Origin of the sequence: Halomonas sp. BN3-1 (assembly GCF_003056325.1) — a bacterium.
GTDB lineage: Bacteria > Pseudomonadota > Gammaproteobacteria > Pseudomonadales > Halomonadaceae > Halomonas > Halomonas litopenaei.
On the sequence record NZ_PYVV01000013.1, the window covers coordinates 1 to 57,095 of the forward strand.

At 62.0% G+C, this 57,095-nt stretch carries 52 protein-coding genes, 7 tRNA genes and 1 riboswitch (1 of these 60 running past the window's edge); of the genes, 28 read left to right on the plus strand and 31 right to left on the minus strand.

Annotated elements, in window-relative coordinates; all coding sequences use genetic code 11:
- Window positions 1-139: 139 nt before the first annotated feature.
- The 6 genes from C9F12_RS22625 to C9F12_RS16845 all read right to left on the minus strand — a co-directional run bounded on the left by C9F12_RS22625 (window position 140) and on the right by C9F12_RS16845 (window position 6,256).
- A complete protein-coding gene (locus C9F12_RS22625; protein ID WP_162816511.1) occupies window positions 140-781 on the minus strand; it encodes a 2OG-Fe(II) oxygenase family protein in 642 nt (213 codons plus the stop codon).
- Entirely contained in the window at window positions 778-1,257 is a 480-nt protein-coding gene (locus tag C9F12_RS16830; protein WP_108449638.1) for a VOC family protein, read from the minus strand. The genes C9F12_RS22625 and C9F12_RS16830 overlap by 4 nt, the downstream gene beginning before the upstream one ends.
- A gap of 4 nt (window positions 1,258-1,261) precedes the next feature.
- Window positions 1,262-2,746, minus strand: a complete 1,485-nt coding sequence (locus C9F12_RS16835) for a GMC family oxidoreductase (protein WP_108449639.1) — start codon at window positions 2,744-2,746, stop codon at window positions 1,262-1,264.
- Between the two features lie 15 nt (window positions 2,747-2,761).
- On the minus strand, window positions 2,762-3,850 hold the full coding sequence (locus C9F12_RS16840) for a sulfotransferase domain-containing protein (protein ID WP_162816512.1): 1,089 nt from the start codon (window positions 3,848-3,850) through the stop codon (window positions 2,762-2,764).
- 199 nt (window positions 3,851-4,049) lie between these two features.
- Window positions 4,050-5,036, minus strand: a complete 987-nt coding sequence (locus tag C9F12_RS22630) for a hypothetical protein (RefSeq protein ID WP_162816513.1) — start codon at window positions 5,034-5,036, stop codon at window positions 4,050-4,052.
- The gene (locus tag C9F12_RS16845; RefSeq protein ID WP_108449641.1) at window positions 5,033-6,256 is read right to left on the minus strand and encodes a radical SAM protein; all 1,224 of its coding nucleotides are present in this window, start codon (window positions 6,254-6,256) and stop codon (window positions 5,033-5,035) included. The genes C9F12_RS22630 and C9F12_RS16845 overlap by 4 nt, the downstream gene beginning before the upstream one ends.
- Before the next feature lie 639 nt (window positions 6,257-6,895).
- Between C9F12_RS16845 and C9F12_RS16850 the strand changes: the two genes are divergently transcribed.
- The 9 genes from C9F12_RS16850 to C9F12_RS16890 all read left to right on the plus strand — a co-directional run bounded on the left by C9F12_RS16850 (window position 6,896) and on the right by C9F12_RS16890 (window position 16,575).
- Window positions 6,896-7,180 (plus strand): hypothetical protein, encoded by a 285-nt coding sequence (locus C9F12_RS16850; protein WP_108449642.1) that lies wholly within the window; start codon window positions 6,896-6,898, stop codon window positions 7,178-7,180.
- Between the two features lie 38 nt (window positions 7,181-7,218).
- A complete protein-coding gene (locus tag C9F12_RS16855) occupies window positions 7,219-7,884 on the plus strand; it encodes a metallophosphoesterase (protein WP_108449643.1) in 666 nt (221 codons plus the stop codon).
- Window positions 7,885-8,102: 218 nt separating this feature from the next.
- The gene (locus C9F12_RS16860; RefSeq protein ID WP_205254720.1) at window positions 8,103-8,954 is read left to right on the plus strand and encodes a metallophosphoesterase; all 852 of its coding nucleotides are present in this window, start codon (window positions 8,103-8,105) and stop codon (window positions 8,952-8,954) included.
- 99 nt (window positions 8,955-9,053) lie between these two features.
- Window positions 9,054-9,923 (plus strand): hypothetical protein, encoded by an 870-nt coding sequence (locus C9F12_RS16865; protein ID WP_108449644.1) that lies wholly within the window; start codon window positions 9,054-9,056, stop codon window positions 9,921-9,923.
- Window positions 9,907-12,903, plus strand: a complete 2,997-nt coding sequence (locus C9F12_RS16870) for a hypothetical protein (protein ID WP_108449645.1) — start codon at window positions 9,907-9,909, stop codon at window positions 12,901-12,903. Before C9F12_RS16865 ends, C9F12_RS16870 begins: the two co-directional genes overlap by 17 nt.
- Window positions 12,900-14,318: a hypothetical protein gene (locus tag C9F12_RS16875; protein WP_108449646.1), complete on the plus strand. Its 1,419-nt coding sequence runs from the start codon at window positions 12,900-12,902 to the stop codon at window positions 14,316-14,318. The genes C9F12_RS16870 and C9F12_RS16875 overlap by 4 nt, the downstream gene beginning before the upstream one ends.
- Entirely contained in the window at window positions 14,315-14,929 is a 615-nt protein-coding gene (locus tag C9F12_RS16880; protein ID WP_108449647.1) for a hypothetical protein, read from the plus strand. Before C9F12_RS16875 ends, C9F12_RS16880 begins: the two co-directional genes overlap by 4 nt.
- A 225-nt stretch (window positions 14,930-15,154) precedes the next feature.
- A complete protein-coding gene (locus C9F12_RS16885) occupies window positions 15,155-15,397 on the plus strand; it encodes a hypothetical protein (RefSeq protein WP_240184285.1) in 243 nt (80 codons plus the stop codon).
- Window positions 15,398-15,409: 12 nt separating this feature from the next.
- A protein-coding gene (locus tag C9F12_RS16890; protein WP_108449648.1) for an IS3 family transposase occupies window positions 15,410-16,575 on the plus strand; the annotation gives its coding sequence in 2 pieces (ribosomal slippage) (window positions 15,410-15,671 and window positions 15,671-16,575; 1,167 coding nt in all).
- Window positions 16,576-16,823: 248 nt separating this feature from the next.
- Here C9F12_RS16890 and C9F12_RS16895 read toward each other — a convergent pair.
- The 12 genes from C9F12_RS16895 to C9F12_RS16950 all read right to left on the minus strand — a co-directional run bounded on the left by C9F12_RS16895 (window position 16,824) and on the right by C9F12_RS16950 (window position 21,980).
- A tRNA-Ser gene (locus C9F12_RS16895) sits at window positions 16,824-16,911 on the minus strand.
- Between the two features lie 164 nt (window positions 16,912-17,075).
- Window positions 17,076-17,678 carry a YiiD C-terminal domain-containing protein gene (locus C9F12_RS16900; RefSeq protein ID WP_108449649.1) on the minus strand — a complete coding sequence of 201 codons (603 nt, stop codon included), beginning with the start codon at window positions 17,676-17,678 and terminating at the stop codon, window positions 17,076-17,078.
- A gap of 6 nt (window positions 17,679-17,684) precedes the next feature.
- Entirely contained in the window at window positions 17,685-18,245 is a 561-nt protein-coding gene (locus tag C9F12_RS16905; protein WP_045993706.1) for a nitroreductase, read from the minus strand.
- Window positions 18,246-18,368: 123 nt separating this feature from the next.
- Window positions 18,369-19,223 carry an NADPH-dependent 7-cyano-7-deazaguanine reductase QueF gene (queF, locus tag C9F12_RS16910; protein WP_108449650.1) on the minus strand — a complete coding sequence of 285 codons (855 nt, stop codon included), beginning with the start codon at window positions 19,221-19,223 and terminating at the stop codon, window positions 18,369-18,371.
- Window positions 19,224-19,291: 68 nt separating this feature from the next.
- Window positions 19,292-20,065, minus strand: a complete 774-nt coding sequence (locus tag C9F12_RS16915; protein WP_045993708.1) for an ABC transporter permease — start codon at window positions 20,063-20,065, stop codon at window positions 19,292-19,294.
- A complete protein-coding gene (locus tag C9F12_RS16920) occupies window positions 20,062-21,006 on the minus strand; it encodes an ABC transporter ATP-binding protein (RefSeq protein ID WP_108131650.1) in 945 nt (314 codons plus the stop codon). The genes C9F12_RS16915 and C9F12_RS16920 overlap by 4 nt, the downstream gene beginning before the upstream one ends.
- Before the next feature lie 394 nt (window positions 21,007-21,400).
- Window positions 21,401-21,475, minus strand: a tRNA-Gly gene (locus C9F12_RS16925).
- A gap of 53 nt (window positions 21,476-21,528) precedes the next feature.
- Window positions 21,529-21,604: transfer RNA gene (locus tag C9F12_RS16930), tRNA-Glu, on the minus strand.
- A gap of 3 nt (window positions 21,605-21,607) precedes the next feature.
- Window positions 21,608-21,682 (minus strand) — tRNA-Gly (locus C9F12_RS16935).
- 27 nt (window positions 21,683-21,709) lie between these two features.
- Window positions 21,710-21,785 (minus strand) — tRNA-Glu (locus C9F12_RS16940).
- A 4-nt stretch (window positions 21,786-21,789) separates the two neighbouring features.
- Window positions 21,790-21,864 (minus strand) — tRNA-Gly (locus tag C9F12_RS16945).
- A gap of 40 nt (window positions 21,865-21,904) precedes the next feature.
- Window positions 21,905-21,980 (minus strand) — tRNA-Glu (locus tag C9F12_RS16950).
- A gap of 305 nt (window positions 21,981-22,285) precedes the next feature.
- On the opposite strand from C9F12_RS16950, the gene msrB reads away from it, so the two are divergent.
- The 5 genes from msrB to ggt all read left to right on the plus strand — a co-directional run bounded on the left by msrB (window position 22,286) and on the right by ggt (window position 28,372).
- A complete protein-coding gene (gene msrB / locus C9F12_RS16955) occupies window positions 22,286-22,684 on the plus strand; it encodes a peptide-methionine (R)-S-oxide reductase MsrB (RefSeq protein ID WP_045994885.1) in 399 nt (132 codons plus the stop codon).
- A gap of 271 nt (window positions 22,685-22,955) precedes the next feature.
- Window positions 22,956-23,990 carry a ribosome biogenesis GTPase YlqF gene (ylqF, locus tag C9F12_RS16960; protein ID WP_108449651.1) on the plus strand — a complete coding sequence of 345 codons (1,035 nt, stop codon included), beginning with the start codon at window positions 22,956-22,958 and terminating at the stop codon, window positions 23,988-23,990.
- A gap of 108 nt (window positions 23,991-24,098) precedes the next feature.
- Complete coding sequence (locus C9F12_RS16965) at window positions 24,099-25,328, plus strand: pyridoxal phosphate-dependent aminotransferase (RefSeq protein WP_045994887.1); 1,230 nt, start codon at window positions 24,099-24,101, stop codon at window positions 25,326-25,328.
- Between the two features lie 185 nt (window positions 25,329-25,513).
- Window positions 25,514-26,413 carry a protease HtpX gene (gene htpX, locus C9F12_RS16970; RefSeq protein WP_045994888.1) on the plus strand — a complete coding sequence of 300 codons (900 nt, stop codon included), beginning with the start codon at window positions 25,514-25,516 and terminating at the stop codon, window positions 26,411-26,413.
- Window positions 26,414-26,632: 219 nt separating this feature from the next.
- Entirely contained in the window at window positions 26,633-28,372 is a 1,740-nt protein-coding gene (gene ggt / locus C9F12_RS16975) for a gamma-glutamyltransferase (RefSeq protein ID WP_108449652.1), read from the plus strand.
- A gap of 197 nt (window positions 28,373-28,569) precedes the next feature.
- Here ggt and pdxB read toward each other — a convergent pair whose 3' ends face one another.
- Complete coding sequence (gene pdxB / locus C9F12_RS16980) at window positions 28,570-29,754, minus strand: 4-phosphoerythronate dehydrogenase PdxB (RefSeq protein ID WP_108449653.1); 1,185 nt, start codon at window positions 29,752-29,754, stop codon at window positions 28,570-28,572.
- Between the two features lie 186 nt (window positions 29,755-29,940).
- On the opposite strand from pdxB, the gene C9F12_RS16985 reads away from it, so the two are divergent.
- Window positions 29,941-30,222, plus strand: a complete 282-nt coding sequence (locus tag C9F12_RS16985) for a hypothetical protein (protein WP_045994908.1) — start codon at window positions 29,941-29,943, stop codon at window positions 30,220-30,222.
- A 2-nt stretch (window positions 30,223-30,224) separates the two neighbouring features.
- On the plus strand, window positions 30,225-30,575 hold the full coding sequence (locus C9F12_RS16990; protein ID WP_045994891.1) for a hypothetical protein: 351 nt from the start codon (window positions 30,225-30,227) through the stop codon (window positions 30,573-30,575).
- A gap of 91 nt (window positions 30,576-30,666) precedes the next feature.
- Here the strand turns inward: C9F12_RS16990 and C9F12_RS16995 are convergent, their stop codons facing one another.
- The gene (locus C9F12_RS16995; RefSeq protein WP_240184286.1) at window positions 30,667-31,026 is read right to left on the minus strand and encodes a glutaredoxin family protein; all 360 of its coding nucleotides are present in this window, start codon (window positions 31,024-31,026) and stop codon (window positions 30,667-30,669) included.
- Window positions 31,026-33,326: a bifunctional 23S rRNA (guanine(2069)-N(7))-methyltransferase RlmK/23S rRNA (guanine(2445)-N(2))-methyltransferase RlmL gene (rlmKL, locus tag C9F12_RS17000; RefSeq protein WP_108449655.1), complete on the minus strand. Its 2,301-nt coding sequence runs from the start codon at window positions 33,324-33,326 to the stop codon at window positions 31,026-31,028. The genes C9F12_RS16995 and rlmKL overlap by 1 nt, the downstream gene beginning before the upstream one ends.
- Before the next feature lie 296 nt (window positions 33,327-33,622).
- Between rlmKL and rmf the strand changes: the two genes are divergently transcribed.
- Complete coding sequence (gene rmf / locus C9F12_RS17005) at window positions 33,623-33,829, plus strand: ribosome modulation factor (protein ID WP_045994893.1); 207 nt, start codon at window positions 33,623-33,625, stop codon at window positions 33,827-33,829.
- 81 nt (window positions 33,830-33,910) lie between these two features.
- On the opposite strand, the gene C9F12_RS17010 is transcribed toward rmf, so the two are convergent.
- Window positions 33,911-34,927, minus strand: a complete 1,017-nt coding sequence (locus tag C9F12_RS17010; protein ID WP_108449714.1) for a quinone-dependent dihydroorotate dehydrogenase — start codon at window positions 34,925-34,927, stop codon at window positions 33,911-33,913.
- Between the two features lie 128 nt (window positions 34,928-35,055).
- Complete coding sequence (locus C9F12_RS17015; protein WP_045994894.1) at window positions 35,056-35,346, minus strand: ferritin-like domain-containing protein; 291 nt, start codon at window positions 35,344-35,346, stop codon at window positions 35,056-35,058.
- 101 nt (window positions 35,347-35,447) lie between these two features.
- Here C9F12_RS17015 and mgtE point away from each other — a divergent pair, with 101 nt between their 5' ends.
- Window positions 35,448-36,800 carry a magnesium transporter gene (gene mgtE, locus C9F12_RS17020; RefSeq protein WP_045994895.1) on the plus strand — a complete coding sequence of 451 codons (1,353 nt, stop codon included), beginning with the start codon at window positions 35,448-35,450 and terminating at the stop codon, window positions 36,798-36,800.
- Window positions 36,801-37,262: 462 nt separating this feature from the next.
- Window positions 37,263-37,634 (plus strand): hypothetical protein, encoded by a 372-nt coding sequence (locus C9F12_RS17025; RefSeq protein ID WP_045994896.1) that lies wholly within the window; start codon window positions 37,263-37,265, stop codon window positions 37,632-37,634.
- A gap of 208 nt (window positions 37,635-37,842) precedes the next feature.
- Here the strand turns inward: C9F12_RS17025 and C9F12_RS17030 are convergent, their stop codons facing one another.
- The 4 genes from C9F12_RS17030 to C9F12_RS17050 all read right to left on the minus strand — a co-directional run bounded on the left by C9F12_RS17030 (window position 37,843) and on the right by C9F12_RS17050 (window position 45,778).
- Window positions 37,843-42,684, minus strand: a complete 4,842-nt coding sequence (locus tag C9F12_RS17030) for an NAD-glutamate dehydrogenase (RefSeq protein ID WP_108449656.1) — start codon at window positions 42,682-42,684, stop codon at window positions 37,843-37,845.
- Between the two features lie 213 nt (window positions 42,685-42,897).
- A complete protein-coding gene (trmA, locus tag C9F12_RS17035) occupies window positions 42,898-44,004 on the minus strand; it encodes a tRNA (uridine(54)-C5)-methyltransferase TrmA (protein ID WP_108449657.1) in 1,107 nt (368 codons plus the stop codon).
- 93 nt (window positions 44,005-44,097) lie between these two features.
- Window positions 44,098-44,910 carry a glutamate racemase gene (gene murI, locus C9F12_RS17040; protein WP_108449658.1) on the minus strand — a complete coding sequence of 271 codons (813 nt, stop codon included), beginning with the start codon at window positions 44,908-44,910 and terminating at the stop codon, window positions 44,098-44,100.
- Window positions 44,911-45,235: 325 nt separating this feature from the next.
- Window positions 45,236-45,778 carry a hemerythrin domain-containing protein gene (locus C9F12_RS17050; RefSeq protein ID WP_045994910.1) on the minus strand — a complete coding sequence of 181 codons (543 nt, stop codon included), beginning with the start codon at window positions 45,776-45,778 and terminating at the stop codon, window positions 45,236-45,238.
- Between the two features lie 226 nt (window positions 45,779-46,004).
- Here C9F12_RS17050 and C9F12_RS17055 point away from each other — a divergent pair, with 226 nt between their 5' ends.
- Together C9F12_RS17055 and C9F12_RS22635 are read left to right on the plus strand one after the other, a co-directional pair.
- Window positions 46,005-47,339 carry a replication-associated recombination protein A gene (locus C9F12_RS17055; RefSeq protein WP_045994901.1) on the plus strand — a complete coding sequence of 445 codons (1,335 nt, stop codon included), beginning with the start codon at window positions 46,005-46,007 and terminating at the stop codon, window positions 47,337-47,339.
- A gap of 175 nt (window positions 47,340-47,514) precedes the next feature.
- Window positions 47,515-47,667 (plus strand): hypothetical protein, encoded by a 153-nt coding sequence (locus tag C9F12_RS22635; RefSeq protein WP_156088597.1) that lies wholly within the window; start codon window positions 47,515-47,517, stop codon window positions 47,665-47,667.
- Between the two features lie 101 nt (window positions 47,668-47,768).
- Here the strand turns inward: C9F12_RS22635 and C9F12_RS17060 are convergent, their stop codons facing one another.
- Window positions 47,769-49,259 (minus strand): MFS transporter, encoded by a 1,491-nt coding sequence (locus C9F12_RS17060; RefSeq protein ID WP_108131579.1) that lies wholly within the window; start codon window positions 49,257-49,259, stop codon window positions 47,769-47,771.
- 198 nt (window positions 49,260-49,457) lie between these two features.
- Window positions 49,458-50,096: a class I SAM-dependent methyltransferase gene (locus C9F12_RS17065; protein ID WP_108131578.1), complete on the minus strand. Its 639-nt coding sequence runs from the start codon at window positions 50,094-50,096 to the stop codon at window positions 49,458-49,460.
- 41 nt (window positions 50,097-50,137) lie between these two features.
- On the opposite strand from C9F12_RS17065, the gene C9F12_RS17070 reads away from it, so the two are divergent.
- The 4 genes from C9F12_RS17070 (at window position 50,138) to C9F12_RS17085 (ending at window position 52,311) form a co-directional block, all read left to right on the plus strand.
- Window positions 50,138-50,524, plus strand: coding sequence for a VOC family protein (locus C9F12_RS17070; protein WP_108131577.1), 387 nt, complete (start codon window positions 50,138-50,140; stop codon window positions 50,522-50,524).
- A gap of 179 nt (window positions 50,525-50,703) precedes the next feature.
- On the plus strand, window positions 50,704-51,015 hold the full coding sequence (locus tag C9F12_RS17075; protein ID WP_231498521.1) for a DUF4870 domain-containing protein: 312 nt from the start codon (window positions 50,704-50,706) through the stop codon (window positions 51,013-51,015).
- 1 nt (window position 51,016) lies between these two features.
- Complete coding sequence (locus C9F12_RS17080) at window positions 51,017-51,958, plus strand: lysophospholipid acyltransferase family protein (protein WP_108449659.1); 942 nt, start codon at window positions 51,017-51,019, stop codon at window positions 51,956-51,958.
- The gene (locus C9F12_RS17085; protein WP_231498501.1) at window positions 51,955-52,311 is read left to right on the plus strand and encodes a hypothetical protein; all 357 of its coding nucleotides are present in this window, start codon (window positions 51,955-51,957) and stop codon (window positions 52,309-52,311) included. The genes C9F12_RS17080 and C9F12_RS17085 overlap by 4 nt, the downstream gene beginning before the upstream one ends.
- Window positions 52,312-52,352: 41 nt before the next feature.
- On the opposite strand, the gene C9F12_RS17090 is transcribed toward C9F12_RS17085, so the two are convergent.
- Window positions 52,353-52,694 (minus strand): type II toxin-antitoxin system ChpB family toxin, encoded by a 342-nt coding sequence (locus tag C9F12_RS17090; protein ID WP_108449660.1) that lies wholly within the window; start codon window positions 52,692-52,694, stop codon window positions 52,353-52,355.
- Window positions 52,691-52,945, minus strand: coding sequence for an AbrB/MazE/SpoVT family DNA-binding domain-containing protein (locus tag C9F12_RS17095; RefSeq protein WP_045991958.1), 255 nt, complete (start codon window positions 52,943-52,945; stop codon window positions 52,691-52,693). Before C9F12_RS17095 ends, C9F12_RS17090 begins: the two co-directional genes overlap by 4 nt.
- Before the next feature lie 363 nt (window positions 52,946-53,308).
- On the opposite strand from C9F12_RS17095, the gene C9F12_RS17100 reads away from it, so the two are divergent.
- The 3 genes from C9F12_RS17100 to tenA all read left to right on the plus strand — a co-directional run.
- Window positions 53,309-54,895: a glucan biosynthesis protein gene (locus C9F12_RS17100; protein WP_240184287.1), complete on the plus strand. Its 1,587-nt coding sequence runs from the start codon at window positions 53,309-53,311 to the stop codon at window positions 54,893-54,895.
- A complete protein-coding gene (gene mdoH, locus C9F12_RS17105) occupies window positions 54,895-56,796 on the plus strand; it encodes a glucans biosynthesis glucosyltransferase MdoH (protein ID WP_108449661.1) in 1,902 nt (633 codons plus the stop codon). The genes C9F12_RS17100 and mdoH overlap by 1 nt, the downstream gene beginning before the upstream one ends.
- 63 nt (window positions 56,797-56,859) lie before the next feature.
- Window positions 56,860-57,013: riboswitch (TPP riboswitch) on the plus strand.
- Window positions 57,014-57,094: 81 nt separating this feature from the next.
- A protein-coding gene (gene tenA, locus C9F12_RS17110) for a thiaminase II (protein ID WP_108449662.1) crosses the window boundary here: on the plus strand, window position 57,095 shows a 1-nt sliver of it. Its footprint extends 668 nt past the window's final position; a 1-nt sliver of its 669-nt coding sequence is all that appears in the window; its start codon straddles the right edge of the window (only 1 of its three bases is visible, at window position 57,095); its stop codon lies off the right edge, out of view.

A 57,095-nucleotide genomic window follows, 5' to 3' on the forward strand; every position in this document is an offset into this window, starting at 1 on the left:
ATCGAGTGACCTTCACGCATCAGCATGATGGTGGCACGTTCTTCAGCAGTAAGGTGGTGGTAGCAATGAGTCATAGCGATAGCGTACCTGATCGATCAGGTGTTGCACTTGCTCATTGAGACCGCCCTGCTTGCCGGGATTAAAAATTAATCGCAGGAGTGAAGCAGGCTGACAGCAAATCCACTTGCTCTTCTGGCAATAAGGCTTGACGGGCATGCCAAACTTCTGAGCCACGCCCCAAAACGAGCACGCCGGCCTTTGTTTGGATTCGCCAGAGACGCTTTTCCGGAAGCCCGTTGTCGTCCTGGTAAATATCGAGATAGAGTCCCGAAGTATGCTTCTCAGGGTGTTGTGATTGGGCGACCAAGTATATTAGAACTGTCACTTTACAGCTATCAGCATCATCTTTGTGAGCTGAAATAAAATCTCCTTCACGATAATACGTATAACAGCTGCTCTGTGAGCTGAGTTGATAGGGTTGACCAAAGACTGATTCCAAAAGGCTGCCCATCGGCCTGCCCAGCAGGAAATGCTTGCCGACAGGACCGAGACTCGCTAGGCGGGAGCGGTACTGCAACGATTCACCACCATTGGCCAAACGAGCTTTGTTGAACTGTCTAGTGGACTCTCTCCAAAGCGCAGCATGTTGGGTATCAGTAATAGTACCTGGTAGCTGAGCGAAACCGATAGAATGCAATTCGGTATGAAGCTGTGCTTGATATTTTACGGACATACCCATTCCCACTGTTTGGCTGTGAATAAAGAAGTCAGGAATGCTCATTGTGAAAGACTGGCAGTCGATTCCTGATGGAGGTCCGAATCATCAAAAGGACGCGTCTGGCAGGACAGCTCCAGTTGCAGCTGATTCGGATCGGTGAAAAAAATTGAACTGGCGTGGCCCAGATCAATGATCGGTGATACCTCTACGGATCGAGACTCCAGATGTTGTCGACGGGACTCCAGCTCTTCCAGCGTCTGGATCCGGAAAGCAATATGATACATGCCTCCGGGAAGTCCTAGTGCGCCGTTAATACCCGTATCATAGTCACCTGCGATGCCCTGAATCGCTTTCGGTTCCATGAAGACGATGTATTGTGTATCACCGACGTTGAAGTAGACCTGTCGCAGGGTACCACCTTCATTAATATGTGTTAGGCTGTCTGCAACGCGCTTAAAACCTAAGATTGTTTCATAAAACTCGATGGTTGCCTCCATATCGTGTGTCGATACTCCGATATGCGAATACCCGTTGCCCATGATGTTACTCCCCTGCCTGCTGGTGGTGGTGTTTGGATATGATGTCTGTCTTTGACTTCGAGGGTATGTGGCTTGGCTGAAATTTGGCACGCAGCTGTTCCGCCAAGCGGTAGCTCAACGCCATTAGTGTGAACGTCGGGTTCGCCCAGCTCACCGTCGGGAACACACTGCCGCTGGCAATATAAAGGTTGCTGATGTCGTGTACTCGGCAGTTTGGATCAACCACACCATGCGAACTAGACTTTGCCATACGAGTGGTGCCCAGTTGGTGATTGGAATGCAGCGGTATCAGGCTGAATCGCGGATAATCTTGGAGGGCATAGGCGAGCCGCGCATAGTGCTTTTTCTCGAATTCAGCGCTAATCACGCGTGCCGTTTTCACAAAACTCTGACGGTCTAGTTCGTTCAACTGCCAATTAAGCCGCAAGCGGCGCATGCCCAGCGTGTCCCTATGTTGAGACAGCGTCACGCGCGAGGCGGGATTTGGCGCCTGCTCCATAAACAGTCCTGCCCGAGGAGTTTCCATTGTTTCTGCCATGCTCGGCGTTCGGTACAGGTGAAGACGTGCGTTGAGCACACCGAGTGCTTCCTGTACCTCGGCGGAGAGCCCCAGGCACGACAAATACTCCAGCCCGCCCTTCACCCGTCCGCGATCTGCCCAGTGGGTAAAAATATCCGGCTGCAATAATTCAAATGGTGCGATGTTGAAATGGGGGTGCTCCATAAAATAGCGTCCTACGAGGTCACTGCCATTGCCAAGCCCTTCGCTGATTTGACTATTCGCGTTGAGCAGGAGGCGAGGCGTTTCCAGCCCACCACACGCGAGAACCACGATTTTGGGCCGAATGCTGCCTGTTCGACCGTTAAGTGTACGCAATACCAGTTCAGTCACAGTGTGACGCTCGGGATCCAGGAGGATATCGACCACTGTGGCATGAGTCAGGGCAGTAATCGCAGTGGACGAGTAAAACTCTTTCAGTAAAGACTTACCAAAACGCTGGATAGGCGTGCCAAAACGCCATACGGTCGGTATCACATGGTGGTTGTCGATCGGTAGCGGGATTCCGGCTTTCTCGGCGATGGAAGGGGCATCGAAAGTTGCCTCCCCGAGGTTGAGAAATTTGGCAACCCGGGGATAATAAGGCTCGAGGGCCTCAACGCCGAAAGGCCACCCGCTGTTGTCTACCCAAGGGCGCTCGATAAAGTCGTGGCGATCGAACAGAGCGCAGTATCCGGCCCATCGGGACGAAGACCCACCAAACCCGCGCGCACGGGTTTCGGTCAGAGGGTAGTCGAGGCCTATGGATTCTCCATGTTGCAATGCATCGACTCGTGAGTTGGGGAAGATACCGCCGCTTTCGATCAGCGTGACGGAGACAATGTCAGCCAATTCGCGGGCCAGCACCAAGCCGGCGGGGCCGGCACCGACAATAGCGAGATCCACCGAACCTTCTAATGTGACATCTGGATTACGGGCATCCAGCAACATATAGCCTTCCCCTTTTCATAGATCGTACCGCAGCCGTTGCTGATAGGCTGAGAATCGTCGATCAATATCCTCTGCCACCAGCGGCGGCAGCTCTGTCTTCCAGGCTCCGACCATGCCTTTTCGCAGGTGACCGGATTTCATCATGTTTGATATATATCCCTGCTGCATTGGAAAGGTCTGCTGCATTTCGTGAAAGGATAGCTGTCTGGCTGCATCAGCGATCGCTTGTTCTGGCACGGAAATCTTCCAGGAATTTATCACTTTGTGTAGCCAGTATGGCGTATCCTGAACCAGGTCTTCGTAACGCACGAGCGGAAATCCGTGACTGGTTGCTAAATTCAGCCAATTTTCTAGATTGCCGAAAGCATAGCGTCGACTGCAGCTAAGAAGGCCGATTAGGTGGTTAAAATAGAATTCCGTTATGGTGGTATAGCGTGGCTCGGAAAAGCCATTATGTAGATCGCACCGTGCCAAATCATGGAACCAAGATACCACCACATCTCTCAGATCCCTCACCAAAACTACTGCGCCATGGACATTAGGCTTTCGACTGTCCTCTGTGATATCCATGACATGTGACAAGGTTATCTGCTGCTTTGACTTTATGCCCAATAAAATTTCCAGCATGGCCATCATCCAAATCGTGCCGGATTTTGGTACACTGTTGACGACAAACAATTTGTTTCCAGGAATTCTGTGTACATCGATTGGCTCGCCGGTATATCGGAGATGCTGGATTTTACTTTCGTCAAGCAATATAGGGTAATTTGCACCTATATGGTAGGGAGCGGCAATACGAATAAACCGATTACCTAGATCAAGGCTGGCCAAAACTTCTTGACCATCGAAGATATTGTTGATTCCTAATGCGAAAAGGTCACTTATCGCCTGGTCAAGTCGCTGACCGGCCACCATTACCATATCCATGGGTGTCAGTCTGGTACACAGCTCATTGAAACCTATTATAGGAATACATCCAGCCTTGATTTTTTGGTCGTTGCTTATACTCGGGTATTCAACGATGGCAGCGATTTCGGCTTCAGATATATTACCTTCGCGCGCCATCCACTTGATGATTTTGATAGCGTCAATGCGCGATGCCAAAATATATATTCCTGCCATTGGCGGAACCCTCTGAACTACATTGCGATAAGTTGGGAGCCAAGCGTCTGATTAAACTCACCTTGACCTACTGAAATAAAAAGCTGCCAGGCAAATTTTATTCGATAGTGCTTGTTGAATTTTTGTTTCGCCTAGTCAGCTTAATGATTTTATCTAAGGATCTTTATCTCTCTACGACCGGTCAAGGTCGACAGGCAACCAGTCCGTCCTCAAGCTGTTCCAGCAACCACTTCCAGTGCGAAGCACTACAGAAACCTGGAGAAGTGGCAATAATACACCGCTCAAGATGCAGGGCCAGTGGCTTAATTATCGAAAAAAAACGACACATTTTGAGCTGAGCCAGTCGACGCATTTCGTGTAGTGAAGCTGGAGATGGAGATGGAGCACCGATATTTCCATTGAAGTCGTTAATAAAATAATCCAAGTCGATATGCAAAATTATCTTTCCACTGGGAAGCTGTGACAGTAATTTCTCCGGATCACTCCCCTCCAAGTAACTACCATCGGAATGCTTCGCCTCTGGTCCGACCTTTTTTATAGAAGCAAAACGATAGCCTGGAATTTCAGGATAGGCACAAGCGGCACGCAAGATCTGAAAAGTCCGATCTTCAGTTATCGGGGCATTATTAAGATGACGTATGTGCACCTTGCGGTTGGAGTATAGTAGAGGTGTTATAAAATCACCGATACTCACGCACCCAGCGTTTATCGCTGCTGCCCAGTCGTCCGGACATTGTGGATCGAAAGAACGGCGAGTAGCCGGATTGATAAGGCCGGAACCAGTGTCAGTCAAAAAGGTCGGCATCATGTCTGTGTGGTCGTCGAGGTGTATGAGAATAATATTGCTGTCGCACTTATTCAGGCTGCCTGCAATAAAATAGCCTGACCAGCAATCCTCGAAACAGAGGTCGTAGTATGCTCGTTGAGACCGGTAATTAAAGAGGTCACTCAGGTGCATGGGCGGATTCTGTTCTTTAAGAAACGCTAGCAGGTTCGGGTCAGCCGCGTGATACCCCGTATCCGGTCCCAAGATTCGGAAGAGGAGACTGCTTTCCTCCCAAGTAAATCGCAGGCTGCGCACGATTTGTTGCAACCTGGCCCTGACGTCATCAGGAGCATGCGTGGCCACGAAATCCGAGTCCAATGGAAGCTCTATGGCTGTATTCATAGCCCCGCCAAGTGTTCGTCAATATGTCCCAGGAGGGCGTCGGAAAAGGTCTTCACCTGAACTTTGCACTCGGGCGTTTCTGTGACATCAAATCTACCAAAGCGTCGATACTTGATTAGGTTATAACCACCCGAACAAAGTTCGAAATATTCGCATTGAGATTCGCAGGCGCGGTGACTGCGCTCAAAATCATCGATGATACAGCCAAGCTTTGCACCGCATGCTATCTCTTCGAGAGTTTCAGATAAAATATTACCTACCACCATGCCGCGACCGTCACCATATAGGTTCTTAAGGTCTTTGCATTCGTCTGAGGTGAGGCCAGCATAAAAAGTCGTTACGTCGCCGTTGACTTCAATACTCAGAGTCTTAAATGGCTTACTCATGCTGCGAGCATCATAACCAGGCCTTTCAGCCTGGCTTATGAACAATCTATTATAAAAAGATGAAAAATTACGGATGCGTGGAACAACATTAAGGTTTTTTTCATCGCAGCGATTCAACAGTGAGTGAAGGAAAAAATCATACCGTTCGGAATACTGTCTAATTTTTTCGTCCACGTTCGCATAGATAAAAAATTCGTCGTGAAGATTGAAGTGGAATTCACGGATATGACTGGCGAACGGTATAAAAAATTCGATAAACTCAATAGGGTGATCCAGCCCTTCAGGGGACACTACGGCAGTGACATCAAAAGGTATATCATGCTCTGCCAGAAGTCGCATACCTTCCTCGGTTCGGTTATGGCTGGGAATGCCTCGCCACGTCTTGCGATGCCTGTCATGGAGAAAGGCTGGCCCGTCGCAACTGACTCCAATGCTTAAATGGTCATCGTATTCCCTCAGTAGATGGCACCACTCTTGATTTATAAGAGTACCGTTGGTTTGAATGTCGAAGGTAATGGATGGAGTTGATTGGCCACGCGCAGCCTGAAGTTCTAAAATGCTATCTATCGCAGCTCGGTAGTAGTCGGGGGGTATAACTAGTGGCTCTCCCGAATGCCAACTCACGCGAAGTTGTTCCCCAAGATAAGGGCTGGCTAACAGTTTTTTGATAGTGGTCATAATAGTCGTCAGAGGCATCTTCTCCGTGTTTCGGCGGCTTGCCTCTGAGAGATAGCAGTAATCACAGTTAAGGTTGCAAAAGCCGGTTCCCTGCAGTACGACCATTTCAACCGGCCCTTGAAGCGGAACTGCGCTCGCCTCGCTCACTAATCCCATGCAGCTAACTCCTTAGCCAAGAAAGGGCGGGCAATGCCCGCCTTCCGAAAGTGCCCTCTTCAGAAAATGGGGCACCTGCATAGACCGTTTTCCGATACCAAGTGGTTAAACTGTAGCGCTTACCGACGCATGGCAGGGCCCCAAGACGCCGCACAGGTCGATTTCACCGCTTCAGTTCCGGTAGTGGATAGTGGCTTATAATGGTCTAGCCTGCCTGCAGCGTAAGCGGTTTTCGCATCAGAAATGGTTGTTGCTAATGGTTTTTTCTCTTTGGTGATATGCATTGTGGCTGCCTCCATGTGGCGATCACAGGTACACGAATCATGGAATGAAGCGGTTGGCCCACTTCATTCGTAAATATAGACAGGCGTGTCAATGACGCAAACGGAGGTTAGGTTGTATCTGCCCGATAACTTTACTTACCCAGCTCTTTATGTCCGCCGGTGTTTATTTTAAGCGCATGATTTCTAATGTGTTTTTTTGCAATTAGCTTTGGTCATGTCACTCCGCTGATTCAGTAGATAACTAGAAAGTTCATGCTCTATCACCTGAATCCGTGAGACCGACCCTCGGAAGCGCTTCTAACCAACTGAACTGCATGGCAATATAGCCAATATCGCCATTCACCTAGACAATGCCATGCCCAACGTCAAGTTCCATGCCATTATCGGCGACATCCACCACCAGTGCTCCCGGGGCCACTCGCTCGATGGCGTCAAGGCGGTGCTGGTCAACCAGTTCGCGCTCGAGATGGAGGAGCAAGGCACGCCGCTGGCTAATCCCGTGCGAGCGCGTCTGGGACTGGAAGACCAAGGAGCCGGTCTATTTACGGCCCACCACGACGAAGTTCCGCAAGGCCAGGCGGCCGCTTACATCGAATTCCTCTATGCCACGGGTGTAAAGCTGGGTGTGCAGTGGAGCTAGCCTGCGTTGAAGGCCTCCGACAAGTATAAGGAGGCCCCATGAGCCTGATCACGAAACACGAGGTGAACACGAACGGCCGCGACTTCTTTGTCGGCGACATCCATGGGCAATACGCCCTGCTGATGGAGGCCATGGCCCGCGTCGAGTTCGACAAGACGCGCGACCGACTCTTCTCAGTGGGCGATCTGATCGACCGAGGGTCTGAATCCTTAGAGTGCCTATCGCTTGCCTTCGAGCCGTGGTTCTTCGGGGTGCGGGGTAACCACGAGATGCTGGCCTATGACGCCCTGAACGAGGGAGCCGGCCAGGCCTGGGATCTCTGGCAGATCAATGGCGGCAGCTGGGTGTATCTCCACGGCGTCCATGAGGTGCGCACCATCCTCAATGCGGCCCTGGAACACCAGCCCTATGCCCGAGAGGTCGAGGTGGAGGGCAAGCATATCGGCATGGTGCACGCCGAACCGCCACACGACTGGCACCTGCTCCAGTTGGAGGACCACTCGGCTGGACTCGAGTCCCTGGTCTGGGGCCGCAAACGCATCAGGCAGATGGACACGACACTGGTGGCCAATGTCGACGCGGTGGTTGTCGGTCATACCATCCTCAAGCAACCGGAGACCCTCGGAAACGTTCACTACATCGACACCGGGGCCTTCTCTACCGGCCTCCTGACGCTGATCGAAGCCAGGGCGGTGCTGTCATGAAGCGCACTGGTCCGCTGAAGCGCAAGCCGATGAAACGAGCCACCCGGCGCAAGCAGGTCCCGGCCTTCCACTTGCGCGCCCAGCGCTGGCGCAGCGAGGCTGCATGTATGACCTCATCGGCGATACCCACGGCCACGCCGAGCCGCTGAAGCGACTGCTCGAGACTCTCGGCTATCGGGGAATCCAGCGGGATCTGGTCACATCCTGAGAAGCGCCAGGTGATCTTCCTCGGTGACTTCGTCGACCGGGGCCCCGAACAGGTGGAAACCGTGCGAATCGCCCGCGCCATGGTCGATGCCGGCACGGCGCTAGTCGTGATGGGCAACCATGAGTTCAATGCCGTGGCCTGGGCCAAACCGGATCTTGAGCGGCCCGGAGAGCATCTGCGCTCGCACAGCGACAAGCACCGTAGGCAGCACCAGGCATATCTGGACCAGGTCGGAGAAGGCAGCGGACTGCATCAGCAACATATCGCTTGGTTCAAGACGCTGCCGCTCTATCTCGATCTGGACGGCCTGCGCGTAGTGCACTCCTGCTGGCACCCGCCCTCCCTGGGGGATCTCCAGCCCTACATCGATGCGAACCAGCGCATCATGCCCCACGCCTGGCCCGACCTGGCGCGCAAGGAAGGGGCTGGCTTCGAGGCGCTGGAATCCCTGCTCAAGGGGTTAGAAGTCCCTCTGCCTACCGGCTATGAGTTTTTCGATAAGGATGGAAACCCGCATCATCACATCCGCACCCAATGGTGGGAAGTGGAGCGACTGACCTACCGTGACCTGGCTATGGTACCGGCCGAGGCCATCAATGACATTCCTCACGTGCCCATCCCCGAGGATGTGCCTCCCGGCTACGAAGGCGACAAGCCGCTGTTCGTCGGCCGATCGGGCCCGACTCCCCCTCCCGCATGGTTGGCTCGAAAGCGTTCATTCACTCCTCCGCGATGGCCGTATCGAAATCGGTTGCCATCTGGAGAGGAGTCTATGGAGAGGTGCACCGCTCGGCCTTGCCCGGCGGGCTGGAGTTTGGCCTCATCATCGGATGGTTTACCCGAGAGTCTGATTTTCGACTAAAGGATAAGGATCGTCGGTTAGGGTGAATCGCTACGGGTTTCGTAGGCACCTCCAGTCCTTATACTGAAGACACCATCAGCTCTTGCCAGGGAAGGCATTATGACTCCACATCGCCGCATCAGCCGGTCGCAGTTTCTTGAGTATCTGAAGAAGCTGGAACAAGAAGCGCCGGTACCTGAACCAAAGCTCCGCCAAGCCGCCCAACAGTTCGGCCTTAAGATCGATGACCTGCTCGACGGTGCCGAGCGCCGGCATGTGAAACGAGATCTCGTCACCTATACCGGCATCGACCTCAGCGTCATTGACCAGTGGCGAGCCAAGTACGATGTGGAGCACGCCTCATCCCGAATCGACCACGCAACACAGGGCAACAGCCACAACGCGCGGGTCAGCGGGGTCATGCTCACGGTGCGCAGCTACCGCCAGCCGCATCCGCAGGTGGTGCTGGTCGACATGGCGGGCAACATCAACGCCGGCACGGCCTCACCGCCCGCCGAGCGTGCCGTGATCGTGGAAAACCTCGAGAACTTCCTGAACCTCACCGGGACGCTGGCGCTGCTCCCCGAGTGTGGGCTCGGCCCCGAATGGCAGGAGGCGGACATCCTCTACGGCAGCGGCAACAGCATCACCAACCACCTGCTGACCCCGGCCTTCCAGCAGTATCGGGAGATCGGCTGTCTGTTCGACCCTGATCCCGGCGGGATACGCATGTGCGATACCCTCTACCAGCGAGGCGAGCTCCCGCCGCTACATTTCCTCGCGCCCGCCGACCTTACAGAGCGGCTGGCTGCCTCGACTCGCATGATCGACAAGGGCCAGCGCGAGCAGCTGGCCATGCACATGCGCCGCTCACCACCCTGTGCCCATGTCGGCGGCCTGATCTTCAAGACCGGCAAGCACCTCGAACAGGAAACCTACCTGATCTCGTCACCTTCTACCGCGGAGTCTCCCGATGAATCTGGGCTTTGACACCTTCGACACCTTTCGTTTCAAGCAGCTGATCTTCGTGAACAGCGCCGCCTACGCGTACACCCAGATTCGCATCGACCAGCACACGGCCCTGTTCGGCGAGAACAACCTGGGCAAGACCTCCATGCTCAATGCCCTCAAGCTATTCCTGCTTCCCGAGGTCAACTTCCGAAACTGCGGCAACAAATTCAACTTCCGGGGCACCAACGGCAAGCTCTATGACGGGATGGCGAGCTTTCGCTACTACTTCCCGGAAGACCGTGCCTTCATCATCCTCGAAGCCGAGAACCCCCACGGTGACTTCTGCATTGTCCTGCACCGTGGCGGCGCCACTGACAAGATGGAATACGCGCGCATGGTGGTGCCCTGCCCTTACGCAGAGCTCGAACCATTGTTCTGGGATGTCGAGGCTGACGCTGAAAGCGGGATCGGGGCCCCGGTCGAGAGCATGACTCTGCAGGGAGTGAAAACGGCACTGCGGGAGATGGATGGCGAGCCGCTGAGTGACTGGAAAACCATTCAGGAGCGCCTGTTCACCAACCAGCCCTACGACAAGAAGGCCGGCCGGTTTAGCCTGCTCCCCCTTCGCAACAGTGCCGGCAAGCGGGAGATGGACGCCTGGCGCAAGCTGGTGCACCTCGCCTTCGACATCTCAGCGTCGGACGACCGCACCCTGCCGGACACCCTGGCCACCATCATCGAAGGCCAGAAAAGCCGCAAGAATGAGGAGCTGAACCTCGACCTCAACGCCATCGTGGAGGAGGCCAACCAGCTCCGCGAGGAAGGCGACCGCATCACGCGCATCCGCAACGCCTCCGGCCACTGGGAGGTGTTCAACGAGCAGTTCCAGTCCGAGCAACAGCTGCGCGGCCAAGCGGCCAAGGCATATGCCGATCTCGATGACAGTGTTGCCGTCGAGGAAGAGCGGCTGACGGAGGCGCTGGAGACTGCCTCCAACACCCTCAATAACGCCGAAAACCGGGCAGACACTCTCGAGCGCATCAAGCGCGACAGCGGCAAAGCGGTTACCGACACGGTGGCGGACGTCAGGGCGACCGGCAAACAGGCAGACGGCCTGCGCAAGGACATCAACGCCGCCAATGCCACTCTGAACGAGTTTCCGTCCGGCACACCCCGCCAGGAAATCGTCGAAAGCCTCGAGAAGCATATCGCCGAGCAGGTCAAAGACATCGAGGGTTACGACAATAAGGCCGTGGCCCAGCATGACTACGCCCAGGTGTGCCAGCGCCTGGAGGAGAACATGCGCCAGGCGAAGCATCGGGATGAACGGCTGGCCAATCGCACCCCCACCCTGCTGGACGAGCTCACCGTGCGTGACGCCAGCATCCTCTTTTCCTTGAACAGCTCACTGGGCACCACTCATGGAGTGCTCACCCCGGAACAGAAGCAGGCATTCATCCAGTTCAGCCAGCAATTCCACTCGGAAGATGGCCATCTGATGCTGGGCCAGCCCCTGGAGCGAATTGCCCTGCGGGACATTCCCCATCAGGGATATGACGCCGAGCAGACCCGCCAGACCATGCAGGACAACCTGGACAAGTTGAAGGAGGCGATCGCCCAAGACAAGAACCGGCGCGACAAGCTCATGGAAGAGGCCACAATGGGCCCGGAGGAGATCGCCAGGCGCCGCAAGAAGGCCGAGAAGGCGCTGAGCAAGGCCAAGGAGGACAAGAACGCACTCAATGCCCTCGATGCCAACAACCAGAAGCTGGAGATCCTGGAGGGCGACCTGCGGGAGCTAGAAGCCAAGCTGGAAGAGCAAAAGCGCCAGCACGAGAAGGCAGAGACCGATTGGAACGAAGCCGATGGCAAGCGCAAGGCTTTGCGTCAGGAGCAGAAGACCCTCCAGGACCAGGCACAGCAGGTACGCTTGATCCGGCAGCGGCTCGACCGCATCGGCAGAGATGCCAACAACGTCCTCGAAGGACGGCACAAGGTGATAGAGCCGACCCCCTGCGAGGTCAGCGAGGCCAACATCGAGGCTCTCGAACATGATGTCGATGAACTGAGCACCCTGCGCAACAAGGTCCACGAACAACTCCGCAAGCTCCTCGCCATGAGCATCCTGCCCAACTCTGATAGCCAGGCCCACCTGACCTCCTTCACCGTCGATCAGGTGGCCGACTTCCACGAACAGCTGAAGGCGGTGTTCGACAACCTCGACACCCAGGAGGCCAACTACCGCCATAAGGTCGATCGCCACAACAAGACGACCCACTCCCAGGTTGAGATCCTGCGCACCGCCAAGGAGCAGGTCTCTGCCTTCATGAGCCGGATCAATGCGGAGATGGGTCAGTTCTCGATCTCCGACCTCGAGGAAGTGCGGGTGGACTACCGGCTTCACCCGCGCTTTGAGCAGCTGCTGGCCGACCTCGAGAAGGCCGACCTCCTCAGCGACGAACTGCAGGACAGCAAGGTCTACGAGCAGCTCAAGGCGTTTCAGGCCGACTTCTTCAACTCCGATGCCCGGCGTACCGGCATCCTGCTCAGCCTCGACAAGATCCTCGCCGGCGTGCACTACAAGTACCGCAAGCGGGGCGAGGACGGCTGGACGACGAATGCCCAGTCCAACGGCACCACCATGATGATCACCACCAACCTGCTCTCGGTGCTGATGTCGCGACTGATGGACGGCGATGCCCAGGTGACCATGCCGCTGGTCATGGACGAATTCGGCTCCCTGGCCACTCGCAACATGCGCACCGCCCGCCAGATGGCCGAGCAGCACGGCTATTGCCTCTTCGTGGCCAACCCCAACCGGGACTCGAAGATCACTCAGGTGCTCAGCAACTACGTCCACCTGGGTCTGTTCCACGCCAGCCGGGCCTATGCCGAGAATCGCACTGTCGTTCATCACGGCCTCTGCGAGTCCCTCACCCGAAAAGGGATGCTCACCGTGCGGACGGCAGATACCGGTCGTGAAGGGGAGCTCCTCCCTGAAGAGGAGGCCGATCGGTGAACATCAAATCACCCTTTGTGCTCAAGCAGATCATCGAGCACCGACAACTCTTCACCCAGCTGGTGGCCTACATCGAGGAGCACGACGGGGACGTGGAGATTCCCTCCAGGCTCTACCGCTCCATCGTGCGCCAGGCCATCAAGGCGGAAGCCGCCCTGGGCAACGACCGGGAGTGCGAGCGAATTCGCTACACCCTCGCTGAAGAGAACCTGCTGCGTGAACGGCTGATCATCCGCATAGACGCCGCCCGCGGCACGCTGGTGCTCGCGCCCTTCGTCGTGGACATGCTGCGTCACTTCGATGTTGGCCGCATGCGAGGGCTGAGCCAGGCCGAGCTCGAAGATCTGCGCGACGGCCTCAACCAGAGCCTAGCGGCCTTCCAGGAGGTGCCAATCGACCTGGAGAACGACAACTTCACCGATGAACTACGCCTGCTCCGGCGCCGGATACAAGACACTCTCGGCAAGATGCAGGAGAGCGTTGCGGCGCTAGAAGCACAGGGGGATCATCTGGCGGATCTGGTTGAGCAGCAGGACGTGGGAAGCCTCGAGGGCGCGGTGGAAACCCGCAGGGCCCTGGAGCACATCAACCGCATCTATCAACGCTACATCCTGCCGGCTCTCGAATTTCTCGATCCCAAGACGCGCTTCAAGCAGGGCATCCCGGCGATCACGGCCATACGCCGCATCGCCAAGCTGGCCGCAGAAAGCGACCACCCAGCGCTGAATGAGGAGCTGCAGTTTTCGGCCAATGCCATCCAGAGCTACGTCAAGGACATCGATGCACTGCGCCTCTCGCTTGAACGCTACGTCCGCCAGGATCGGCAACAGCGCCGGCAGTACGACGCCATCGAACGAGCCTTCAATGCCATCCGGCTCGCCACGGAGGAGCGCCATGATGATAGCTTCCGCAACCTCTACATTCCGGTACGGCACCCCGCCATCCAGTCCCCTGGCACCTTCGCGGGAATCAAGCGGATGCGTTTTGCCCGCCTGGAGTGGCACGACATCGACCACCGGGCCGACATCGAGGAGTTCACCGATCGGAGAATAGAAGAGCTGCGCGCCCAGTTGGACCAGAGCGGGTCTGTCACCGTAGACCCGGCGCGAGCGGGGCTCTCGGAGGCCGAGCTGCGCGAGCAACTGCGCCAGCACGAGATTCAGGCGCTATTGGAAGCGTGGACAATACCGGACGACTGCCAGGACCTTCACGCCTCTTTGCATGACTACCTCAGCAGCCACCTGGAGGGCTACACCCTCAACGATCTTCTCGAGGCCCTGGACTGGGTCATGGCACTACCCGACTTCCGGTATCACGCCCGCTTCCAGCACCACGAGATTCTCCATGGCGAGCTGGCGCTGTCATACCACCCCCTCATCCCACGCGAGGCCCCTGCCGAGGAGACCACCCCATGAGCGACATGCCCTTCCCCCACGAGCCGAACACCGGGCAGCCGGTCGTCAATCGCCGCTTGAGCCAGGAGGCCTTTCGTAAGCTGACCTCAGGCCAGGTGATTAACCAGTATCAGTATGTGAACGGTGAACTGGCCCCCAACCCCCTGTTCGATGAACTCTACAAGGAGCGCGACCGCTACTACGTCGAGGCTTACGCCAATATGGGCATGGAGCTGGTGCAGCGCCCGGGCTTCTTCTACGTCCGCACGCTCACGCAGGCACAGGCCGACGAAGAAGGCCGCGACCAGGAGAGCGGCGGGTCTATCCGCCAGATTCAGGGAGTGCTGCTGGTACTGGGTCGCGGGGTACTGGAGAAGGGCTTCATGTTCGATGCGTTGACGCACCCCGACGCCGGCATCACTCGGGAAATCCTCGAGAGCATCGGCAGCGACCCGACCTTTGGCCAGATTCTCAAGGCGTGCAAGATGGATCAGCCCTTGCCAGAGGCAGTGAAGGTGGCCCTGGTGGATCGCGATATCGCCTACTTCAACGCCAAGGGAAACATGGTGCTGGCCGAGGCCGGAAAGGCATTCTTCGATGACCTGTTCAGTCAAGATTCGAGCGATCACTGAATACAGGCGTAGTTATTGCCAGCGGTACGGCAACCACGACGGAATCAGCCCCATCGCGGGCCAAGGTGTATACCGAAAAGACAGCCGGGAAAAACCCCTCGAGGACGTGCTGCTGACCGACGGCAACGCCTCTTATGCTCGCAACAGGGCAATACACACGTATACCCCGGCGCTCGCTATACGCGCCCTCTCTCCAACATGGCCATGCTACAGTTGGTGCGAAGCATGAGCTTTGGCTTTGGCGTCGGCGGGCAGCGTGGCGATTACGTACCCCACGGCTTCCGCTCGAGCTTTCGCGACTGGACGGGCGAAGTCACCAGCTATCCCCGCGACGTCGCGGAGATGGCTCTCGCTCACACCATCGAGAACAAGGTGGAGGCAGCTTACCGCCGTGAAGATCTGTTCGAGAAGCGGAGGGCAATGATCTTACCCAGTAGCGGTGGACACCCCGTTAAGGAACTACGCTGAACGAGGTGACCCATGACAAAGCCAGCTACTCCCATGAAGAAACAGCAACGTGCCCACTACACCGATGCCTACCGCGAGGAAGCTCTATTGCTCGCTGAACGGGTAGGCGTCACCACTGCCGCCCGTGACCTCGGCCTCCAGCCTAGTCAGATCTATCAATGGCGCACCAAAGCCCAGCAGCGCAAAACGGTGACGGAACGCGAACAGGCTCTTGCTGACGAGAATGCCCGTCTCAAGCGCCAGATGGCGGATATGGCGGAGGATCTGGCCATCGCAAAAAAGGCGGCGGTGTACTTCGCAAAAAGCCTGAAGTGAAGTACGCCTTCATCCAGCAACACCACAAGGCCTACCGCATCCGGCGGATGTGTGCGTTTCTCTGCGTCGCCCGCAGTGGCTACTACGCTTGGCGCAAACGTGTCGATGAGGCGTCTCCACGGCGACGTCAGCAGGCCGAGACGGACCAGCGTGTGGCAGAGGCCTTCCACCATCGCAAGGGGCGTTCAGGCGCCCCCAGGCTGGTTCTGGACTTGAAGGAGGATGGGGTGTCGATCTGTCGCAACACCGTCGCGGCCAGTCTCCGGCGGCAAGGCCTGCGCGCCAAGGCGGCGCGCAAATTCAAGGCAACCACCCACTCGAAACACTCCTTGCCGGTGGCGCCGAACCTCTTGGATCAGGACTTCGACACCAAAGGGCCGAACCAAAAATGGGTGAGCGACATCAGCTATCTGGGCACAGACCAAGGCTGGTTATACCTTGCCGTCGTTATCGATTTGTTTTCTCGACGAATTATTGGCTGGGCGACGAGCAGTCGGATGAAAGCAGATCTCGTCTGTGAGGCGTTAGAGATGGCGCTCTCATGGCGCGGTTATCCGACGAAGGTGATCACCCATTCAGATCGCGGAAGTCAGTATTGTTCGTCGGATTATCAAAGACTTATCAAGCGACACAAGCTTTTATGCAGCATGAGCGCCAAGGGCAATTGCTACGATAATGCCTGTGCTGAAAGCTTCTTTCACAGTCTTAAAGTCGAGGCTATCCACGGTGAGCGCTTCGGGACCAGGGATGCGATACAAAGGCAGGTCTTCGAATACATTGAACTGGACTACAATCGGCAGCGCCGCCACAGCGCCATTGGGATGATCAGCCCAGCAGCCTTCGAAGCTCGAATGATCGCATAGACCGGTGTCCACTTTTGTTGGGCAAGATCAGTACTGCCTGTCATGCCTGAATTAGGAGGCGGCCGACCAAAGTTGATGGCAGAAACCCCGAAAAAAGGAAGGCATGAGGGCAGCATAGGGACGCACTGTCCAACAGTATCCTGAGAAGGCTAGAGGAAGCCAGACACAAAGTATGGGCTGAGGTATGGGCCGCGAGGGTACAGAAAAAGAAAAAGCCGCTGATTTCTCAGCGGCTTTCTTAAATTCTGTGGCGGAGGGGGAGGGATTCGAACCCTCGAAGCCTTTCGACTTACACACTTTCCAGGCGTGCTCCTTCGACCACTCGGACACCCCTCCGCATTGTCATCTCGAGAAACATGATGCCCGCGTTGCGCGGTGCTTATCCCTCAAGACGGCGCATACTTTATCGCCTTAAGTTCTCGATTGCAAGCCGTTTTTCGGCTTACATCAAATTCGTCGCGTGGCAGTTCGGGGTCTGATGGCGAAGCGGCGCGATGGCGTCAGCGTGCTGCGATGGGAGGCTCGCTGGCCAGCACGGCGTAGTCACCCCTGGCTTCCAGGCAAAGGGTGTCGCCGCACCACAGCTGCTGGACCAGGGCAATGCGGCCCTTGCCGCGTTCCGCCAGGCGCTGCTCGAGCGCCGCTTCGGCGCCTGTTTCCCTGCTGACCTGCCCGGCACTACCCGGCCCTGCCGCACCACTGGCATCAACGTCTGCGGAGCTGCTTGCCTCGGGTCGGCAGATCAGGCGGTAGTCGCCGGTCACCGGGGCGAGAAAGCGCTGGCTGGCCTCGGCCACCACTACGTCGCGGTTGTAGCCTCGACGGCGCAGCCACAGGGTGGTCCAGCACCAGCCGAGCAAGGTGGTCTGGGCGGCCAGCGAGCCGCCAAAACCGGTGCCCTTGTCGTTGAGGTTAGGGGTCAGGGCAAGCTCCCAGCGCAGCGACTCCTGGTCGCCCGCCATACGGGTGATGCCAAGCGACCCGACCAGGGGGATGGCCTCACCCAGCCAGTCGAGAAAGGCCCCGGGGTCGTCCTCGCCTCCCTCGGGCGGCAAGACGGGCCGCGGGTGGGCCGTGCCAACGCGTCTGATCAATTCATCCATGAGGGGTTAGTCCCAGCGCTCGACAAAATCCTCACTATCGTGACAGGCGATGGGCTTGTGGCGGCCTCCGAGCTGGCCGATGTAGATAAAAGCGACCAGTTCGTCGTCGTCGCCGAGCCTGAGGCCCTTGCGCACGGTGTCGTCGAAGGCGTACTTGCCGCTGCGCCACATGGCGCCGAGCCCCAGGGCGTGGGCGGCCAGCAGGATGCCGTGGGCGGCGCAGCCAGCGGAGATGACCTGCTCGATCTTCGGCACCTTGGGTACGTCCGGGTCCACCTTGGCGACGACGCCGATGATCATGGGTGCGCGCTTAGGCTTCATTCGAGCGCTGTTGAGGCACTCGTCTGTCGCCTTGGGGTCTTCGCGAAATTCGGCCTCGGCGAACAATTCACCCAGGCGATCGAGCCCCTCGCCGGAGAACTCGATAAACCGCCAGGGTCTGAGCTCCTTGTGGTCCGGTGCGCGCAGGGCGGCGCAGTAGATCGCCTCGAGTTGCTCACGGCTAGGGGCCGGCCCCATCAACTTGCCCATGGAGCTGCGCTCGTGCAGCAGTGTCATTGCATCCATCGTGTCACTCCAGAGGGTCCGAGCCCTGTCACTGTTCAGCGATCGAGAATTCTTCGCATTACCCTACCAGATCACTCGGGTATTGTCTGTGGCGCTGTCGCTATCGCCCTGAGCCATTGCCGACTACTGGCGCGCCAGCCGCAGCGGCGTGGGCGGCGCCTCGCCGGGGGTACCGCGCCAGGGGCTGATGTCGAGACCACCGCGGCGCACGTAGCGTGCCAGCACCAGAAGCCGTTCTGGGCGAGCCTTGTCCATCAGGTCCATGAAGATATGCTCGACGCAGTGTTCATGGAAGTCCTGATGCTGGCGATAGCCGACGATGTAGCGCAGAAGGCCTTCGCGATCGAGCCGGGGACCGCGGTAGCGGATCAACACGCTGCCCCAGTCGGGCTGGCCGGTCACCGGGCAGTTGGACTTGAGTAGATGGGACGTCAGTGTTTCCTCGACGATCTCGTCACTGACCGCAAGGTGCTCCGGACTCGGCGTATAGTCGCTGATCTCGATGTCCTGATCGTCGATGCACTCCCCCGGCAATGGGCGCGGGTTGAGCTCACTATCGTCCACCGCCAAGATCTCCACGCTGACCTCTGCCCCGGCGGCCTCGCTCAGGTCGCGCTTCAGCGTTTCGATCAGTTCGTCGTGGCCAGCAAAGCGGGTCTGATTCAGGCTATTGAGGTAGAGCTTCCAGGATTTGGACTCGATCAACCGGGGCGAGCTTGCCGGCAGGCGAAAGCGTGCCACGGCGACACAGGGCTTGCCCCTGGGCGTCAGCCAGGACAGCTCGAAGGCGTGCCATTCGTCCTCGCCGACAAAGGGCAGCGCGCCTTCCTCGATCCCCAGCGGTTTGCGGTTGGCGGCGCGTTCGATGGGAAACAGAAGCTGCGCATCGTAGCGCTCGGGATATTCCGATTCCCGCCCCAGGGGCGCATCGGTCAGGGTGTCGGGGCGGTGGTGGGGATCCCGAGGGATAGTGGACATGGCAATACCTGAACAAGAGAGAGTCCGAGAGACAAACGGCGACCGGCCGCCCGAGGCGGCCGGTGCGATCAACTGCGAATGCCCTTGCCGTTTTCCAGCATCCACAGGGCAATGGCGAACAGCACCACGATAAAGCCGAAGATAGCGGCGAGCGCCCAGCCGACCGGGATGTCGGAGACGCCAAGGAAACCGTAGCGGAAAACGTTGACCATGTAGAGGATGGGGTTGAGCATCGAGGCGCCCTGCCAGAAGGCCGGCAGCAGCGAGATCGAGTAGAAGACCCCACCCAGGTAGGTCAGCGGCGTCAGCACGAAGGTCGGCACGATGGAGATATCGTCGAACTTCTTGCCGAGCAGCGCGTTGATGAAGCCGCCGGTGGCGAACAGTGCCGCGGTCAGGATCACCACCCCGATGGTCAACAGCGGGTGGGCCACCTCGATGCGGGTGAAGAACAGCGACACCCCGGTGACGATGATGCCGACACCGAGCCCGCGCGCCATGCCGCCGAGGATAAAGCCCGCCAGTATCACCCAGTTGGGCATCGGCGAGACCATCATCTCCTCGACGCTGCGCTGGAACTTGTTGGAGAAGAACGACGAGGCCACGTTGGAGTAGCTGTTGGTGATCACCGACATCATGATCAGCCCCGGGACGATGAAGTCCATGTAGCTGTAGCCGTCCATCTCACCGATGCGCGAGCCGATCAGGTTGCCGAAGATGATGAAGTACATCGTCATGGTGATCGACGGCGGCAACAGGGTCTGCGGCCAGATCCGGGTAAAGCGCCGGACTTCCTTGGCCACCAGGGTCCACAGGGCGATCGCGATCTGACTCGGGTTCATCCTCTCAGCTCCTTGTCGGCGTTGCCGCTTTCCACCATGGACACGAACATTTCCTCCAGCCGGTTGGCCCGGTTGCGCATCGACAGCACCCGCACGCCGTCTGCCTTGAGGGCATCAAAGACGTCGTTGAGGCACTGCCCGCGATGCACCATCACCGATAGCTGGGCGCTGTCCACCTGCTTGACCTCGAAGCCGTCGATGGCGGGGGCATGATCGATGGGTTCGGCCAGATCCAGCAGGAAGGTCTCGGTGTCGAGCTCACTCAGTAGCTCGCGTACGCTGGTGTTCCTGACGATCTCGCCGTGGTTGATGATGCCCACATTGCGGCACAGGCTCTCCGCCTCTTCCAGATAGTGGGTGGTCAGGATGATGGTGGTACCTTCCTCGCGGTTGATACGCCGCATGTACTCCCACATGCTGCGACGCAACTCGATATCCACCCCGGCGGTGGGCTCATCGAGGATCAACAGCTTGGGACGGTGCATCAGCGCGCGGGCGATCATCAGGCGGCGCTTCATGCCGCCGGACAACATGCGCGCACTACCATTGCGCTTGTCCCACAGGCTGAGATCCCTGAGCAGGCTTTCCGCCCGAGGCAGGGCTTCACGGCGAGGCATGCCGTAGTAGCCGGCCTGGGCCAGCACGATATCGATGACCCGCTCGAACTGGTTGAAGTTGAACTCCTGCGGCACCACCCCGAGATGGTACTTGGCCCGGGCAAAGTCCTCGTCGATATCGATGCCGAAGATCTTTACCTGGCCGGCGGTCTTCTGCACCAGCGAACAGACCACGCCCAGGGTGGTGGACTTGCCCGCCCCATTGGGGCCAAGCAAGGCGTAGAAGTCGCCCTGCTGGACGTCGAGGTCGATGCCCTTTAGGGCCTTGAAGCCATTGCCGTAGACCTTGGTCAGGCCTCGAATGGACAGAGCCGGTTCGGCCATGAGGGATCCTTGGTGTCAGGGTTGAAAGCTTGGGCTTTGAAGCATGAGATCGGACGCCAAGCGCTGCACGCCTTCGCTAGCTTGCCTGTCGCGGGTGACTCGACGTTGACGGTTGGATTCGGCTTGCCCAACCCGTCGCGATCGCGCCGTGCCGAGCGACGGGATTCGCTATTCGATAGAAGGCTTAGCATATGGGGTCGGTCGGGAGCATCTTCAACCGGACAAAGCGGCAAATGCGGCGTCGACGCAAGGGGCACTCGATGGTCTTACGCCGGACTCGCTTCGCGCAAGCACAAAAAAATCGCCGATCAACGCGATGATTCGCGTCGCTCAGGCGACTGTTGCTGCTTCTGGCGATGTGCTTTCCACAGGTATTTGAGACGCTTCTCGATACTGGAGCGGGAAACGAGATTCGAACTCGCGACCCCAACCTTGGCAAGGTTGTGCTCTACCACTGAGCTATTCCCGCTTGATCGATGCAGTCCAACGATGTCTTCATCGTTTCCTGCCTGCGCTGCGAAGTGGCGTCCCATAGGGGGTTCGAACCCCTGTTCCCGCCGTGAAAGGGCGGTGTCCTGGACCACTAGACGAATGGGACGCATGGAGCGGGAAACGAGATTCGAACTCGCGACCCCAACCTTGGCAAGGTTGTGCTCTACCACTGAGCTATTCCCGCAAACGCATCGCAAATTGTACCGGAAAGTGGCGTCCCATAGGGGGTTCGAACCCCTGTTCCCGCCGTGAAAGGGCGGTGTCCTGGACCACTAGACGAATGGGACGCATTGGAGCGGGAAACGAGATTCGAACTCGCGACCCCAACCTTGGCAAGGTTGTGCTCTACCACTGAGCTATTCCCGCGCTGCGCACTACTGCCGCATTCCGGCCTCGAGATTCGAGTTGGCGTCCCATAGGGGGTTCGAACCCCTGTTCCCGCCGTGAAAGGGCGGTGTCCTGGACCACTAGACGAATGGGACGCATCCGCCTCGTCTCATCTCGAGGTGGCGCGTATGTTACTGAGTACCCTCAAAAGTGTCAACCCCGGCTGAAGGATTTCCTGCTCGATTCAGCGCCCTTCTCTATATAGGCTCTTTCTATACGCATTTGCTCTCCATCGACGCTTTAGCCACCCTCCCCTGCATCGTGGAACGCAGGAGTTGGTCAAACTGCAGCAAACGTCTTAGCTTGAATACCGAGGCTGCGACTTTGATGCAGTCGTGGGTGCCGCAGCGACGCGAACCACGATGCGCCAGCCTCGACCGAACGTCACGGGAGACCGTCCATGCGCAAGAAGATCGAGAAGTCCGACGCCGAATGGCGAGAGCAGCTTACCCCGGAGCAGTACCACGTCACCCGCGAAAAGGGCACGGAACGTCCCTTTACCGGTGACTACCAGATCACCGAGGTGCACGGCATCTATCACTGCGTGTGCTGCAACGCCCCCTTGTTTGAAAACGAGCACAAGTTCGACGCTGGCTGCGGCTGGCCCAGCTTCGACCGCCCGCTGTCCTGCGAAAGCGTGCAGCGCCACGAGGACACCAGCCACGGCATGCACCGCATCGAGGTCACCTGCCATCGCTGCGATGCCCACCTGGGCCATGTGTTCCCCGACGGGCCGACCAGCACCGGAGAGCGCTTCTGCATCAACTCGCTGGCCATCGACTTTCATGAGGGGGAGTAGGCGTTGCGCCCTCCCCCGGCCTACGCCCCAGACGTCTCTCACCCCTTGCCCCTTCCCTCCTCGCTGCAAGCCCCTGTGCCCGCCGCCAGGTGTTTCTCGGCGGGCCTGGCGCTTTTATCGCCCGGCCCTTGCGACCTCGCCTCCCACCGCGTGCGACCCTGCCCTCCATCATCTGCGACCTTGGCATCCACCGCTCGCGACATTTGCCTCGCATTTCCATAAGATGGGGAGCCATTTGCGCAACACCCTTTAGAGAAGGCAGGAGAACGAGATGCTGGGCTGGTTTCCGGGACACATGAACAAGGCGCGACGCCAGATTCTCGAGGCACTGCCGGAAATCGACGTGGTCATCGAGGTGCTGGACGCGCGCCTGCCCTATTCCAGTGCCAATCCGATGCTGGCGAGCCTGACCCGCCACAAGCCGGTACTCAAGATCCTGTCCCGAGCCGATCTGGCCGATCCTGAGGGTACCCGTGCCTGGACCGCCCACTTCGACGCCCAGCCAGACACCCGCGCCCTGGCGGTGACCACCACCAATACCCGCGAGCTCAAGCGCATTCCCAAGCTGTGCCATGAACTGGCTGGCCAGGTGCGTGCCGACCGCGACGTGCGGGTGATGGTGATGGGCATCCCCAATGTCGGCAAATCGACGCTGATCAATGGTCTGGCGGGACGCACCATCGCCAAGACCGGTAACGAACCGGCGGTGACCAAGCGCCAGCAGAAGGTACGCATCCAGGGTCGCGTGGCGCTGACCGACACTCCGGGCGTGCTGTGGCCAAAGATCGAGGATCAGGCCAGTGCCTATCGTCTGGCGGCCAGCGGCGCCATCCGCGATACCGCCATCGACTATGTCGATGTGGCCCTGATCACCGCCGCCGAGCTGGCCAAACGCTATCCAGAGGCGCTCAAGGCACGCTATAAACTCAAGGCGCTGCCGGCCTACGAGGCCAATCCCGACGCCGACAAGGTCGAGGCCGACGGAGACGCTCGCCCGGACCTGATGGCGCTGGCCGGCTTCGACGGCCACGCCATCCTCGCCGAGATCGCCGCCAAGCGCGGTGGCCTGCGCGCCGGTGGCGAGATCGACCTGCACCGCGGCAGCGAGGTGCTGTTGCACGAACTGCGTGACGGCAAGCTCGGGCGCCTGACCCTGGAGACCCCGGAGGACATCCCGACGCCTGAGGAAGCCGCCGTCGAGGCCGCAGACGATGCCTTGGAAGACGGCTCGCAGGATGTCGCAGAAGGCGCCTCGAAGGCAGCACCTGCCCAGGGTGCCCAGGGCGAAGCGGCGAGCGACGACTAGGCCGCACGCCCGGCCACCGCCGCCCCGGCAACGCATCGACAGGACTCACCAACAACGACACTCCCGCCACGGCGGGCACGGACACACGGACCCAGCGAGACCCGCGCCATGGACACGCCCACCCTTTCCAAGTCTCACAAGCTCGACAACGTCTGCTACGACATCCGCGGGCCCGTGCTCGAGCACGCCAAGCGGCTGGAGGACGAAGGACAGCGCATCCTCAAGCTCAATATCGGCAACCCGGCGCCGTTCGGCTTCGAGGCGCCGGAAGAGATCCTGCAGGACGTGATGCGCAATCTACCCACCGCCCAGGGCTACTGTGACTCCAAGGGTCTCTACTCGGCGCGCAAGGCGATCATGCAGGAGTGCCAGCGCAAGGAGATCCCTGGCGTAGGTATCGAGGACATCTACATCGGCAACGGCGTCTCCGAGCTGATCGTGATGGCCATGCAGGCGCTGCTCAACGACGGTGACGAGGTGCTGATCCCGGCCCCCGACTACCCGCTATGGACCGCTGCGGTGAACCTGTCCGGCGGGCGTGGCGTGCACTATCTGTGCGACGAACAGGCCGACTGGGCGCCAGCGATGGACGATATCCGCGCCAAGGTGACCAGCCACACCCGCGCCATCGTCATCATCAACCCCAACAACCCCACCGGTGCGGTCTATCCCCCCGAGGTGCTGCGCGAGCTGCTCGACATCGCCCGTGAGCACAACCTGGTGGTGTTCTCCGACGAGATCTACGACAAGATCCTCTACGACGACACCGTGCACGTGGCCACCGGGGCACTGGCCAGCGAAGACCAGCTGGTGGTGACCATGAACGGTCTGTCCAAGAGCTACCGCTGCGCCGGCTTTCGCAGCGGCTGGATGACCCTGTCCGGGGCGGTGGCACGCCAGCGCGCCAACGACTTTATCCAGGGCCTGACCATGCTGGCCTCGATGCGCCTGTGCGCCAATGTGCCCGCCCAGCACGCCATCCAGACCGCACTGGGGGGCTACCAGTCGATCAACGACCTGATCCTGCCCGGCGGGCGCCTGCTGGCCCAGCGCGACATCACGGTGGAAAAGCTCAACGCCATCCCTGGGGTCAGCTGCACCACGCCCAAGGGCGCGCTTTACGCCTTTCCGCGCCTGGACCCCAAGGTCTTCAATATTCAGGACGACCAGCAACTGGTGCTGGACCTGCTGCTGCAGGAGAAGATCCTGCTGGTCCAGGGTACCGCCTTCAACTGGCCCGACCCGGACCACGTGCGCATCGTCACGTTGCCCTGGGCCGATCAGCTCGGCGACGCCCTGGATCGCTTCGCCCGCTTCCTCTCGCGCTATCGCCAGTAAGCGGTCACGTCGACGTCATCGCCGGGTGCCAGCATCGAATCCGCTATCTCGACGCTGGCACGGTGATAGCGTCATCCGCGCCCGGGCGCTTGAAACTTGTCGCTCCAGGGCTTATCTAAGCATCTGATTCCTCCCGTCGAGCCGATTGGCTCGGCAGGTTTCCTTCCTTACGGAGAATGTCGGCAATGATGAGAATCCTGCTCTTCCTGGGCACCAACCTGGCGGTGATCCTGGTGGCGAGTATCACCCTGCGCTTGCTCGGCGTGGAGCCCTACCTCAACGCCCAGGGCATCAACTTCAACAGCCTGCTGATCTTCTGCTTCGTGTTCGGCATGGCGGGTTCCATGGTGTCGCTGTTCATCTCCAAGTGGATGGCCAAGCGCTCCACCGGCACGGTGATCATCGAAAATCCCTCCAACGCCACCGAGCAATGGCTGGTCGACACCGTCGCCGAGCTGGCCCGCGAAGCCAACATCAAGACCCCGGAGGTCGGCATCTTCCCGGCCCAGCAGTCCAATGCCTTTGCCACCGGCTGGAACAAGAACGATGCCCTGGTCGCGGTGTCCGCCGGCCTGCTCAATCGCATGCAGCCCGAAGAAATCAAGGCGGTGCTGGCCCACGAGATCGGCCACGTCGCCAACGGCGACATGGTCACCCTGGCGCTGATTCAGGGCGTGCTCAACACCTTCGTGATGTTCTTCGCCCGGGTCGTCGCGCAGGTGGTCGACAGCTTCCTGCGGCGTGACGACAACGAAGGCCTTGGCTTCTTCGGCTACATCGCCGTGGTCATGGTCGCCGAGATCGTGTTCGGCATCCTGGCCTCGATGATCGCCGCCTGGTTCTCGCGCTTCCGCGAGTACCGCGCCGACGCCGCCGGGGCCAAGCTCGCCGGTTCCGGCGCCATGATCAATGCCCTGGCTCGACTCAAGGCCGAGACCCAGATGCCCGACCAGATGCCGGACACCCTGACCGCCTTCGCCATCACCACCGGCCAGACCCGCAAGCTGATGGAAAAGCTGTTTGCGAGTCACCCGCCGCTGGACGACCGCATCCGCGCGCTCAAGGAAGCCGCCTACCGCCAGTAAGCGCACACTTGATGCGCTCGCAACGCCCCCGCCCGGCCCTGCCTGGCGGGGGCGTTGTCGTTGGAGCCGGCTTTCACTTACTCCTCTCGGCACACCCAGGATCGCTTCGCCATTTGCGCGTACGCCTCGTCACGACAATAGTTAAGCAGCGTACAACGAGGCGTTCTGGCCGCACGGCCAGCGGCCTGCAACGATCTACCGAAAACACGAGGGTATGCCATGTCAGTCTCTTACTCCCTGCGCGGGGCAATCGCAGGCTCGGCGCTAGGGCTCGCTCTGGGTCTCGTCTCGACCTCGGCGCTGGCCGACAGTCAGGCGATCCTGGAAGGCGAACGCTTCCATCCTGAGGTCAGCACCCGCGGCATGGTCGCTACCAGCCACTTCCTGGCCTCCGAGGTGGCCCGAGAGGTGCTGGCCAACGGCGGCAATGCCGTGGACGCCGCCGTGACCGCAGGCTTTGCGCTGGCGGTCACCCAGCCGCGTTCGGGCAATATCGGCGGCGGCGGCTTCATGCTGATCTCCGACGAGAACAGCGATGAAGTCATCGCCATCGACTACCGCGAGAAAGCGCCCAAGGCGGCCTACGAGACCATGTTCCAGGACGACAACGGCGACGCTGTGGCCGAGCTGTCCCGCTACACCCACAACGCCGCCGGCGTACCCGGAACCGTGGCAGGGCTGGCGCTGGCGCTGGAGCGCTACGGCACCATGAGCCTGGCCGAGACCCTGGCCCCGGCCATCAAGCTTGCCGAAGAGGGCTTCGCCGTGCCCCAGCGCTTCGTCGACGGCATCGACAGCGCCAGCGAACGCTTCGAGCCCTGGGAGGCCAGCCGCGCCAAGTTCTTCAAGGAGGATGGCTCGCGCTACCAGGTCGGCGACATCTACCGCCAGCCGGACCTGGCCGCCACCTTGAAGCGCATCGCCGAACAGGGCCCCCGTGAGTTCTACGAGGGTGAGACCGCCGAGCTGATCGCCGCCGAGATGGAGCGTCACGACGGCCTGATGACACGGGAGGATCTGGCCAGCTACGAGGCCACCGTGCGCGACCCGGTGCATGGCAGCTACCGTGGCCACGACGTCTACGCGATGAGCCCGCCGTCCTCCGGTGGCGCCCATATCGTGCAGATCCTCAACATCCTCGAGGACGACGATATCGGCGAGCTGGGCTTCAACTCGGCCCGCACCATCCACCTGATGGCCGAGGCAATGAAGCGGGCCTACGCCGATCGCTCCCAGTATCTGGGTGACACCGACTTCGTCGAGGTGCCCCTGGCCGGGCTGACCTCCGAGGAGTACGCCGCCGAGCTACGCAGCGATATCGCCGCCGACCAGGCCACCCCGAGTGCCGATATCGCGCCAGGCAACCCGCTGCCCTACGAGTCCAACGAAACCACCCACTTCTCGATCGCCGACGGCAACGGCCTGGCGGTGTCCAACACCTACACCATCAACTTCAGCTATGGTTCGGGCATCGTGGTCGACGGCGCCGGCTTCCTGCTCAACAACGAGATGGACGACTTCTCGGCCAAGCCGGGGGTACCCAACGCCTACGGTCTGATCGGCGGCGAAGCCAACAAGATCGAGCCGGAGAAGCGCATGCTGTCGTCGATGACGCCGACCATCGTCAAGCGCGACGGCAAGAACTACCTGATCACCGGCAGCCCCGGTGGCTCGCGCATCATCACCACCACCCTGCAGGTGCTGATGAACGTGATCGACCACGACATGAACATCCAGGCAGCGGTCAGCATGCCGCGCATCCACCACCAGTGGCTGCCCGACGAAATCCGTATCGAACAGGGCGTCAGCCCCGACACCCTGGACCTGCTGGAGAGCATGGGCCACACCGTCAGCCAGCAGGAGGCCATGGGTGCCGCCCAGTCGATCCTGATCGAGGACGGCGTCTTCTACGGCGGCGCCGATCCGCGCCGTTCCACCTCCTCGGCCATGGGGCTGTAACCTGCTGACGCCCAGGCAACGCCAAGACTTGGCCGCGACGCCAAGACTCAGCCGCGCGATGGAAGTCGCAGTAGAGGATGTCCGCCCCAACAGACAAGGGCCCGGCGCATGGCGTCGGGCCCTTGGGGTGTCCATGTAGCTGGTCGGGAAAGACCACTTGGACGGCGGTGCCGTCTGTGTCAGCGGTGCCGTCTGAGTCAGCGGCAGTCCACTTGAAAGCCGGCCCCGGACAGCAGGGGCGCCAGCTCCTGCGCCTGGCCGACAAGCTCCAGCGTCAGGGTCGAAAACTCACGACGCAGCGGATAACTCGCCCGACACTGATCAAAGCCCTTGCCCGGGTCATCGACGGCCATGGCTCGCAGCAGTCGATCATGATCGCGCCGCGGGTCATACACCGCCCGCATGCAAAGCGCCAGCGCCTCCTCCGGCGACAGGCCGCCATCGAGCACCAGGCGTGACAACGCGGGAGCGGGCAGCAGCTCCGCGAGGGAAACCCTTTCCCCCAGCCCCAGGTGGGCCACCAGCGCCTGATGGATCTGATGGGTACCGCGCAGCTTGCCGTCCAGGCTATGCCCCGCGATATGGGGCGTGGCCAGGGCGACCTGGTGCGCCAGTACCTGGTCGATGGAGGGCTCTTCCTCCCACACGTCGAGCAGTGCGGCGAGGTCATCACCGCGAGCCAGGCGTCGGCTCAGCGCCTGACCGTCGACGCAGTCGCCACGTCCGGCATTGAGCAGCAGCGTACCGGGCAGCAGCGCCTCGATGCGCCGGGCGTCGAGCAGGTGGCGAGTAGCGTGGCGTCCCTCGCGCACCAGCGGGGTATGCAGGCACAGCACGTCGCAGCTGTCGATCAGGGCGTCCAGCTCGACAAAGTCCTGGCCGTTCTCGTCACCGGCTCTGCTGCTGGCTTCCCTCTCGGCCCGGGGCGGGTCGCACAGCCGGTGCTCGATGCCCATGGCGGCCAGACGGGCCGCCAGCCGGCCGCCTACATTGCCGACGCCGACGATACCCACGCGACGCTCGAGCAGCGACTGGCCACGACGCTCGCAGGCCAGCATCAACGCCGACAGCACGTAGTCCACCACCGGCTCGGCATTGCAGCCCGGGGCGCTTGCGAAGGTGATGGCATGGCGCGCCAGGGCGGCCTGGTCGACATGGTCGGTGCCAATGGTGCAACTGCCGACAAAAGACAGCGGCGAGCCCTTGGCCTTGGTGGCCTCGATCAAATCGGCGTCGAGACGCGTGATCGAGCGAATCACCAGGGCATCCACATCGGCCAGGCTGTCGGCGTCGATCTCGCGCCCCGGCCGGCGGCTGACCTGGCCAAGCGGCGCAAAGCAGGCATCGGCGGCGGGCACGTTGGCATCGACAAGAATCTTCATGGGGTTCCCCGGGTCGCAGGTATCGGGCTCCCGGTCATGCAACCGGGCTATTTGTGGATTAGCCTCAAGGGCTTACAATGCCCATGATAACCATAATGGAAACACTGCAAAGGCTTTATCAGCGTTTCCAGAAACGGAGCCGGCGCCCGCCCTCCGTAGCCACCAAGTGATATGACGGGAGTCGCCGTGATCGTCCGCTGGGAAACCGACCATGACTATGTCCTCGTGCACGTGCACCAGGACATGTTCGGCGACTGGATCTTCAGCCGTGCCTGGGGCCAGATCGGAACCCAGTTCGGCGGGCTCAAGCATCAGCTGGCCGATGACTACGGTCAGGCAATGATGTGGCTGGAAGACGAGAAGACCATCCTCGGATCGCGAGGTTTCACCAAGGTCCTGGAAGCCGACGACCATAGCCCGGAAGGCCGTGAAGCCATGGGGCAACTGTCACTGCTGGACGAGCACTGAGCATGGCGGACACCTCCCCTGCCAGCCTGGCTCCCCGACTGCGTGCCCTGCTGGAGAGCCTGCCCGACAGCGCCCTGCCGATCACCTACCAGCAGGCCGCCGAGGCTCTAGGGCTCACCCCGCCACGCACCATCCGCCGGGTGGCCGAAGCCCTGGAAATCACCATGCGCGAGGATGTCGCGGCCGAACGACCGCTGATCGCCGCCCTGGTGGTCAGCCGCCAGGCACCCCAACTGCCGGGCCCTGGCTTCTTCGAACTGGCGGTGGCACTTGGGCGTCTTGACGAGGAGCCGACCTCACATCTCGAGGCCTACCAGCGAGAGCTGGCCGCTGCCCTGGCGACCCGCCGCTAACGCGGTGGCCGCCATGGCGACGAGGCCACCACTACGGGCGCTCTCGCCATAGCCCTTGTTACAGTCATCCTACAGCCATCCCGGCACCCGCTCAGAGCTTGCCGAAGACGCGGCGTCCCTTCACCCGGGACGCTGTTACTGCGGGAGCCTCCCTCCCCTGGCTCGCCGAGTCCGCTTCGGCTTGCACAGCGACCACTTGCTCGCTCAACCACCCGCGTGTCGCCAGCCAGCGCATGACGGCATCCGGCTCCACCCGCCCCTCCAGGACGTCATCGGGACGTTCAGCGTCGATCAGCACCGGGATCCTTTCGCCGTAACGGCGAAGCAGGGTGTCGTCTTCGCTGATCTCGATACGCTCGATGGTGAACTCCACCCGGGCAAGGGCACGCACCAGGGCTTCCATCTGCTCGCACAGATGGCAGCCCAGGGTGGTGTAGAGCGTCAGTACCATCACGACGCCTGCCGATGGCGGATGAGGAAGCAGTGGTGCAGGTCCGGCCGGCGGCTGAAGTCAGGGTCGAAGGTCTGACGCGAGATGTCCTTGACCTCGAAGTCGACGGCAAGCTCGTCATCCATCTGAAAGCGCCGCTGGTTGTTGGAGAACACCAGGGTACCGCCCGGCGCCAGCCGAGCCATGGCCAGGCGCACCAGGCGCGGGTGGTCCCGCTGGACATCCAGGGTGTCTTCCATCTTCTTGGAGTTGGAGAAGGTCGGCGGGTCCATGAAGATCAGGTCGAACTCGCCGCCTGCGGTCTCCAGCCAGCGCAGGCAGTCGTCGCGCACCACCCGGTGGCGCGACGGGTCGAGCCGGTTGAGCGCGAAATTGTCCCGCGCCCACTCCAGGTAGGTGTTGGACATGTCGACGCTGACACTGTCACTGGCGCCGCCCTCGGCCTCGCTGCCGAGCGCTGCCTGCACCGTGGCCGTGGCGGTGTAGCAGAACAGGTTGAGAAAGCGCTTGCCGGCAGCCATCTCGCCGAGCATACGGCGCACCGGGCGATGATCGAGAAACAGCCCGGTGTCCAGATAGTCACGCAGGTTGACCCACAGCGTCGCGCGACCTTCGGTGACCTGGAAGCGCTGGCCGCTTCGCCCCTGCTTCTCGTACTGGGACTTGCCCTGCTGACGCTTGCGCCGCTTGATCACCACCTTGCCGGGGTCCACTTCCAGCACCTCGGGAATCACCCCAAGGGCATCGAACAGACGCCGCTGGGCCTGGGACGGGTCGATGGACTTGGGCGCGGCGTACTCCTGGACGTGGACGTGATCGCCGTAGACATCGATGGCCAGGGCATACTCGGGCATGTCGGCGTCGTACAGCCGATAGCAGCTCTCGCCGCTGCGCTTGAGCCACTTGCGCAGCTTCTTCTGGTTCTTTTCCAGACGGTTGGCAAACATCTGGGCGCCCTCGCTACGAGGTGCCGTGGATGTTGCCTGGGTATCGGAGGATGCCGCCCCTTCACCTGCCCCGGTGGCCGGGCTAGCCTGGCCGTCGACCGCCGACGTTGCCTCAGCGTCATGGCGGCGACCCTGGCTCCGATCCTGGTTCTGATCCTGGTTCTGGCTCTGGCCATCGCGGCGTGCGATATCGATCAGCAACAGCTTGGCCTCGAGCGGGCCGTTTCTCAGCGCGTACTGCTTGTGGGCGCGCATGCCGAGACGGTGGCCAAGGTCCGGATTGCCGGTGAACAGCGCCAGGCGCCAGCCACCGAAGTCGGCCTTGAGCCGCTCGCCCAGGTCCGAATAGAGCCGCACCAGCTCCGGCAGCTCGCCGATACGCTCGCCGTAAGGCGGGTTGCTGATCACCAGCCCCGCAAGCTCGGGGTCGAGCACCCGCGGCCGCGCCAGGCGATGCACGCTGGCGCCATCGAGGTGGATCAGCGCCGGGATGCCGGCGCGCATGGCGTTGGTCTTGGCCGCCGACAGCGCCGGCGGGCTCTGGTCGAAGCCAAAGATCACCGAGCGCGCGCGTTTTCGTCCGATGCTCGCCCGGGCCTCGGCCTCGCGCAGGACCTCGCGCCACAGCGCCGGGTCGTGGCCGGCCCAGCGGGCAAAGCCGAAGCGCTCCCGGTTCAGGTTGGGCGCCATGTCGGCGGCCATCAGCGCGGCCTCGATCAACAGCGTGCCCGAGCCACACATGGGGTCAACCAGCGGCGCGCCCTGCTTGGCCAACTCCGGCCAGCCGGCGCGCACCAGCAGCGCCGCCGCCAGGTTTTCCTTGAGCGGGGCGTGGCCGGTATCGCGACGATAGCCGCGCCGGTGCAGGCTGTCGCCGGACAGGTCGATGCCCAGCGTCAAGCGGCCACGGTGCAGGTGGGCATAGAGGCGCACGTCGGGATTACGGACGTCGACATCGGGACGCGCCTGGCCGGCCGCACCAAGACGGTCGACCACGCCATCCTTGACCGTCTGGGCGCCGAAGCGGGTATGTCGAATCTCGTCACTACGACCATGAAAGTCCACCGCGATGGTGGCACCGGCAGGCAGATGGCGCTGCCAGTCGACGGCGGCGGCGGCATCGTGCAGGGCATCCGGCGTTTCGACGCCTTCCGTCCGCGACAGACACAGGATGACCCTGTTGGCCAGGCGCGACCACAGGCAGGCCCGGTAGGCACCCTCGAGATCGCCCTCGGCGTTCACGCCTGCCACGGTGGTCTTGCCCGGTGTCAAGCCGAATGTGACTAGCTCGTCGGCTAACAGTTGTTCGATGCCCCGCGGACAGGTTGCCAGAAGGTCAAGCTTCTCAGGCACTTGCTTCTCCTACATTAATGATGACTGCGAAAGCCATTATTCGGTTAACCATTTCATGACGACAAGGTGAACAGGTTGTTACAAAACAACAGTCGACAATGCCGAGCGGCTTACGCTATCAATGGAATGGTAGCTACGAGATACGACACATGTGTCCCTGTCAACAAGCCTTCATTTCGTGCGACTCGGGAGAGCCTGCACATCGCAGGGCTTGGGCATCACGGGCCTGCCGCTTGCATCCCCCGAATTTCCCGCAGGGGCAGGTCAGATTGGTACCTTTGTCACGAGGTAGACCCATGAAACGACAGAAACGTGATCGCTTCCAGCGTGCCTATGTACATGGCTACAAGGCCGGTCTCTCGGGTAGATCCCGCGATGACTGCCCCAGCCAGGACATCAATCTACGGGAATACTGGATGAGCGGTTGGCGTGAAGGTCGTGGGGACCAGTGGTCGGGCATGACGGGAGTGTCCGGCATTCACAAGAACCCCATGGTGCTCTGATAACGCAGTACTGTCGAGGTAAAGGAAAGACCCGCCAAGCCCATGGCACAAGACGCCATGGGCTTTTTGCTGCCCGCCCTTTCAGCGCGCCGACGCCAGCGCCCTGGCGCACTCCCGGACCAGCCCCGGTCCGCGGTAGATAAAGCCCGAATACACCTGCACCAGATCCGCCCCTGCCTGACGCTTGGCCACCGCCGCCTGGCCACTGTCGACGCCGCCGACGCCGATGATCGGCATGTCGGGCAACGCCTGGCGCAGCCGCTCGATCACAAGGTTGGAGGCATCGAACACCGGGCAACCCGACAGTCCGCCCTGCTCATCGGCGTGCGCAAGCCCTTGCACCGCTTCACGGGATACCGTGGTGTTGGTGGCGATCACCGCGTCGATGCCATTGTCCGCCAGCGCCCGCGCCACCAGGACGACCTCTTCCTCGTCCATGTCCGGGGCGATCTTTACTGCCAGCGGCACACGACGCCCACTCTGTTCATCGAGGCGAGTGCCTGTCGAGCGCAGGCGTCCGAGCAACTCATCGAGGTGGTCGCCGAACTGCAGGTTGCGTAGCCCCGGAGTATTCGGTGACGAGATATTGACCGCCACGTAGTCGGCGTGAGCGTGAACCCGCTCCAGGCAGTAAAGGTAGTCGTCACCGGCGTCCTCCACCGAGGTGGTCAGGTTCTTGCCGATATTGATGCCGATCACCCCGCGGTAGCGGCTGGCCTTTACCTGCTCCACCAGGTGATCCACGCCGAGGTTGTTGAACCCCATGCGATTGATGATGGCGCCACGCTCGGGCAGGCGGAACAGCCGGGGCTTGGGGTTGCCGGACTGGGCCCTGGGGGTCACGGTGCCGACCTCGACGAAGCCGAAGCCCAGCGCCCCCAGGGCGTCGAGGTGATCGGCGTTCTTGTCGAGCCCCGCCGCCAGGCCGATACGGTTGGGGAAGCTCAAGCCCATCACCTTGACCGGATCGTCCACGCGGGCACCTGCCAGCAACCGCGTCGCCTTCACGCGCGCCGCCCAGTCCAGCGACGTCAAGGACAGGCCGTGGGCCCGTTCGGGATCCAGGCGAAACAACAGGGAGCGGGCGAGATCGTACATGGCGTCTCCGAGGCGAAAAAGGACGAGGGCGCGCGGCCGGGCGCGAGTATAGCGCAGCCGCGACGCCACGACGACTTCCTGAATCAGACCTCAGCCGTTTTGCCCAAACGGGCTTTCATCCCAGGTCGTCAGTGTCCAATGTCCCCTTCGGTAAACAGAAACTCGCGTAGATACTTGTCCATGGCGGGATCCTTGCGGCGCAGCCACTCCAGGGTCATGGCCGCGTGCTCCTTTTCCTCATCACGGTTATGTTCGAGGATCTTGCGTAGATCTTCGTCCTGACAGGCGTCAACTCGCTGGTTGTACCAGTCGACTGCCTCCAGTTCCTCCATCAACGACACGATGGCGCGATGGTAATCCCGGGTCTGCGCCGTCAACTCTTCCACCGGTTCGTGGTAGCCCTCGCTCGATCCAGCCATTCGCCACTCCTTTTCTTTGTAAATAGTTGTGTTCTACTAACTCCATCAACGTAGGACACGATCGTTGTCTTGTCAGTCAGCGACATATGCCGGGAGGGCCCATGACAGAAGTGACCGAGACGTTTGAAAGCCAGCTGTCGCGCATCCACCTGGCCCTGGAAGACGAGAACCCCCAGGAGGTCTCCGAGGCCCTTGAGGATCTCGAACCCGCCGAGGTCGCCCTGCTGCTCGAATCGCTGCCGCTGAGCGAGCGCATCAGGCTATGGGAACAGGTACCAGCGGAGGACGACGGCGAGGTCCTGCTGCACGTCCATGACGAGGTGCGCAGCACCCTGCTCGAGGACATGGACCCCGAGGAGATCGTCGCCGCCACGGCAAGCCTGGACACCGCCGACCTGGCAGAGCTGTTCGAGGACCTGCCCAAGCAGGTGGCCGAGGACATGCTGCGCACCATGGACGAGATGCAGCGCACTCGTCTGCAGGAGACCCTGTCGTTCGAGGAAGACAGCGCCGGGCGCCTGATGCGCACCGACGCCATCGGGGTGCGCTCCGACGTCACCCTCGAGACAGTGCAACGCTTCCTGCGCTGGAAGGAGTCGATCCCGGACAACACCGACAACCTGATGGTGGTGGACCGCATCGGCCACTTCGTCGGCGTGCTGCCGCTGGCCCGGCTGGTTTCCCATGATCAGGAGACCTCGGTGGCGGAGCTGATGGACGCCGACGTCGACGTCATCCAGGGCGACATGAAGTCCCGCGACGTGGCCACCCTGTTCCAGACCCACGACCTGACGTCGGCCCCGGTGGTGGACAACGACGGCATGTTGATCGGCCGTATCGTCATCGACGATATCGTCGACGTCATCCAGGAGAACTCCGAACAGGCGCTGATGAACATGGCCGGCCTCGACGAGGAGGAAGACCTGTTCGCGCCGGTTTTGCCCAGCGCCAAGCGTCGTGCGGTATGGCTCGGCATCAACCTGCTGACCGCCTTTCTCGCCGCCTGGGTCATCGGTCAGTTCGAGGATGCCCTGGAGAAGGTGGTGGCGCTGGCGGTACTGATGCCGATCGTCGCCAGCATGGGCGGCATCGCCGGCAGCCAGACCCTGACCCTGGCCATTCGCGGCCTCGCCCTTGGCCAGATCAGCAAGACCAACAGCAACTGGCTGCTGCGCAAGGAGGTCGGCATTGCCCTGCTCAACGGTATCGTCTGGGCACTGGTGGTGGCGGTGCTGGCGGTGCTCTGGTTCAAGAGCGTGGCGATCGGCGTGATCATCGCCGCCGCCCTGGTCATCAACATGCTGGCCGCCGGGGTCTGCGGCATCGTGATTCCCCTCGTGCTCAAGCGCATGAACATCGATCCAGCGCTGTCCGGCTCGGTCATTCTGACCACCGTCACCGACGTGATCGGCTTCATGTCCTTCCTCGGCCTGGCGACGATCTTCCTGCTGTAGCGCTTCGCTGAGCGGATTCATCGACCGGCCATCACTGCCCCACGGGCACTGATGGCCGATCGGTGGTCCCGCCACCTCGTCGCCTATCTACCGATTCCTGCCTCCCGCTTGGTACGCCCCTCGTCTGCTGTCGCTTATCTACCGGCTCTTGTCTACCGACTCTTGCCTCCCGCTTCGTGCGCCCCCTCATCTGCTGTCACTTATCTACCGGCTCTTGTCTACCGACTCTTGCCTCCCGCTTCGTGCGCCCCCTCGTCTGCTGTCACTTATCTACCGGCTCTTGGTTGCCGACTCTTGTTTGCCGTCCCTTGCCTGCCGTCTCCCGTCTGCGACACCCCCCGTCGCCGGTACGCTACTCTTGTGCTGCTGTGCTGATTCGTTAGCATGGTCAGCAAGGCGCGGGTGACAAGCGCCCATCCCTGCTGGAAATAGGGATCCCCGAGACGGAAAAGGAGAGACCGCATGATGATCAAGACTCGCCCCATGATGCTTGCCCTCGGCGCCGTTGCCGCCCTCGGCCTTGCCGGCTGCGCCAGCGACAGCGCCTCGATGGAGAAAGAGAGCACCGACTACATCGTCACCGGGCTCGGCGATGATCGCCAGGAAGCCCTGGAAGAGGCAAAGGAACGCGCACTGGAGCAGTGCGAGGCCCAGGATCGCGACGAATTCATCATCGAGGAGCAACAGGTGCTTGGCCCCAACACCAGCCCGGAAAAGCGTGAGCGCGCCGAGGCCATGGTCGAAGGCGGCACCGTCAACGAAGACACCAACCTGGCGGCGCTGAACGACGATAGCGAAGGCTTCAAGGCGATCTGGAGCATCAGCTGCCGCTAAGCCTCGGTCCGTTGGTTGCCGACAAGGCCTACGAAGGCCAGACGCAAGAAGGGCGCCCCCAGGGGCGCCCTTCTTGCATTGTGTGAACCGCCACCTGGTGTGAACCGCCACCTTGTGTGAACCAACGTCACGGATTCACTCGATCGGTGTCGGCTACGACGAGGACGCCCGTGGGCGTCCTCTAGTGGTCGACTCACTGACCCGGGGTCTAGACCTCGCTGTTGCTCTCGGCCAGATCCACCAGCTCACGCACCGCCACGGCAAACAGCGGGAAGCCGCCCTGGGCGCCACTGTCGACCTCGTTGATCAGGCGGCACCAGCGCTTGTGCATGGACTCGTGGTGCTTGAGCCACTGATCGACACGTCCGGCGGTATCGCGGGCGCCGCTCTCCATCTTCATCACGCTGGCGGTCAACGCCATCTGCTGACGCTCGATGTCGTCGCGGAAGGTCTCCCGCGCCTGGGCCTGCCAGCTATCCTTCACCGGCAAGGCGGTAACCTGCTGGATCATCCACGGCAGCTCCAGACGGGCGCCGATCTCGTAGCAGACCTCGGCCACCTTCTGCGGCTTCTCGTTGACCTGGCGGGCGGTCTGGATGATACCCAGCGCCGCGTACAGGCTATCGGCCGCGGCCACGGTGGAGGCCAGCGCCTCGGGCACCCCGGCGTCGACGAGTTCGTCACGGCGGGCCTGCCAGGCCTCGAGTTCCTCGCCACGCAGACGCTTGCCGATATTCTCCTGCAGCTGGGCAATACGCGGCTGGTAGTACTCGATGCAGTCACCGGCAGCCTGGCCCGAACGATGGCGCAGGAACCAGCGTGAAGCGCGGCGAATCATGCGCATCAGGTCGAGCATCATTCCGTACTGGATATCGGTCGAGACCTGATTGTCGAGCGCTTCGATCTGCTCCCACAGCTTGGGCAGCTGGAAGCTGTCACGGGCGATGACGTAGGCCCGCGCGATGTCCGCACGCCCCATGCCGGTGGAGTCGATCAGCCGGCGGGTGAACACGATGCCCATGTGGTCGACCAGATCGTTGGCCAGCTGGGTCGCCACGATTTCGCGCTTCAGGCGGTGGCTCAGGACCTGGTCGCGGTAGCGCTCCACCAGGCTCTGGGGGAAGGCCCGGGTGGCGTGCTGGGCGATGATCTCGTCGTCGGGCACGTCGGAGGCGATCAGGTCGCCCTTGAGCGTGCTCTTGGCGTAGGAGATCAGCACCGACAGCTCCGGCAACACCATGCCCTGGTCATTGGCGGAACGCTCCTGGAGCTCCTCGTCGGAGGGCAGGAACTCGAGTTCGCGATCGATCTGACCGGCCGCTTCCAGTTCGCTGATAAAGCGGCGATAGGGCCCGATCCCCTGGTGGGACAGCCGCTCGGACAGATCCAGCGCCAGGGTCTGACGATAGTTGTCGGTCAGCACCAGCTCGCTGACTTCCTCGGTCATGTCCGCCAGCAGCTGATTGCGCTGCTTGTCGGTCATGTCACCGTTGGCCACCACCTCATCGATCAGGATCTTGATGTTGACCTCATGGTCGGAGCAGTTGACCCCGCCAGCGTTGTCGATGAAGTCGGTGTTGACGCGCACACCACGCGCCGCCGCCTCCATGCGCCCGCGCTGGGTCAGGCCAAGGTTGCCGCCCTCGCCTACCACTCGGCAGTTCAGTTCCTTGCCGTCGATGCGCAGCACGTCGTTGGCCTTGTCGCCGACCTCGGCGTCGGTCTCGGTGCTGGCCTTGACGTAGGTGCCGATGCCGCCGTTCCAGATCAGGTCGACCTTCGAGCGCAGCATCGCCTGGATCAGCTCATTGGGCGGCAGCTTGTCTTCGCTGATGCCGAAGACCTCCTTCATCTGCGGCGTGATCTTGATCGACTTGGCCGCACGGGAGAAGACACCGCCGCCTTCGGAGATCAACGAAGTGTCATAGTCTTCCCAGCTGGAGCGCGGCATCTCGAACAGGCGCTTACGCTCCTTGAAGGTACTGGCCGCATCCGGCGTCGGGTCGACGAAGATGTGCATATGGTTGAAGGCACCGACCAGGCGAATGGTCTCGGACAGCAGCATGCCGTTGCCGAAGACGTCACCGGCCATGTCACCGATACCGACCACGCTGAACTCGTCGGACTGGGTATTGATGCCGAGGCCACGGAAGTGACGCTTGACCGACTCCCAGGCGCCCTTGGCGGTGATGCCCATCTTCTTGTGGTCGTAGCCGTTGGCGCCGCCGGAAGCAAAGGCGTCACCCAGCCAGTGGCCATACTCGATGGAAATCTCGTTGGCGATGTCGGAGAAGGTGGCGGTGCCCTTGTCGGCCGCCACCACCAGGTAGGGGTCGGCCTCGTCGTGGCGTACCACGTTCTTCGGCTCGACGACCTCGCCACCGACCAGATTGTCGGTCACGTCCAGCAGCGCGCGGATGAAGGTCTGGTAGCAGGCGATGCCTTCCTTCTGGATGGTCTCGCGATCGGCACCTTCCGGCATGCGCTTGCACACGAAGCCGCCCTTGGCCCCCACCGGCACGATCACCGAGTTCTTGACCTGCTGCGCCTTGACCAGCCCGAGCACCTCGGTACGGAAGTCCTCGTGGCGATCCGACCAGCGCAGGCCGCCACGGGCGACCTTGCCACCGCGCAGGTGAACACCCTCGACCCGCGGCGAGCAGACGAAGATCTCGAACATCGGGCGCGGCTTGGGCATGCCGGTGACCTTGGACGGTTCCAGCTTGAACGACAGGTAGTCCTTGAAGCCGCCGTCTTCGGTCTTCTGATAGTAGTTGGTGCGCAGGGTCGCCTGGATCAGCTCCACGTAACGACGCAGCAGCCGGTCGTCGTTGAGGCTGGCGACGTCGTCGAGCAGGCCATTGATGCGCTCGACGCAGGCCTCGATCTCACCCTCGGCGGCACGATCCTCGGGATCGAAGCGCAGCTCGAACAGGGTCACCAGCTCGCGGGTGATCTGCGGGTGGGCCACCAGTGCATTGGCGATGAAGTTCTGGGAGATGCCGAAGCGGATCTGCTTCAGATAACGCGCGTAGGAGCGCAGCATCGCCACTTCACGCCAGTCGAGGTTGGCGCCGATGATCAGACGGTTGAAGCGGTCGTTGTCCGCCTCGCCGGCCCAGATGCGCTGGAAGGCCTCGATGAACGGCTTGCGCATCTCCTGCAGGTTGACCTCGGTGTCGGTGTGATGCTCCAGATCGAAGTCGTGGATCCAGTAGCTCTCGTCCACCGCCTCGACCTCGTAGGGGCGTTCACCGATGACCCTGAGCCCCAGGTTTTCCATCATCGGCAGCACGTCGGACAGCGGAATCGGCTTGCGCTTGTGGAACAGCTTGAGGTTGACGCCGCTGCCCTCTTCCTCGATCAGTCGGTACAGCGACAGCGCCAGCGGCTTGCCGTTGTCCAGCTCGCCGATGTGCTGCAGGTCGTAGACCGCGGTGCGGGCACTGAAGTCTTCCTGGTAGCTGGCCTGGAAGGCGTCGCGGAAGCGATCCAGTAGCTGGTTGGCGTGTTCCTCGCCGAAGCCTTCGATGGCGGCATTGAGCAGATCATCGCGCCAGTTGCGGGCGAGCCGCGCCAGCTTCTCTTCCAGCGCCTTGATGTCGTAGTCGGTCGGCGTGTCGCCGTTGAAGCGCAGGATGAACTGGATCCGCGCCAGCACCGATTCGGACAGGTAGGTGTTGAAGTCGCCGAAGGTGGCGTCGAGTTCCTCGCACAGCAGGTTCTGCAGACGCAGACGAAGCTCGGTCGAGAACACGTCGCGCGGCACGAATACCAGGCACGAATAGAAGCGACCGAAGCGATCCTCGCGGATGAACAGCCGCACCCGGCGACGTTCACGGATATCGAGGATACCCAGCGCCGTCTGGGCCAGCTCGTCTGTGTCGATCTGGAACAGGTCGTCGCGGGGATAGACCTCGAGGATCTGGGTCAGCTGCTTGCCGTTGTGGCCCTTGGGGTTGAAGCCGGCGATATCCATCACCGTCTTGAGCTTGCGCCTCAGGATCGGAATATGACGCGGCGAGTCGTTGTAGACCCCAGCGGTGAACAGCCCCAGGAAGCGACGCTCGCCGATGACGTTGCCCTTGTCGTCATAGCGATCGATGGTCACGTAATCCGGATAGGTGGGACGGTGGACGCGGGCGTGGAAGGCGCTCTTGGCGAATGACAGAAGCTGCGGCACCAGCACGTAGCGATCGCCCTCGACCCCCTGGTCGGTGCGGATACGCTGGCGATACTGGGCATCGGACAGACGGAACAGACCGAGCTCGCTGCCATCGACCTGATTGAGGCTCTGGCCACCGTTGTCCTTGTCGACGGTGAACTCGTCATAACCGAGGAAGGTGAAGTTGTCTTCCAGCATCCATTCGAGGAAGGCCACCGCCTCGTCGTGATCGGCCTTGTCGATCGGGCCCGGGCAGCAATTCTTGAGCTCGTCGATGGTCTCGCGGATGCGCGCGCGCATCGGATCGAAGTCCGCCACCGCCGTGCGCACTTCCTTCAGCACCTCGTGGATGCTCTGCTCGATGGCCGACAGCTCCTCGGGGTCGGAGTGACGATCCACTTCGATGGCGATCAGCGACTCACGATGCTCGGGGGCGTCCTTTTCACCCGGAGACGACACACGCTCGACCCGGTGCTGCTTGTCACGAGCGACCGACAGGACCGAATTGTGGATGGCGTGGACGGTCATGCCACGACGGTTGAGCTCGATGCGCACCGAGTCGACCAGAAACGGCATGTCTTCGTGCAGCACCGCGACAAAGGTGTGGGTCGACTGCCAGCCGTGCTCCTCGAAGTCAGGGTTCATGACCTTGACCTTGGGTGAGGCCGGATCGAACTGCTGCAGGAAGTGCCACACCGACAGGGTGGCGCCGTACAGATCATCCAGGCGCCGCTCGCTGAGATCCTCCAGCGGCACCGTGGAGTAGAAATGGCGAGCGAAGTCACCCACCAGACCGGCCTTTTCCTGATCGAGGCGTCCTTCCAGCTTTTCCTCGAGTTGCTTGAGCAGATCCTCGCGACTGTCATCCTGTGCGACGTGTAACATCCTCACCTCGGTTGGCGGCGGCCACTTCACTGTGGCCTGTGTAAAGGTAGTGACGAGCGTGCTGCGCGGCGCTACGCATCCGGCGCTCCCGGCGCATTCGGCAAGCTTACGCCAATCCCCACCCCACCCCCATCCAGATGCCCGCCTTCTCATGGAGCATGACGGTTACGCATCCCCCCTTGACAGCACGCTTGCGTTAGGCTCGTTGACGCCTCAGGAGCGCCGTTCCAGCAAGACCCCGCACTCACAGTGATGGGTGAAGGGGAACTGGTCAAACAGAGCGAAACGAACGATGCGGTGCGTCCTGGTGAGCTGTTCGAGATTGACGGCCAGGGTGTCCGGATTGCATGAAATATAGACGATACGCGGGTATTCACTCAGTTGATCACAGCTGTCGGCGTCCAGACCGGCCCGCGGTGGGTCCACCAGCACTGTGGAGAAGTCATAGTCACCCAGGCACATCTCGTCCACTCGCCGGCCTGCTTTCTCCCCTTTGAGCGCAGAAGAGAAGTCTTCGGCAGACATCCGCGCGACAAAGGCATTGGTCACCGCGTTGGCCTCGAGATTGACCCTGGCGCTTGCCACCGAGGTGCGCGAGATCTCGGTGGCCAGAACCCGGCGAAAATTCTCTGCCAGGGCGATGGTGAAGTTGCCGTTGCCGCAGTAGAGCTCGACCAGATCCTGCTGCTGGCAGCCCGCGGTCACCTCCCGTGCCCAGGACAGCATGGAGGCGCAGATGCGCGCATTGGGCTGGGTAAAGCTGTTTTCCACCTGCTGGTAGTGCAGGACCCTTCCGTCCACCTCGAGACGTTCCCACACATGGTCGCGGGTCAGCACCAGCCGCTGCTTGCGTGAGCGGCCGATGATCATCCCCCCAAGCTCGCGCTCGAGTTCCCGGGCATCCCGCTCCCAGTCGTCTTCCAGCGGCCGGTGGTAGATCAGGCTGATCAACGTCTCACCCGCCAGGGTGGTCAGAAACTCCACCTGAAACAGCTTGCGCCGCATCACCGGGTTGTCACGGATGGCGTCAAGCAGCGCCGGCATCAGGGCATTGATGCGTTCACTGGCCACCGCGAACTGGTCCATGCGTACCAGCCGCTTGTCGTCGGGGTCCTCGGGATTGACCTCGAACATCACATAGTAGAGATCGTCGCCCTCATGCCAGACGCGAAACTCGCAGCGTTGCCGGTAGTGACTCGGCGGTGACGGATACACCTCGAGCTCGGGCGGAGAAAACCGCGCAAACTGCTCGACCAGGCGATCACGCTTGGCGGCGAGCTGTTCGGCATAGCGTTCGGGTTCAACGACGGGTATGGCCACGGAAACTCCTGGAAAAACGATGAACAATAAACAAATGACGTGGGCGATGACGGCGTGGTCAGCGCCGCTGCCGAACGGTGTACAAGAGGTGGGTCAAGCGCTGGGCACGTCCAGCAGACAAGGGGCCGCAAAGCCGAAGGACGCAAGCCCTCGCGTCAGCCTTTCCGAAGCGTCCGTCGCACCTGACGAACCCCGCAATAGACTCGTGACCCAGGCCGCATCGAGGCCCTTTCGGGCGTCCGGGCCCACTGCCACCTGGGCCGTCCGTCGGGCAATGGCGTCGCCGGAGTCTACCCAGGTGACGGCCCGCGGCATGGCCTCGTCGAGCCAGCGACGCAACAAGGGAAAGTGGGTACAGCCCAGCACCACCGTATCGATACGGGCATCCTCCACAAGCGCTGCCAGCGCCTGGCGAACCACCGCAGGATCGATAGCGTGCCCCTGGATGGCGCGCTCCGCCTCGGCCACCAGCGCGTCGGCGGCCACCTTCTCGACCTGGCAGTGCGGCGCATAGCTGTCGATCAGCCGCTGGGTGTAGGGCCGGGCGACCGTTGCGCTGGTGGCCAGCAGTGCCAGATGCCCACTGCGACTGGCCTGGGCGGCAGGCTTGATCGCCGGCACCGTGCCCACCACCGGCACGTCCAGGCGCTCGCGCAAGGCCTCCAGTGCCAGGGTGCTGGCGGTATTGCAGGCCACCACCAGGGTATCGGCACCGGTACGATTCACCGCCGCCTCGCACACCGCGACGATCCGCTCGACCAACCAAGGGTCCGGCCGCGTACCGTAGGGCAGCATGGCGTTGTCGCAGCAGTAGGCAAGCGCCGTATCGGGCAGATGGCGTCTGAGCGCCGCCACCACGGAAAGCCCGCCCACGCCGGAGTCGAACACCAGCACAGGCCCGGCCATCAAGCCTCCTCCCTGACGGGCAAAGCCCATGCCCACCGCCACTGCCGGACGGCGGGGAAATATCCCCCACGATCGGATCGGGCCGCCATCGAGGCCGACCGGAGACGGGGAAGGAGGAGGGGCAAGAGGCTGAGCAAGGGAAACGGCACCTGAATCAACATGGGCGCCATTCTACCCGACATTGGCGGACCTGCATAAGCGCAGCAAGGGCGCCCACGGATACGCCAGCGCGCCGAGGTGAGCGCAGACGTCATGCGGCCCGAACCGGAGTTCGGGCCGACGACGTGATGCTCGAGAAGCAAGGAACGAACGAGGGAAAAACTGATCAGGCGGGTACCGGCTCCTCGCGTAGCTCGGCATAGAGTTCAGGGTAGGCCGCCTGGAGTCGTTCAAGTTCGGCGGTGGCGTTCTCCGGCAGGGCGTGGGCCAGGCGATCGAGATCTTCGTCCGAGAAGTGCTCGCTGATCAGCGGGAACAGTTCCTCACGCTCTTGGCGAAGGTAAGCACGGTGGCTGTCCAGGTACTGCTTGAGGTCATCGGCAAACTGGTCCATGGGGATGGCGACATCCATCAGGATCATGTCGATGTCACGGGACAGGCGCGTCAGCCGGGCCTTGAGCTTGCGGTAGTCGCCGGACAGCTGCTCGGCCACTGCCTCGCTTTCGGGGGCCAGCTCCTTGAGACGGTCGGTACAGATCTGCTCCAGGGGCAGGGTGAAACCCGCCATGTAGTCGAGAATATAGTCAACCACCTCCCTGACGAGCTGGAAGTTGGGCCGCTCTCCCTGCGCGAGGGTCTTTTGCTTGAGTTGCAGGACGTGCAGTATGCGCGCCATGTTGGCATGATCCCGTCGCAGTTGCTTTAGCATGGGCATGACGGAAACCTCCTGTGGTCAGCATGAGCTGAAGGCACCCTAGCTTAGACTGGCCTTCTCGGGTCAGGTTCCGGATCGTGCGGGAACCGGAATGTATCACCCTAGACGCATAATCGAGTTTTTGCCCGACGAAAATTGCCACATTCAGAAGGGTTGATTTCCTACACACCGCCTGAGCGTTGACGTCTGGCGCTCAATTCATTCTTCTCAGGAGTCGGCGATGGACATGTTCGAACAGGCCCACCAGGAAGACGCCGCGCCCCTGGCCTGGCGCATGCGCCCGAGGTCCCTGGACGACTACGTGGGCCAGCCGTCGCTGGTGGGGCCAGGCAAACCATTGCGGCGCATGGTAGAAGCCGGGCAGGTGCGCTCGATGATCCTGTGGGGGCCACCCGGCGTCGGCAAGACCACCCTGGCCGACATCCTCGCCAGCGCCTCCAGCGCACGGCTGGAGCGCTTGTCGGCGGTCATGGCCGGGGTCAAGGACATTCGCGAGGTGGTGGAGCGCGCCCGGGTGGCCCAGGGCCAGGGGCAGACCACGGTGCTGTTTCTCGACGAGATCCACCGCCTCAACAAGAGTCAGCAGGACGCCCTGCTGCCCCACGTCGAGTCGGGGCTCTTGACGCTGATCGGCGCCACCACCGAGAACCCCTCGTTCGAGGTCAATTCGGCGCTGTTGTCCCGAGCCCGTGTCCATGTGCTCAAGGCGCTGGACGAGGCCGCGCTGATCGAGGTCATGCGCCGCGCCCTGGCCGACCCCGAGCGCGGCCTTGGTCACCGCGACATCCGCGTCGAAGACGAGGTGCTGGCGATACTGGCGCGCGCCTCGGCCGGCGACGCCCGGCGCGCCCTGGGCCTTCTGGAGACCGCCTGCGACTTCACCCAGGCGGAAGGCGGTGCAGAGCGTCTGCCCCGCGAGGCGCTCGAGGACGTCATCGGCCACACTGCCAGCGCCTTCGACAAGCAAGGCGATCACTACTACGACCTGCTGTCGGCACTGCACAAGTCGGTACGCTCATCGCGCCCCGACGCCGCCCTTCTGTACATGGCCCGCTTTATCCAGGGCGGTGGCGATCCGCTGGACGTCATCCGTCGCCTGGCGGCCATCGCCTCGGAGGACGTCGGCAACGCCGACCCGCGTTGCCTGCCACTGGTCATGTCGGCCTGGGATGCCTACCTGCGTCTGGGCGACTACGAAGGCCAGCGCGCCATCGCCCACGCCGCCATCCACCTGGCGGTAGCGCCCAAGAGCAACGCCATCGACCAGGCCTGGAAGAAGGCCCAGGCCTTTGTCGCGGCCCAGCCGAGCCTGGAGGTGCCGACCTACCTGCGCAACGCACCGACCAAGCTGATGGCTTCCCTGGGCCACGGCGACGGCTACCGCTACGCCCACGCCGAGCCCAACGGCTACCCGGCGGGGTCGGCCCACGACTGCTGGCCCGAGGCAGTGCCGACCGAGCGCTTCTACCGCCCCACCGATCACGGCCAGGAAGAGCGTTTCGCTCGCATCATGGCCTGGCGGGCGCAGCTCGATGAGGCCGCAGATAGCGGATGAGATAGCAACGGAGGTGGCAGCTCAGATACCACTTGAGAAAAACCATCTGTCTTCGACGTGGGAAGGAAATAGGCCGCTGCAGCACAACCAGGCATCGTAAGGAGCGAGCCAGGACCGCGACTACTGTGGGACTCAAGTGCCCATGGTGGGCACCCGATGCTCCGGAGGGACTGTCATGTCGGCCACCCAGCTACAGCAAGCTCGTCAGATCCTGGTACAGAACGCCCGTCACCCCAACCATCACGACGTGCTGCTGGCCTACGCCCGCCAGCAGGCGACACCCGCGGTACGTCGTGCGCTGTTCAAGCTGCTGTTCGGACCGAACTGAGGCCCACTGTCTGCCACATGTTGACCGCTCAGGCCGGCGCCTCTTGCCAGGTCTGGGCCGCCCACGGCGACCCAAAGGGACAAGTTCGCCGGCCACGTTGATCAGCCCTTGGGTGCCTCGCCCGGCTCAGCCGCCGACGGCGACTCCTGCTCCCAGCCGGGTTCGACGGGCGTTGGCTCGATAGCGGCGGCGTCTTCATCAGACTCGTGATGGTTCACCTCCAGCACGCCATCGTGGTAGCCGTCTTCATCGAAATAAGGCACGTACTGACCTTCTTCCGCTGGCGGCCCCACCATGGGCTCGGCCACGTCCACGTCCGGCACCACGTCGGACAGGTCTTCCATATGCTCGTGCTCCTTGGCGCCCGCCACCCACTCGTCGGTGACCACGAATTCCGCACCCACCGACGACAACGGCGTCGCCGGGGAGAACGGCACCACCGGCACCGGCGCCGGACGCACCAGGCGACGCCAGGCGAAGAACAGCACCAGGGCGCCACCGAGGGCGCCGAAGGCCATGAACAGGGCGGTATCGCCAAGCGCCGCCATTACCGGGCTGACCAGCGGCGGACTGACCGAGGAGCCAAGCGCGCTGATCAGCAAAAGGCCCTGACTCATGGGCACCAGGGCGCCGGCGGGTGCACGGTCCGCCGAGTGGCTGACCGAGACCGGATACAACGAGAAGACGCCACCGCCCAGCAGGAACAGCAGCGCGGCCAGCCCCCAGCTCGGCAACGGCAGCAGCAGCACCGCCAGCGAGATGGCCAGGCAGAACAGACCGATCAGGATCAGCACCAGCTGGCGGTCGTGACGATCCGACCAGCGGCCCACCGGATACTGCAGCAGCATGGCGCCGAGTACCGTTATCGCCATCAGCTGGCCGACCTCGGCCAGATCAAAGCCGGTACGCTGCAGATACAGCGGCATCAGGGCGTACACCGCAGCCGCCAGCATGCCGGAACCGAAGGCCCCCACCACCCCGGTGGGGGTGAGGATCATCAGGCGCAGCGGCGACAGCGGCTCGACCTTGTCGAGCAGTGGCGTGACCCGCGGAATCATCGCCATCGGCAGCACCGACAGCGAGGCCAGGGCACCGATGACCATGAAGGGGGCGGTTTCGCCCATATTCTGGGTGATGCCCAAAAGCAGCTGACCGAGCACACCTGAGCCGTACAGGGCGATCATGTACAGCGCCAGCAGACGCCCGCGCACCTTGGAGTCTCCGGAGGCCAGCAGCCAGCTCTCGATCACCAGGAAGACCCCGACCGTGGCCCAGCCACCGATCAGACGCAGGCCGAACCAGGCCACCGGATCCAGGATCAGCCCCTGCAGCAACACCGTCACCGCCACCAGCGAGGCGAAGCTGCCGTAGGCACGAATATGGCCGATGGCGAGCAGCAGCCGGTCGTTGAACAGGGCACCCAGGCCAAGACCGATGAAGTAGGCGCCGGAGACCCAGCCGATGACCACCGGCGATTCACCGGCGGCGTCCAGGCGCAGGGTGATAAGCGAAGACAGAAAACCGTTGCCGATGCCCAGAATGAATAGCCCCAGAACGGGGGGCAGGGCCATGGCCAGGAGTTGGGGAGACATGAGGAGTCGGGCTCCAGCGATGCGGACGACGCGGACGGCGGCGGCGGGTGGGTGTTGATGTTTCGAGTCCGTCCGTCGCGGTGCGTATCGACGACTCTTGGGCGGCGAATATACCCCCCTTTTCGCGCCTGTCAATGTCTTTCGAACGGCGTCACCCATGCATCTGTAACGCATTGTTGGTCAAGCATAAATCCGGCCTCAGTGACTCGTGTCACGGCGCATCAGAACCACATCGGCCGCGGGGAAGTCGACACTCATGCCAAGTGCCTCGGCCAACCAGCGAAAGCTCGTCTCGCTGAAGAACACCACATGGGTGGGATCACGAATATAGTGCCAGCGGGCAAAGTCCTCCGGCGTGCGCTTGGTCATCAGCCCCAGCCAGCCACCGGGTCGCAGTTGTCGCGCCAGCGCAAACAGCACCGGGCCGGGCGCGAACAGGTGCTCGACCACCTCGGTGGCGGTGATGAAATCGTAATACCGCTTCAGGTTCTCCGGCGCGGGATGGTAGTAGGGATCATGGATCCGAGTGGCAAACCCCGCCTCCTCGAACATCAGCGACAGCGTCGGACCGGGCCCCGCACCGAAATCGAGCCCCTCGGCACCCGGCGACAGACGCTCGCTCAGGGGATCAAACAGGCGACCCAGAAAACGACGGTAGCCGGGATCATCCGGGCGGTTGTCGTGCTGATCGTAGACCGCCTTCTCGGCCTGCGGTCCCAGGCGCTGCTCGGGAGGCACCGCCACCAGGTCACATACCGAGCAGCGAAAATAGTCGCGGCGCCCGTCCGCATGAAAGTGGTGCGTCGTCGGGTTTGCGCATAGCGGACAGCTTGGCATCGTCGTATTCTCTGGGACTTGGATCATTTGTGGAGAGAGGCATGCTGTCAGGTCTAGATCACCTGGTCATCACCGTGACCGATATTTCCCGCGCCGTGGACTTCTACACCCGCGTTCTGGGCCTGGACGTCCGCTATCGCGATACCGAGCGGGTCGACCTGATGCTCGGCGAGCTGGCCCTGCGCCTGCACTGGACCGCCACCGACGTGACCCCCAGGGCCGCCACCCCTACCCCAGGCAGCCTCGACGTCTGTTTCAAGAGCCATCTGCCGCTGGCTGAGGTGAAGGCTCACCTCGATGCCCTGTCGGTCGAAGTGGAACTGGGCCCCGTGGAACGTCAGGGTGCCACCGGCAAGATCGAGTCGCTGTATCTTCGCGACCCGGACGGCAACCTGCTGGAGATCAGCCGTCCGCTCAAACAGGAGTAGCGTCGGTCGTCCCTGCAGGTCGCTTTGCCTGTCATGGCAATGCGGCACAGGCTGGGTATGATAACGGGGCCGTATGACATGCACCCAAGGGACCATGGATGAGCCAACACGACCTTACGCCTCAACGACCCACTGTCGAGCCTCCCTCACCTGGCGACACGCCCCCCGCCGACACCACCATGTCGCTGGTGGGCTACGCGCTGCTGCTGGCCAACCTGGTCACCGGCTTCACCGCGGTGATCGGGGTGATCATCGCCTACGTCTACCGTGGCAAGGGCCCCGAGTGGCTCGACGAGCACTATCGCTACCAGATCCGTACCTTCTGGATAGGCCTGCTCTACGGCATCGTGGCCTCGATCCTGACCTTGATCGTGATCGGCCTGCCGCTGCTGCTGGCCCTGGCGGTGTGGTTGATCGTGCGCTGCGTCAAAGGCTTCAAGGCACTGCAGGAAAAGCGCGCTCCGGACAATGTGGAAAGTTGGTTGATCTGATATGAACGTCCCCTGGCAACAGCGACTCCAGGCTACCGCGATATCACGCCTGTGGCGGATACTGTCGCGTCTGTCACCGATGACCCTGTGGCGACTCAGCGTCGCCCTGGTGAATGTGGCCTACCCCCTGCTCAAGCGCGAACGCGCGGTGACCAGGCTCAACCTGGAAGTGGTCTATCCCGACCTTACCGAGGCCCGTCGCGCCACCCTGGGGCGCGAAAGCCTCAAGCATTCCACCGCCACCATGCTGGAACTCGGCTTTGCCTGGCAGGGCGACCCCGACCGAGTGGCCTACAGCATCGTCGAGGTACATGGCCGCGAACTGCTGGATGATGCCCGCGCCGAGGGCAAGGGCGTGATCATCCTGGCGCCTCACTTCGGCAACTGGGAGGTGCTGAACTTCTGGCTGTCGAGCCACTTCCCCTTCACCGCCATGTACGAGCCGCCCAAGCTGGCACCGCTGGACCCGATCATCCGCGCCGGGCGCGAGCGCTGCGGCGCCAGCCTGGTGCCGACCAACCCGCGAGGCGTGGCGGCGCTGCTCAAGGCGCTCAAGCGATCCGAGGCCGTCGGCATCCTGCCCGATCAGGAACCCAGCTGGGGCAGCGGCGTGTTCGCGCCCTTCTTCGAGCGCCCCGCCTACACCGCCACCCTGTTGCCCAAGCTGGTGTCGCGCACCAATGCAAGGGTCGTGACCGGCGTCGCTCTTCGCCGTCCCGGGCGGGGCTTCGCGCTGTACTTCCTGGCCGCCGACGAGCGCGTCTACGATGAAGACGAGACCATCTCCTGCAGCGGGGTCAATGCCAGCATCGAGGCGGTGATCGCACTCGACCCGGCCCAGTACCAGTGGGAATACAAGCGCTACACCAAGACCCTGGAAGAACAACGTGGCGATCCCGACTTCCGCCGTTACCGCCTCTACAGCTCGAGGAACATGAAGTGACGACAGCGTCAGTGTCACCGCCGCCGGAGACCCGCGTCGGCCACGTCCTCTATCTGCTCTACCTGGCAGGACTGGTGAGCGGTTTCGTGACGCTGTTGATCGCGCTGGTCGTCGCCTATGTCTATCGCACCGACGCCGCCCCCTGGCTGCGTGCCCACTACCAGTTTCTGATCAGCACCTTCTGGATCGGCCTGCTCTACATGGTCGCCGCGGTGGTACTGTCGGTGCTGATCATCGGCCTAGCGCTTCCCCCGCTGCTGGTCACCGCCTGGTTCGTGATCCGCTGCATCGTCGGCTGGCGTGCCCTGCACCAGCGCCTCCCGCCGCCCAGACCATCCAGCTGGCTATGGTAGGCGCAGCAGCAACGCCAGCACTAAGAATTTGCGACCACGGCCTATTCAAATAACGTACGAACACGCGCTAAAGCATCATCGACGACGTGATCCGGGGCAGACTCGACTCTGCGCGCTCCGCTCGCTTCAAGATCGACAGTCCTGATCTGATTGACCAGCACTACCCCCTGCGTACGGGTCCCGCTCAGAGGTACCACAAAGCCTGCGTGGCGCGCGAAGTTGCCACCTTGGGTGATGGGTGCCACGACCACCGTACCAAAATGATTGAAAGCTATTGGCGTCAACACTAGCGCAGGGCGAAAGTCACCTCGCTGCTCGCGTCCTTCGGTCGGATTGAGGGGAACTCGCACAATATCGCCACGGCTATATTTGTCACGCTTCATTCTTCACGCCCTACCGGGGCCATTTCCTGCCAGGATGCCAGGTCTTCAGGCTCGGGAGCCTCGGGATCACAGCGTGCCAGCAATTCCTCCAGGGAATACTTTGGCTTTGACGCCACAGGCTTCAACACCAACCTGTGGGAAGTTTCCTCGACTTCCAGCAAATCCCCATCGCTGAGGCCCAGCTGTCGAAGCAATTCAACTGGCAACCTGATGGCGGCACTATTGCCCCACTTCTGAATCTTGAGTTCCATATCACTCCCCTCCTGTACGTATCTACACAGTAGATACGCGCTGCCTCGACCGCAAGCTCGTGCATCAACTTCGCCTGTTACCGCTCAGTAACCTGCCCACCCCAACGCCGTCGCTAATCGGCGACACGGAACCCGAATTAGCACAAACCCTCAAATGCACTCGAATGACATCTATTGCAACTTTTGTCTCGGCCAATAGGCTAGATTAAAAGCTGGCTCGATCTGGCATAGAAAGTGGCATAGAAAGTGGCATAGAAAGTCGCATAGAACATGCCATCGATGTGAACGGCAGAAGGATCCCCTACACCCCCAGCGGGCGAACCCGAGCCACCGGGCGTTCGTCCGCTCGCAAGGAGAGCGCACTTGGACACGGCAATATCTCGAGCACGACACACCCTTGCACGGCGGCGACCTGGCTCGCGCAACCTGGCGCTCGCCTTCGTCGGCGTCATCACCAGCGCCGCATTGACGACGCCGGCCATGGCCGTCGAGACCGGCGCGCTGTTCGAACAGGTCACGAACCGGGCCAAGGAACTGGCCGCGTCCCCCTATGAAGAGGCGTCGGCCGAGCTGCCCGAGGCCCTCACCGAGATGGACTACGATCGCTACCGACAGATTCGCTACCGCGATGAGCGGGCACTGTGGAAGGATGATGGCGATTTCGAGGTGGAGCTCTTCCACCCAGGCTTTCTGTATGACCAGCCGGTGGATATCCACCTGCTGGAGGATGGCGAGGTACGCTCGCTGCCCTTCGAGCCTGAGCGCTTTCGCTACGACGACGATGCCGCCGACCTCGCCGAGCTCGACCTGAGTGGGCTCGGCTATGCCGGCTTTCGCCTCCACTACCCGCTCAACCGCGCCGACTACAAGGATGAGTTCGCGGTATTTCTGGGCGCGTCCTACTTCCGCCTGGTCGGCCGCGACCAGGGCTACGGCCTGTCGGCCCGTGGCCTGGCCATCGACACCGCCCTGCCCCAGGGCGAGGAGTTTCCCGCCTTTCGCGAATACTGGCTGGTCAAGCCGCAGCCCGGCGATACCCACATGACGGTGCTGGCGCTGCTGGACAGCCCGTCTCTGGCCGGCGCCTACCGCTTCGACATCGCCCCGGGCAAGCGCACCCAGGTCGACACCGAGGCACGCCTGTTTGCCAGGGAAGACGTCGAGAAGCTCGGCGTCGCACCGCTGACCAGCATGTTCCTGCATGGCGAGATGGATCGCCGCCAGGAGGACGACTACCGCATCCGGGTACATGACTCCAGCGGCCTGCTGATGGCCACCAGCACCGGCGAGTGGACATGGCGCGTGCTGGAAAACCCCGAAAGCCTCCAGATCTCCGGGCTGCAGGACACCTCGCCCAAGGGCTATGGCCTGGTCCAGCGGCCCCAGCACTTCAACGCCTACCTGGACATGGAGGCCCGCTACGAGCGTCGCCCCAGTCAGTGGGTCGAACCCCAGGGCGAGTGGGGTGAAGGCCACGTCGAGCTGGTGGAGATCCCCACCGACAGCGAGGCCCACGACAACATCACCGCCTACTGGGTGCCCGCCACCCCGCTGATGGCCGGCGACTCCCGCACCTATCGCTATCGTACCTGGACCTTCGGCGACACCCCCACGGCCGAGCCGCTGGCTCGTGTGGTGCGTTCGCGCCAGGGCTGGGGCGGTGTGCCGGGACAGAGCGATCCCCCCGACGAGCGCCTGCGCCAGTTCATCATCGACTTCCGCGGCGGTGAGCTCGAGGGACTCGATGCCAGCCAACCGGTCGAGATGACCCTGACCACCTCCAGCGGCGAGACCGCCGAGGCCAAGGTCACACCGCTGCCCGACGACGACACCTGGCGCGCCAGCTTCACGCTGCTGCCCGATGGCGACCAGCCCGCTGATATCCGCCTGACTCTCATGCTTCGTGGCGAGCGCCTGAGCGAAACCTGGAACAGCATCTGGAGCCCCTGATGAACGCCCATACTCCCGAGGTACCCTGGCCACGCCTGCGACGTCTTGGCGTCGGCCTGGCCATTGCCGCCACCACGGCGCTGGGGGTCTGGACCATGTTCAGGATCCTCTACGTGGAGGGCATCAGTCCGCTCGAGATGGCGATCATCGGCCTGTTCGCGATCACCTTCGGCTGGATCACCATGGCCTTCTGGAGCGCGCTGATCGGCTTCGTGCTCAACCTGACCGGGCGTGACCCGCTGAGCCTGAAGCCGCGCCATTCCTATCCCATGCGGCCCGAAGGCTCCCACTCCCGCACCGCCCTGGTGATGCCGATCCACAACGAGGACGTGCTGCGAGTCGCCGCCGGACTCGAGACCACCTGCAAGGATCTGGATGACCTGCCGCAAGGCATCGAGGTGGAAGCCTTCGTGCTCAGCGACAGCACCGACGACGAGGTGGTGGCCGAGGAAAAGGCCGCCATGGCCGAGCTCCAGAAGCGCCTGGAAGGCCACTGCCAACTGCACTACCGCCACCGTGACAGTAACGTCGGGCGCAAGGCAGGCAATCTGGGCGACTTCTGCACCCGCTGGGGCAGCCACTACGACTACATGCTGGTGATCGACGCCGACAGCCTGATGAGCGGCACGACCGTCATCGAGCTGATCGACGAGATGATGGCCAACCCGCGCCTTGGCCTGTTGCAGACGGTGCCGATTCCAGTGCGCCAGGACAGCCTGTTTGGCCGCGCCAACCAGTTCGCTGCTGCACTCTACTCGCCGATGCTGGCCAGCGGTCTGAGCTTCTGGCACGCCACCGCGGCCAACTACTTCGGCCACAACGCCATCATTCGCGTGGACGCCTTCACCGATGCCTGTGGCCTGCCGGAGCTGCCCGGCAAGCCACCGCTGGGTGGCGATATCCTGAGCCACGACTTCGTCGAGGCGGCGCTGCTGCGCCGTGCCGGCTGGCAGGTGCGCATGCGCACCGACCTGGGCGGCAGCTTCGAAGAGATGCCGAGTCATATCCTCGACTACGCCAAACGCGACCGGCGCTGGGTCCAGGGCAATCTGCAGCATATGCGCCTGCTTGGCGGGCGCGGACTGCACGTGCTCAGCCGTCTGCACTTCTTCTTCGGTGCCCTCGCCTACCTGTCGTCGCTGGTGTGGCTGGCGATCCTGGTGATCAGCACCATCGACGCCCTGATCCGGGCGCTGGTGCCGACCAACTTCTTCACCTCGAGTTCGCAGCTGTTTCCCGACTGGCCGATCGCCCCACCCAACCTGATCATGCCGCTGCTGATCGGCACCCTGGGCATGCTGCTGATGCCCAAGGTACTGGGGCTGGTGCTGGGGCTGATCCAGAACCCGCAGGCCTATGGCGGACGGGCCCGGCTCGTCGCCAGCATGCTGCTGGAGACGCTGTTTGCCATGCTCATCGCGCCCTTGATGATGGTGTTCCACAGCCGTTTCGTGATTCAGGTACTGAGCGGCCGCACCGTGGCCTGGGATCCACAGTCCCGCGAGGGCCGCGCCCTGCCCTGGAAGGAAGCCTTTCGCCACACCTGGCTATGGTCACTGATCGGCGCCTTGTGGGCGCTGGTGACCTGGGCCTTCACCCCGAGCTTCTTCATCTGGCTGACGCCGGTGTGGCTCGGCCTGGTGATGGCCGCCCCGCTGGTCCGCTGGAGCTCCAGCCTGAGCATCGGCCGGGCCCTGAGGCGCGCCGGCCTGTTGCTGGTCCCGAGCGAGACCCACCCCCCGGCGGTGGTAGGCGAGCTTCGCATCGCCAAGGCACCGCCGCCGCCGGCGACCCCGGCCGAGCCGCCACGGGAAATCCCCCGCGAGATGCCGGTGCAGTCCTTTCGCGAGCACGGCACGGAATCGGCGCCGGAGGTCTCCGGCGAGAAGTCCATCGACTGAGCCGGATCCACCCCGCTTTCACCCTGGTGGACACCCCGGCAAGCCGTGCTAGACTCGATCCAGACTCGCTTGACGGGGTGCCGGTGAATCCGGCTGAGATGGCGCAGGGCCAGGGTGACGAATCACCGGCCGCCAGCGCCGATCCCGTGGAACCTGATCCGGGTGCGGTGTGGCTTCACACCTTGAACCGGCGTAGGGAATCAGGCGGTGGTGCCAGCCCCTGCGCGCGCACCTCCCTCCTTTCTCGTCGCCGTGTCCTTGGCCGCCGCTCTCCGGACCCGCACCAACCGGAGGCAACA

Bases quoted from the DNA above. Each gene is read 5' to 3' on its own strand.
- C9F12_RS22625 (WP_162816511.1), bottom strand. From the start codon at position 781: ATGAGCATTCCTGACTTCTTTATTCACAGCCAAACAGTGGGAATGGGT.
- C9F12_RS16830 (WP_108449638.1), bottom strand. From the start codon at position 1,257: ATGGGCAACGGGTATTCGCATATCGGAGTATCGACACACGATATGGAG.
- C9F12_RS16835 (WP_108449639.1), bottom strand. From the start codon at position 2,746: ATGTTGCTGGATGCCCGTAATCCAGATGTCACATTAGAAGGTTCGGTG.
- C9F12_RS22630 (WP_162816513.1), bottom strand. From the start codon at position 5,036: ATGAATACAGCCATAGAGCTTCCATTGGACTCGGATTTCGTGGCCACG.
- C9F12_RS16845 (WP_108449641.1), bottom strand. From the start codon at position 6,256: ATGGGATTAGTGAGCGAGGCGAGCGCAGTTCCGCTTCAAGGGCCGGTT.
- C9F12_RS16850 (WP_108449642.1), top strand. From the start codon at position 6,896: ATGCCCAACGTCAAGTTCCATGCCATTATCGGCGACATCCACCACCAG.
- C9F12_RS16855 (WP_108449643.1), top strand. From the start codon at position 7,219: ATGAGCCTGATCACGAAACACGAGGTGAACACGAACGGCCGCGACTTC.
- C9F12_RS16865 (WP_108449644.1), top strand. From the start codon at position 9,054: ATGACTCCACATCGCCGCATCAGCCGGTCGCAGTTTCTTGAGTATCTG.
- C9F12_RS16870 (WP_108449645.1), top strand. From the start codon at position 9,907: ATGAATCTGGGCTTTGACACCTTCGACACCTTTCGTTTCAAGCAGCTG.
- C9F12_RS16880 (WP_108449647.1), top strand. From the start codon at position 14,315: ATGAGCGACATGCCCTTCCCCCACGAGCCGAACACCGGGCAGCCGGTC.
- C9F12_RS16885 (WP_240184285.1), top strand. From the start codon at position 15,155: ATGAGCTTTGGCTTTGGCGTCGGCGGGCAGCGTGGCGATTACGTACCC.
- C9F12_RS16900 (WP_108449649.1), bottom strand. From the start codon at position 17,678: ATGGATGAATTGATCAGACGCGTTGGCACGGCCCACCCGCGGCCCGTC.
- C9F12_RS16905 (WP_045993706.1), bottom strand. From the start codon at position 18,245: ATGGATGCAATGACACTGCTGCACGAGCGCAGCTCCATGGGCAAGTTG.
- queF (WP_108449650.1), bottom strand. From the start codon at position 19,223: ATGTCCACTATCCCTCGGGATCCCCACCACCGCCCCGACACCCTGACC.
- C9F12_RS16915 (WP_045993708.1), bottom strand. From the start codon at position 20,065: ATGAACCCGAGTCAGATCGCGATCGCCCTGTGGACCCTGGTGGCCAAG.
- C9F12_RS16920 (WP_108131650.1), bottom strand. From the start codon at position 21,006: ATGGCCGAACCGGCTCTGTCCATTCGAGGCCTGACCAAGGTCTACGGC.
- msrB (WP_045994885.1), top strand. From the start codon at position 22,286: ATGCGCAAGAAGATCGAGAAGTCCGACGCCGAATGGCGAGAGCAGCTT.
- ylqF (WP_108449651.1), top strand. From the start codon at position 22,956: ATGCTGGGCTGGTTTCCGGGACACATGAACAAGGCGCGACGCCAGATT.
- C9F12_RS16965 (WP_045994887.1), top strand. From the start codon at position 24,099: ATGGACACGCCCACCCTTTCCAAGTCTCACAAGCTCGACAACGTCTGC.
- htpX (WP_045994888.1), top strand. From the start codon at position 25,514: ATGATGAGAATCCTGCTCTTCCTGGGCACCAACCTGGCGGTGATCCTG.
- ggt (WP_108449652.1), top strand. From the start codon at position 26,633: ATGTCAGTCTCTTACTCCCTGCGCGGGGCAATCGCAGGCTCGGCGCTA.
- pdxB (WP_108449653.1), bottom strand. From the start codon at position 29,754: ATGAAGATTCTTGTCGATGCCAACGTGCCCGCCGCCGATGCCTGCTTT.
- C9F12_RS16990 (WP_045994891.1), top strand. From the start codon at position 30,225: ATGGCGGACACCTCCCCTGCCAGCCTGGCTCCCCGACTGCGTGCCCTG.
- C9F12_RS16995 (WP_240184286.1), bottom strand. From the start codon at position 31,026: ATGGTACTGACGCTCTACACCACCCTGGGCTGCCATCTGTGCGAGCAG.
- rmf (WP_045994893.1), top strand. From the start codon at position 33,623: ATGAAACGACAGAAACGTGATCGCTTCCAGCGTGCCTATGTACATGGC.
- C9F12_RS17010 (WP_108449714.1), bottom strand. From the start codon at position 34,927: ATGTACGATCTCGCCCGCTCCCTGTTGTTTCGCCTGGATCCCGAACGG.
- C9F12_RS17015 (WP_045994894.1), bottom strand. From the start codon at position 35,346: ATGGCTGGATCGAGCGAGGGCTACCACGAACCGGTGGAAGAGTTGACG.
- mgtE (WP_045994895.1), top strand. From the start codon at position 35,448: ATGACAGAAGTGACCGAGACGTTTGAAAGCCAGCTGTCGCGCATCCAC.
- C9F12_RS17025 (WP_045994896.1), top strand. From the start codon at position 37,263: ATGATGATCAAGACTCGCCCCATGATGCTTGCCCTCGGCGCCGTTGCC.
- C9F12_RS17030 (WP_108449656.1), bottom strand. From the start codon at position 42,684: ATGTTACACGTCGCACAGGATGACAGTCGCGAGGATCTGCTCAAGCAA.
- murI (WP_108449658.1), bottom strand. From the start codon at position 44,910: ATGGCCGGGCCTGTGCTGGTGTTCGACTCCGGCGTGGGCGGGCTTTCC.
- C9F12_RS17050 (WP_045994910.1), bottom strand. From the start codon at position 45,778: ATGCTAAAGCAACTGCGACGGGATCATGCCAACATGGCGCGCATACTG.
- C9F12_RS17055 (WP_045994901.1), top strand. From the start codon at position 46,005: ATGGACATGTTCGAACAGGCCCACCAGGAAGACGCCGCGCCCCTGGCC.
- C9F12_RS22635 (WP_156088597.1), top strand. From the start codon at position 47,515: ATGTCGGCCACCCAGCTACAGCAAGCTCGTCAGATCCTGGTACAGAAC.
- C9F12_RS17060 (WP_108131579.1), bottom strand. From the start codon at position 49,259: ATGTCTCCCCAACTCCTGGCCATGGCCCTGCCCCCCGTTCTGGGGCTA.
- C9F12_RS17065 (WP_108131578.1), bottom strand. From the start codon at position 50,096: ATGCCAAGCTGTCCGCTATGCGCAAACCCGACGACGCACCACTTTCAT.
- C9F12_RS17070 (WP_108131577.1), top strand. From the start codon at position 50,138: ATGCTGTCAGGTCTAGATCACCTGGTCATCACCGTGACCGATATTTCC.
- C9F12_RS17075 (WP_231498521.1), top strand. From the start codon at position 50,704: ATGTCGCTGGTGGGCTACGCGCTGCTGCTGGCCAACCTGGTCACCGGC.
- C9F12_RS17080 (WP_108449659.1), top strand. From the start codon at position 51,017: ATGAACGTCCCCTGGCAACAGCGACTCCAGGCTACCGCGATATCACGC.
- C9F12_RS17090 (WP_108449660.1), bottom strand. From the start codon at position 52,694: ATGAAGCGTGACAAATATAGCCGTGGCGATATTGTGCGAGTTCCCCTC.
- C9F12_RS17095 (WP_045991958.1), bottom strand. From the start codon at position 52,945: ATGGAACTCAAGATTCAGAAGTGGGGCAATAGTGCCGCCATCAGGTTG.
- mdoH (WP_108449661.1), top strand. From the start codon at position 54,895: ATGAACGCCCATACTCCCGAGGTACCCTGGCCACGCCTGCGACGTCTT.